Annotated in this window: 54 protein-coding genes (1 of these 54 running past the window's edge); 41 read left to right on the plus strand and 13 right to left on the minus strand. The window is 32.2% G+C overall.

The features are described 5' to 3' along the window. Together H6578_11460 and H6578_11465 are read left to right on the plus strand one after the other, a co-directional pair. On the plus strand, positions 1-798 hold a 798-nt coding region (locus H6578_11460; protein ID MCB9227767.1), incomplete at its 5' end, for a TonB-dependent receptor. Positions 799-800: 2 nt separating this feature from the next. Continuing rightward, a complete protein-coding gene (locus H6578_11465) occupies positions 801-1766 on the plus strand; it encodes a DUF4249 family protein (protein MCB9227768.1) in 966 nt (321 codons plus the stop codon). A 27-nt stretch (positions 1767-1793) separates the two neighbouring features. Here H6578_11465 and H6578_11470 read toward each other — a convergent pair whose 3' ends face one another. The 4 genes from H6578_11470 to H6578_11485 all read right to left on the minus strand — a co-directional run bounded on the left by H6578_11470 (position 1794) and on the right by H6578_11485 (position 4098). Next, complete coding sequence (locus H6578_11470; GenBank protein MCB9227769.1) at positions 1794-1934, minus strand: AAA family ATPase; 141 nt, start codon at positions 1932-1934, stop codon at positions 1794-1796. Then, positions 1931-2293, minus strand: a complete 363-nt coding sequence (locus H6578_11475) for an SdpI family protein (protein MCB9227770.1) — start codon at positions 2291-2293, stop codon at positions 1931-1933. Before H6578_11475 ends, H6578_11470 begins: the two co-directional genes overlap by 4 nt. After that, positions 2293-3393, minus strand: a complete 1101-nt coding sequence (locus H6578_11480) for an alanine--glyoxylate aminotransferase family protein (protein MCB9227771.1) — start codon at positions 3391-3393, stop codon at positions 2293-2295. Before H6578_11480 ends, H6578_11475 begins: the two co-directional genes overlap by 1 nt. Before the next feature lie 96 nt (positions 3394-3489). Next, positions 3490-4098 carry a YqgE/AlgH family protein gene (locus tag H6578_11485; GenBank protein MCB9227772.1) on the minus strand — a complete coding sequence of 203 codons (609 nt, stop codon included), beginning with the start codon at positions 4096-4098 and terminating at the stop codon, positions 3490-3492. Positions 4099-4586: 488 nt separating this feature from the next. On the opposite strand from H6578_11485, the gene H6578_11490 reads away from it, so the two are divergent. The 9 genes from H6578_11490 to H6578_11530 all read left to right on the plus strand — a co-directional run bounded on the left by H6578_11490 (position 4587) and on the right by H6578_11530 (position 16478). Then, complete coding sequence (locus tag H6578_11490; protein MCB9227773.1) at positions 4587-6203, plus strand: Na(+)-translocating NADH-quinone reductase subunit A; 1617 nt, start codon at positions 4587-4589, stop codon at positions 6201-6203. Positions 6204-6238: 35 nt separating this feature from the next. Then, on the plus strand, positions 6239-7522 hold the full coding sequence (locus H6578_11495; protein ID MCB9227774.1) for an NADH:ubiquinone reductase (Na(+)-transporting) subunit B: 1284 nt from the start codon (positions 6239-6241) through the stop codon (positions 7520-7522). 1 nt (position 7523) lies between these two features. Then, positions 7524-8243 carry an NADH:ubiquinone reductase (Na(+)-transporting) subunit C gene (nqrC, locus tag H6578_11500; GenBank protein MCB9227775.1) on the plus strand — a complete coding sequence of 240 codons (720 nt, stop codon included), beginning with the start codon at positions 7524-7526 and terminating at the stop codon, positions 8241-8243. Positions 8244-8251: 8 nt separating this feature from the next. Continuing rightward, the gene (locus tag H6578_11505) at positions 8252-8908 is read left to right on the plus strand and encodes an NADH:ubiquinone reductase (Na(+)-transporting) subunit D (GenBank protein ID MCB9227776.1); all 657 of its coding nucleotides are present in this window, start codon (positions 8252-8254) and stop codon (positions 8906-8908) included. Between the two features lie 32 nt (positions 8909-8940). Continuing rightward, entirely contained in the window at positions 8941-9555 is a 615-nt protein-coding gene (nqrE, locus tag H6578_11510; protein ID MCB9227777.1) for an NADH:ubiquinone reductase (Na(+)-transporting) subunit E, read from the plus strand. A gap of 25 nt (positions 9556-9580) precedes the next feature. Continuing rightward, a complete protein-coding gene (locus H6578_11515; protein ID MCB9227778.1) occupies positions 9581-10915 on the plus strand; it encodes an NADH:ubiquinone reductase (Na(+)-transporting) subunit F in 1335 nt (444 codons plus the stop codon). Between the two features lie 316 nt (positions 10916-11231). Further along, entirely contained in the window at positions 11232-12683 is a 1452-nt protein-coding gene (gene cls / locus H6578_11520) for a cardiolipin synthase (protein ID MCB9227779.1), read from the plus strand. A gap of 1 nt (position 12684) precedes the next feature. After that, positions 12685-13707, plus strand: coding sequence for an FAD:protein FMN transferase (locus H6578_11525; GenBank protein MCB9227780.1), 1023 nt, complete (start codon positions 12685-12687; stop codon positions 13705-13707). Positions 13708-13817: 110 nt separating this feature from the next. Further along, positions 13818-16478 carry a hypothetical protein gene (locus tag H6578_11530; protein MCB9227781.1) on the plus strand — a complete coding sequence of 887 codons (2661 nt, stop codon included), beginning with the start codon at positions 13818-13820 and terminating at the stop codon, positions 16476-16478. A 16-nt stretch (positions 16479-16494) separates the two neighbouring features. Here the strand turns inward: H6578_11530 and H6578_11535 are convergent, their stop codons facing one another. Continuing rightward, on the minus strand, positions 16495-17067 hold the full coding sequence (locus H6578_11535; GenBank protein ID MCB9227782.1) for a hypothetical protein: 573 nt from the start codon (positions 17065-17067) through the stop codon (positions 16495-16497). A 101-nt stretch (positions 17068-17168) separates the two neighbouring features. Then, positions 17169-17993, minus strand: coding sequence for an N-acetylmuramic acid 6-phosphate etherase (gene murQ / locus H6578_11540; protein ID MCB9227783.1), 825 nt, complete (start codon positions 17991-17993; stop codon positions 17169-17171). Positions 17994-18052: 59 nt separating this feature from the next. Here murQ and H6578_11545 point away from each other — a divergent pair, with 59 nt between their 5' ends. From H6578_11545 to H6578_11560, 4 genes are all read left to right on the plus strand, one after another. After that, complete coding sequence (locus H6578_11545) at positions 18053-18463, plus strand: rhodanese-like domain-containing protein (GenBank protein ID MCB9227784.1); 411 nt, start codon at positions 18053-18055, stop codon at positions 18461-18463. A gap of 49 nt (positions 18464-18512) precedes the next feature. Next, positions 18513-19358 carry a hydroxymethylglutaryl-CoA lyase gene (locus H6578_11550; protein MCB9227785.1) on the plus strand — a complete coding sequence of 282 codons (846 nt, stop codon included), beginning with the start codon at positions 18513-18515 and terminating at the stop codon, positions 19356-19358. Position 19359: 1 nt separating this feature from the next. Further along, entirely contained in the window at positions 19360-20409 is a 1050-nt protein-coding gene (locus H6578_11555) for an AI-2E family transporter (GenBank protein ID MCB9227786.1), read from the plus strand. Positions 20410-20509: 100 nt separating this feature from the next. Then, positions 20510-20974, plus strand: coding sequence for a hypothetical protein (locus H6578_11560; GenBank protein MCB9227787.1), 465 nt, complete (start codon positions 20510-20512; stop codon positions 20972-20974). Positions 20975-20978: 4 nt separating this feature from the next. On the opposite strand, the gene H6578_11565 is transcribed toward H6578_11560, so the two are convergent. Further along, on the minus strand, positions 20979-21635 hold the full coding sequence (locus H6578_11565; GenBank protein ID MCB9227788.1) for a YggS family pyridoxal phosphate-dependent enzyme: 657 nt from the start codon (positions 21633-21635) through the stop codon (positions 20979-20981). A 681-nt stretch (positions 21636-22316) separates the two neighbouring features. On the opposite strand from H6578_11565, the gene H6578_11570 reads away from it, so the two are divergent. From H6578_11570 to H6578_11605, 8 genes are all read left to right on the plus strand, one after another. Next, positions 22317-22664, plus strand: a complete 348-nt coding sequence (locus H6578_11570; GenBank protein ID MCB9227789.1) for a DUF4296 domain-containing protein — start codon at positions 22317-22319, stop codon at positions 22662-22664. 6 nt (positions 22665-22670) lie between these two features. Then, the gene (locus tag H6578_11575) at positions 22671-23363 is read left to right on the plus strand and encodes a CoA transferase subunit A (protein MCB9227790.1); all 693 of its coding nucleotides are present in this window, start codon (positions 22671-22673) and stop codon (positions 23361-23363) included. Positions 23364-23621: 258 nt separating this feature from the next. Beyond that, positions 23622-24278, plus strand: coding sequence for a CoA transferase subunit B (locus H6578_11580; protein ID MCB9227791.1), 657 nt, complete (start codon positions 23622-23624; stop codon positions 24276-24278). Then, complete coding sequence (locus H6578_11585; protein ID MCB9227792.1) at positions 24278-25078, plus strand: aminotransferase class IV; 801 nt, start codon at positions 24278-24280, stop codon at positions 25076-25078. Before H6578_11580 ends, H6578_11585 begins: the two co-directional genes overlap by 1 nt. Continuing rightward, complete coding sequence (locus tag H6578_11590) at positions 25075-25581, plus strand: hypothetical protein (GenBank protein MCB9227793.1); 507 nt, start codon at positions 25075-25077, stop codon at positions 25579-25581. Before H6578_11585 ends, H6578_11590 begins: the two co-directional genes overlap by 4 nt. A 2-nt stretch (positions 25582-25583) precedes the next feature. After that, positions 25584-28295 carry a T9SS type A sorting domain-containing protein gene (locus H6578_11595; protein ID MCB9227794.1) on the plus strand — a complete coding sequence of 904 codons (2712 nt, stop codon included), beginning with the start codon at positions 25584-25586 and terminating at the stop codon, positions 28293-28295. A 44-nt stretch (positions 28296-28339) separates the two neighbouring features. Next, complete coding sequence (locus H6578_11600) at positions 28340-28900, plus strand: HNH endonuclease (protein MCB9227795.1); 561 nt, start codon at positions 28340-28342, stop codon at positions 28898-28900. A 154-nt stretch (positions 28901-29054) separates the two neighbouring features. Continuing rightward, the gene (locus tag H6578_11605; protein ID MCB9227796.1) at positions 29055-30743 is read left to right on the plus strand and encodes an acyl-CoA dehydrogenase family protein; all 1689 of its coding nucleotides are present in this window, start codon (positions 29055-29057) and stop codon (positions 30741-30743) included. A gap of 583 nt (positions 30744-31326) precedes the next feature. Here H6578_11605 and H6578_11610 read toward each other — a convergent pair. Both H6578_11610 and aqpZ read right to left on the minus strand, forming a co-directional pair. Continuing rightward, positions 31327-32070 (minus strand): alpha/beta hydrolase, encoded by a 744-nt coding sequence (locus H6578_11610; GenBank protein MCB9227797.1) that lies wholly within the window; start codon positions 32068-32070, stop codon positions 31327-31329. A 249-nt stretch (positions 32071-32319) separates the two neighbouring features. Further along, positions 32320-33012: an aquaporin Z gene (gene aqpZ, locus H6578_11615; protein ID MCB9227798.1), complete on the minus strand. Its 693-nt coding sequence runs from the start codon at positions 33010-33012 to the stop codon at positions 32320-32322. Between the two features lie 842 nt (positions 33013-33854). Here aqpZ and H6578_11620 point away from each other — a divergent pair. Genes H6578_11620 through H6578_11660 form a run of 9 tightly spaced genes read left to right on the plus strand, consistent with a single transcriptional unit; the run spans position 33855 to position 42531 of the window. Next, on the plus strand, positions 33855-34478 hold the full coding sequence (locus tag H6578_11620; GenBank protein MCB9227799.1) for a TetR/AcrR family transcriptional regulator: 624 nt from the start codon (positions 33855-33857) through the stop codon (positions 34476-34478). A gap of 27 nt (positions 34479-34505) precedes the next feature. Further along, positions 34506-35783 carry a TolC family protein gene (locus H6578_11625; GenBank protein ID MCB9227800.1) on the plus strand — a complete coding sequence of 426 codons (1278 nt, stop codon included), beginning with the start codon at positions 34506-34508 and terminating at the stop codon, positions 35781-35783. Between the two features lie 24 nt (positions 35784-35807). After that, positions 35808-36713: an HlyD family efflux transporter periplasmic adaptor subunit gene (locus H6578_11630; protein MCB9227801.1), complete on the plus strand. Its 906-nt coding sequence runs from the start codon at positions 35808-35810 to the stop codon at positions 36711-36713. An 18-nt stretch (positions 36714-36731) separates the two neighbouring features. Then, positions 36732-37646, plus strand: a complete 915-nt coding sequence (locus tag H6578_11635; GenBank protein ID MCB9227802.1) for an ABC transporter ATP-binding protein — start codon at positions 36732-36734, stop codon at positions 37644-37646. A gap of 3 nt (positions 37647-37649) precedes the next feature. After that, positions 37650-38393 (plus strand): ABC transporter ATP-binding protein, encoded by a 744-nt coding sequence (locus H6578_11640; protein ID MCB9227803.1) that lies wholly within the window; start codon positions 37650-37652, stop codon positions 38391-38393. Between the two features lie 2 nt (positions 38394-38395). Further along, entirely contained in the window at positions 38396-39529 is a 1134-nt protein-coding gene (locus tag H6578_11645; protein MCB9227804.1) for an ABC transporter permease, read from the plus strand. Then, positions 39529-40653: an ABC transporter permease gene (locus tag H6578_11650; GenBank protein ID MCB9227805.1), complete on the plus strand. Its 1125-nt coding sequence runs from the start codon at positions 39529-39531 to the stop codon at positions 40651-40653. The genes H6578_11645 and H6578_11650 overlap by 1 nt, the downstream gene beginning before the upstream one ends. A 36-nt stretch (positions 40654-40689) precedes the next feature. After that, positions 40690-42054 (plus strand): short-chain fatty acid transporter, encoded by a 1365-nt coding sequence (locus H6578_11655; protein MCB9227806.1) that lies wholly within the window; start codon positions 40690-40692, stop codon positions 42052-42054. A 51-nt stretch (positions 42055-42105) separates the two neighbouring features. Further along, positions 42106-42531, plus strand: a complete 426-nt coding sequence (locus tag H6578_11660) for a MerC domain-containing protein (protein MCB9227807.1) — start codon at positions 42106-42108, stop codon at positions 42529-42531. A gap of 100 nt (positions 42532-42631) precedes the next feature. On the opposite strand, the gene H6578_11665 is transcribed toward H6578_11660, so the two are convergent. Together H6578_11665 and H6578_11670 are read right to left on the minus strand one after the other, a co-directional pair. Beyond that, entirely contained in the window at positions 42632-44089 is a 1458-nt protein-coding gene (locus H6578_11665; GenBank protein ID MCB9227808.1) for an oligosaccharide flippase family protein, read from the minus strand. Between the two features lie 37 nt (positions 44090-44126). Continuing rightward, on the minus strand, positions 44127-46655 hold the full coding sequence (locus H6578_11670) for a VWA domain-containing protein (protein ID MCB9227809.1): 2529 nt from the start codon (positions 46653-46655) through the stop codon (positions 44127-44129). A 156-nt stretch (positions 46656-46811) separates the two neighbouring features. Here H6578_11670 and H6578_11675 point away from each other — a divergent pair, with 156 nt between their 5' ends. From H6578_11675 to H6578_11715, 9 genes are all read left to right on the plus strand, one after another. After that, positions 46812-47591: a hypothetical protein gene (locus H6578_11675; protein MCB9227810.1), complete on the plus strand. Its 780-nt coding sequence runs from the start codon at positions 46812-46814 to the stop codon at positions 47589-47591. A 103-nt stretch (positions 47592-47694) separates the two neighbouring features. Next, the gene (locus H6578_11680; GenBank protein ID MCB9227811.1) at positions 47695-50856 is read left to right on the plus strand and encodes a T9SS type A sorting domain-containing protein; all 3162 of its coding nucleotides are present in this window, start codon (positions 47695-47697) and stop codon (positions 50854-50856) included. A gap of 78 nt (positions 50857-50934) precedes the next feature. Further along, positions 50935-51831: a dialkylresorcinol condensing enzyme DarA gene (locus tag H6578_11685; GenBank protein MCB9227812.1), complete on the plus strand. Its 897-nt coding sequence runs from the start codon at positions 50935-50937 to the stop codon at positions 51829-51831. 1 nt (position 51832) lies between these two features. Then, positions 51833-52969: a beta-ketoacyl-ACP synthase III gene (locus tag H6578_11690; GenBank protein ID MCB9227813.1), complete on the plus strand. Its 1137-nt coding sequence runs from the start codon at positions 51833-51835 to the stop codon at positions 52967-52969. Next, complete coding sequence (locus H6578_11695; GenBank protein ID MCB9227814.1) at positions 52969-53433, plus strand: ABC transporter permease; 465 nt, start codon at positions 52969-52971, stop codon at positions 53431-53433. Before H6578_11690 ends, H6578_11695 begins: the two co-directional genes overlap by 1 nt. Next, positions 53430-53825: a hypothetical protein gene (locus tag H6578_11700; protein MCB9227815.1), complete on the plus strand. Its 396-nt coding sequence runs from the start codon at positions 53430-53432 to the stop codon at positions 53823-53825. Before H6578_11695 ends, H6578_11700 begins: the two co-directional genes overlap by 4 nt. Further along, the gene (locus tag H6578_11705) at positions 53825-54832 is read left to right on the plus strand and encodes a BtrH N-terminal domain-containing protein (GenBank protein ID MCB9227816.1); all 1008 of its coding nucleotides are present in this window, start codon (positions 53825-53827) and stop codon (positions 54830-54832) included. Before H6578_11700 ends, H6578_11705 begins: the two co-directional genes overlap by 1 nt. Next, a complete protein-coding gene (locus tag H6578_11710) occupies positions 54825-55577 on the plus strand; it encodes an ABC transporter ATP-binding protein (GenBank protein MCB9227817.1) in 753 nt (250 codons plus the stop codon). The genes H6578_11705 and H6578_11710 overlap by 8 nt, the downstream gene beginning before the upstream one ends. Continuing rightward, the gene (locus H6578_11715; protein MCB9227818.1) at positions 55570-56844 is read left to right on the plus strand and encodes an ABC transporter permease; all 1275 of its coding nucleotides are present in this window, start codon (positions 55570-55572) and stop codon (positions 56842-56844) included. Before H6578_11710 ends, H6578_11715 begins: the two co-directional genes overlap by 8 nt. Before the next feature lie 105 nt (positions 56845-56949). Here the strand turns inward: H6578_11715 and H6578_11720 are convergent, their stop codons facing one another. Beyond that, the gene (locus tag H6578_11720; protein MCB9227819.1) at positions 56950-57207 is read right to left on the minus strand and encodes a DUF1016 family protein; all 258 of its coding nucleotides are present in this window, start codon (positions 57205-57207) and stop codon (positions 56950-56952) included. Positions 57208-57393: 186 nt separating this feature from the next. Further along, a protein-coding gene (locus tag H6578_11725; protein MCB9227820.1) for a hypothetical protein crosses the window boundary here: on the minus strand, positions 57394-57671 show its 3' end. The gene runs 514 nt beyond the window's last position; the window shows 278 of its 792 coding nt (coding positions 515-792); its start codon lies beyond the right edge, outside the window; it ends in the stop codon at positions 57394-57396.

Genomic DNA, 57671 nt, shown 5'->3' on the forward strand with positions numbered 1-57671 from the left:
GTTTCGCAAAGTACTACTACTTTCCCTACAGATTTATGGGTGCCCAGTACAGCCTATGTTAAGCCCCAAAGAGGACTGCAAGCATCTTTAGGTTATTTCCATAATTTTAAGGATAATACTTATGAAACTTCTGTAGAGGTTTACTATAAAAAACTTTGGAATCAAATAGAATATGGAGAAGAAGCTATAAAATCTGACGGAACAGACAGAGATACGGAAGACCAATTTGTGTTTGGAACAGGACAATCTTATGGTGCTGAGTTTTTTGTGAAAAAGAAATATGGCAAATTCAATGGCTGGATAGGTTATACTTTAGCTTGGACAGAAAGAGATTTTCCTACTTTAAACAAAGGCGAAAAATTTTGGGCTAAATACGATAGAAGACACGATTTATCGGTAGTATTAATTTACGATATTACCAAAAGAATAAAGCTAAGTGCCACTTTTGTGTATAGCAGTGGACAAAATACCACAATAGCCGTACGTAGATATTTTATTAATGGCGAACTTAGAGCAGATTATGGCAAAAGAAATGGATATAGATTGCCTGCTTATCATAGATTAGATGTGGGTTTTACTTATGTGCTGAAAGATAATGAAAAGCGTTATTCTGATTTGAATATATCTATTTACAATTTATACAGCCGAAAAAATCCGTACTTTTTTTATGATGATATAAATAGTGAAGTTAAAACAGATGCCAATGGTAATGTAATAGGTTCAACATTTGAAGTACAGACTAAACAAGTATCCTTGTTTCCAATTTTGCCGACACTTTCATGGAATTTTAAATTTTAAAGATGAAAAAGATATTAATTATAATAACAATAGCTTTATTAACAGGAATATTAGTTACATCTTGCGAGAAAGACGTATTTCTTGATGTAGGCGATGTAGAAGATTTATTAGTAGTGGAAGGTTATGTACTAAAAGGAGAAACACCTTTTGTGCTTTTAACCAATAGTTTTCCTAATGGACAAACAATAGATTTAGATAGTTTATTTTATAGTGGCAATGCTACGGTTAAAGTAACAGACCAATCGGGTATGGAAGTAACTTTAGCCAGAAGAACAGCTAATGAACTTACTACTGTTCAAAAGGCTTATTTATCAGAGCAGTTTTTGCTTGACCCTATAATATTATATTTTATCCCTGTTTATATTGACACCTCTAACACTATAATGGGAATAGAAAATGGCACTTATAATTTAAGTATAGAGTATGAGGACAAAACATTAACAGCCAGTACTACTATTCCGCCCTTACGTCCTTTAGATTCATTAACTTACGTGAAAAAAGAAAATTTTGATTCTTTATACACCGTTTTTATTCATTTAAGAATGACGGGTTCCGGAAATTATGTACGATACTTAACAAAAAGAAACAGCGAACCGTTTTTTCCACCGGGCACAACGGGAGCTAATTGGAGCGATGCTACTTTTCAAGGTGCAGAAAGTTTAACTTTACCAATAGAAAGAGGTTATCCTTCTATTTTGGTAAGAGATTCATTAGGCAATTTACCACCGGGCGTAGAAGAAAGACCAGATGATATTTCGGAATTAGGGGCATTTAAGTTGGGTGATACAGTAACTGTAATGTGGAATAATATAGATAGAGAATCTTATTTATTTTGGAGTAGTATAGATGCTGACGGGGGCGATACGCCTTTTAGCAGTCCTGTAAAAGCACTGACAAATGTTACAGGTGGTTTAGGTATTTTTGCCGGCTACAATCAAAGTTTTTATACTACGGTTATTATAGAGTAGTTTTTAGTGGTGGTACTTGAAAAATGCTCAATAGATAATACCAGTCCTAATCGGTTTGAAATGCAATTCGTCTAAGTCTATTAATGGAATGTTGAGTTTTTCCGCAATTTTTGTAGCCAAAGTAGTTTTTCCACTTCCTGTAGTTCCTACAATATAAATACGCATTATTTAGTAAACTTAGATTTTAGCTTTCGTTCCGTGGTAATAATTGGAATAATAGCAAATATAATATTAAGAGCTATAGCTAAAAGCCAAGCATATACCGGATTGGAAAAATGAATAAAAGTTAGTACGGTAGTAAATAAGTATATGGTTTGAAATAAAAGAAACTGTTTGGCTGAATATTTTTGTGCAAAATCCCATACTTCTTGTCCGTTTTCCATAGAACGTGGTGTTCTGTAGCCTATTAGTCCTATTGTTTTAGGTGGGTAGAACAGCATTACAACTGCCATTATTATAAAAAAGGGAGTTGATATTAAAGGAATAAAAATAAATGGTTGAAGTATTATGTTTTCTAAAATATCCATTAAATACTCTTTTTTATAGCGTTTATTACCGCCACTATATCATTTTCTGTTACAGCACCCATGTGACCCACTCTAAAATATTGCTCTTTTATTTCGGGGAGTAAACCGCCTGCTACTATAATATTATTTTTGGCTAATTTTTTTCTAAAATCATTGCCGTTTACGTGAGTAGGGTAGTACACTGCCGATAAAGTATTAGCCGTATGCTTATCTTTAGTGGGTACGTATTTAAAACCCAGCTTTTTTAATTCAGTCCTAAATAATGTAGCCAAATTTTTATGTCTGGCAAATCTGTTTTGTAAACCTTCCGCCAGTATTTGCTTTAAACTAACTTCTAAAGCGTTTATTAAATTAACGGCAGGTGTGCCAAAATAAGAAGGTCTTCTTTCTTGGTAAGCTTTCATTATAGGTAGCCAATTAGCAAAATCGGCATAGTAATTTTGAACAGGAGTAGTTCTGTTTTTCCATACATTTATTGCTTTTTCAGAGGCTACCAGCAAAGCTAAACCCGGTGGCACGCCTATAGCTTTTTGCGAAGCGGTTAAAACCACATCTATTCCCCATTCTTCTTGAGCTATTTCTTCGGCAGCTACAGAACATACACCATCTAAAACAGAAAGAACATTGTATTTATTAGCTATAGCAGCAATGTTTTTGGCATCCGTTAGCACGCCTGTTGAAGTATCTACGTGAGTGATAGATATTATTTTATAAATACCTTTTTTTAGTTCATTTTCTATTGTGTTTAAATCTATAGTTTCGCCTATTGGCGTTTCTATTATAGTAGTTTTTGCTCCATATCTATCAAAAATATCTTTGTATCTTTTGCCAAAATATCCCGTAGAAAGTACTAAAACCTTATCTCCTTGCTCTGTAATATTTGCAGCAGCCATATCCATTGCCAAAGTGCCACTTCCTGCCACTATAAATGCTTGCCCTGTAGGTGCTTGCCATATTTTTTGTATCATATCTAAGCAGTTGCCAAATGTTTCTATAAAATTTGGAGCAACATGGCTGGCTGTTTTTATGCTCATGGCTCGTAGTACTTCCGGTTCAAATTCTATAGGACCCGGAATCATTAATAAGTTTCTATCTGTCATTTTTATTTGTCTTTAATCTCTTATCTAAAAATCTAATCGTCTAACCGTCTATCTATCTAATTGTCTATACATCTAACTATCTATCTGTCTAACAATCTAATTCAATTCCGGTCTTTCAGGCAGGTTAGCTAAGTGTTGATACAGTTCGCCCATGTTATTCATTATTGATTTCCACAGGTTTTTATCTTCATTATATATGTATTCGGGTTTGCTTTGGCTTATTATCCAAGAGTTTTCTATAATCTCTTTTTTAAGTTGGTCAACACCCCAACCCGAATAACCTAAGAAAAATCGTATTCTTTTTTGAGCTTCTTTATTAGTAGCAAGTTTTATTTGCAACGCTTCATAATCGCCACCCCAATAAATATTGTCTGTTATTTTTAAAGCTCCTTCAAGTTCTAATGAATTATCGTGCAAAAAATACAAGGTGTCATTTCCTACAGGACCACCATAATATATAGTATTGTCTATAGCACTTAAGTTATCCACAAAATCGGCAAGTTTGTAAGTAGTAGGTTTGTTTAAAATAAAACCAAAAGAACCTTCTTCTCTATTATGTGCACAAACAAAACATACCGTTCTTTTAAATACATTGTCATCCATAAAAGGTTGAGATAATAAAATAGAGCCGGGTTCTATTTTTTTTCTAATTTCCTTAGTATAATCCCATTGAAATTTTTCTAAATCCTTTTTATACTTATTCATTTGCACAAATTTAATACATATTATTAAAGAAAAGAGTAAAAGTGGGTATTGTCTATTTTAGAATAATATAAACCTGAGTTAGATTAATATTTATAAGAACAGGCATTGAATAAAATGAAAAAGGCAAGGCGTGAAAGTGAAGATTTATCGGGATAAATCAAGATTTCACAACGAAGCATTTTTTATTTTAGCAATGAGCAATAGTATAAAAAAGTCTTTTTATGCTATTTTTTTATTCATTAACGCTTCATGGCAGTAATCTACTTCCTAAAAATACTTGCAAAACTTGTCTGCCTATGGCAGATAACCCGCTATGTGTGCAGTATTTTTAGTTGTATCTCACTACCCCCAAGCGTTCTGTTCCATAAAGATTAACCGAACTCAGGTTGTAAAATAAATAATTGTTGAAAGATTATTTCGTTATTAATTTCTTTATTGTAATTTTGCACTTTCAAAAATTACTTCAACAAGTAAATTATTTAAAAAACATGAGTAAAAACATATTCAGTATTAACTCAAAACTCGCTTTTAGTTTTTTATTTTCAACATTATCGTTATTGTCTTTTGCAAGCCCTATAGAGCCGTCAAGCACCACTTTAATTTTTGGTTTGTTTGCCGGATTATTAGCCTTAGTGGTTTTTATTGTAGGTTTGCTAAGCGATAGCATAATAAAATTACTTTCTAAAAAAGTAGAAGGTGCTGAAACTACAAGTTTGTTTAACTCTTTTAAAAATTATTTTTTAGGGAGTGGACAATCTAAAAAAAAAAAGTCGGTTAACGGAAAAAGCATAAGCTTAAAAGAAGGGTTTGACATTAAATTAAGTGGCAATGCTCGTAATGATTTTAAAAAATACGAGTCTAATTTATATGCCGTTAAGCCAACCGATTTTGTCGGGTTAAAGCCAATTCCTAAAATGTTGGTTAAAGAAGGTGCTACAGTAAAAGCCGGAGATGCCTTATTTTATGATACCGGTTTTGAAGGTGTTAAATTTGTATCGCCAGTTAGTGGCAAAGTAAAGGAAATACGAAGAGGTGCTAAACGTGCCATTACCGAAATTATAATAGAGGCAGACGCTAAAAACGAATACAAGAAATTTAATACCAATGTATCTTCAAGAGAAGATATTTTAAATTTATTGGCAGAAAGTGGCACTTTAGCTTTATTTATAGAAAGACCTTATGGAATAGTTCCAAGTTTAAATCATACGCCTAAAAGTATTCATGTCTCATGTTTTGATACAGCCCCTTTAGCTCCTAATTACAATGAAATATTAAATAGATTAAACAAAAACGATTTCCAAAAAGGAGTTGAAGTGCTTTCTAAATTGACCGATAATGTACATTTAAACATTACAAACAATACAGATAGCAGTTTGTTAGATAATATTAATGGAGCAACTGTAAATATTGTAAACGGACTTCACCCGGCAGGAAATGTAGGTATTCAAATACACCACATTAGCCCAATTAACAAAGGAGATATTGTATGGACTATTCAGCCAGAGGATGTAGCCGTAATAGGTAAATTATTTAATGAAGGTATTTATAGCCCTAAAAGAATAGTAGCTTTAGCCGGAAATGTATTAAAAGAAAGAAACTACGTAGAAACAACACAAGGTGTTAATATAGCAGGTTTAATTAAAGATAATCTTAAAAATGAAAATTCTCGGGTTATTTCCGGAGATCCATTATCGGGAACAGCAGTAGGCAAAGACGGATTTTTAGGATTTTATGACAATCAAATATCCGTAATAGAAGAAGGAGATGAATATGAGTTATTTGGTTGGCTAATTCCTTCTTATGCTCGTCCAAGTTTATCGCCTACTTTTCCTAAAAGCAAAACTTATGATGTAAATACCAATACTCATGGCGAAAAAAGAGCTTTTGTGGTAACAGGAGAGTATAAAGAAGTATTGCCAATGAATATTTATCCTCAGTTTTTATTCAAATCTATCATAAAAGAAGATTTTGAAGAAATAGAAGGATTAGGAATATATGAATTGATAGAAGAAGATGTTGCTTTGTGTGAATTTGTTTGCACATCAAAACAACCATTGCAGCAAATTTTAAGAACGGGATTAGATTTTATTCGTTCACAGAGTTAATAATAATTACTTTAAAATAAATAAATAGATAAAGAATGAAGTTTATTAGAAATTTCATGGACAAAATAGAGCCGGATAAGGCTAAAAGTCCTTTTCTGCATACACTTTGGGACGGTATGGATACATTTTTTTATGTTCCTAATCATGTAACAAAGGGTAGAACACATATTAAAGATGGTATGGATTTAAAACGTACCATGATTCATGTTGTTTTAGCTATGCAGTTTGCCTTTTTAATAGGTATGTATAATATAGGACATCAACACTATTTTTCATTAGGCATGTACCCGGGTTTCTTTAGTGGTTTTTTCCAAAAACTAATCTTTGGAGTTTTACAATATTTGCCTACTATAATAGTAGTGCATATTGTGGGCTTGGGAATAGAGTTTTTGTTTGCTGCTAAAAAAGGACACGGTATAGAAGAAGGATTTTTAGTATCGGGATTTTTAATTCCGTTAATAATGCCACCTGCTACGCCACTTTGGATAGTAGCTTTAGCTACAGCATTTGCAGTAGTAATAGCTAAAGAAGCATTTGGCGGTACAGGAATGAATGTTTTTAACGTAGCCTTAGTAGCTCGTGTATTTGTGTTCTTTGCTTTTCCTTCAGAAATATCGGGAGATGAAGTGTGGGTAACACAAGATTATACATGGTTGCACAAAGGTTTTAATGCTTTTGCTTCTTTATTCGGAGCATCTGATTTCTTTAGTATTCACAATGGAGCTACATTAGTAGATGGCTGGTCGGGAGCTACGCCATTATCTTTAGCAGCTAAAGGTGGCTGGGAAAGCGTGCAGGCTTATGCTGTAACTATAGGCGGTAAGGTTTATCATCCTTATTCTACTTCTAATTTACTTTGGGGAAATGTACCAGGTTCTGTAGGAGAAGTTAGTAAAATAGGAATTATTTTAGGAGCAATATTTTTAATTTTCTCAAAAATTGGAAGTTGGAGAATAATGTTATCCTTAGTATTAGGAGCAGTGTTTATGTCTGCTTTACTAAATATAGTTAACAGCATGTATGCCAATGAGTTAACTAATGCTTTCTTAAGTGTTCCTTGGTATTATCAGTTTACAATGGGAGGTTTATTATTTGCTATGGCATTTATGGCTACAGACCCTGTTACCGCAGCAGGAACAAGCACCGGCAAGTGGATATATGGATTTTTAATAGGTGTAGTAGGTATAATAATAAGAGTATTGAACCCAGCATATCCAGAAGGCTGGATGTTGGCAATATTGTTATTAAATGTATTTGCCCCACTTATAGACTATATGGTTTTACAAAATAATATTAAAAGGAGGTTACAACGTGCCTAATTTGAATACAAACTCAAACGGATACACACTTGGCTTTTTAGCCATAATGGTGGTGGTAGTAGGTGGTGCTTTAGCATTAGTTTCTAGTGCATTAAAACCTACAATAGATGCTAATGTATTATTAGATACTAGAACGAAAATAATGAAATCGCTTTTAGCACTTTCTGAAGAAGATGAAAGTAGTAAGCTAACAGCTAATTTTGTTAATAGTGAGTACGAAAAAAATGTAAAAGCTTATTTAGTTGACTATAATGGTGATGTTGTAGAAGAAAAAATACCTGCAACTTACGATTTTAGAAAAGAGATGAAAGATGCTTCAAAACCATTAGAAAATAAACTATTTCCTGTATATGAATATACTAATAATGGTGAAAAAACTTATGCATTGCAAATGTTAGGTTTAGGACTTTGGGATGAAATTAATGGTTATATAGCTTTGAAAGAAGATAAAAAAACTATAAAAGGTGTGGCTTTTGACCATAAAGGAGAAACCCCGGGCTTAGGAGCAGAATTAGTAAAATATAAATTTAGAAAACAATTTTTCAATCAAAGTTTATTTGATACTAATGGAAACTATGATTTTGTAGTTTACAAAGCAGGAAAACTACCAGCCAATGGAAAAGGTGTGGATGGTTTAGCCGGAGCCACTTTAACAACTAATGGAATAGACGCTATGGTAAAACATACCGCAGAGATTTATAAAAACTTTTTAAATAAATAATCAATAAAATGAGTGATGTTAATACAAAAAAATTAATAACAGATCCATTAAGTGATAATAATCCTATTACTGTTCAAATATTGGGTGTATGCTCAGCTTTAGCTGTAACTGGGAATATTGCCAATGCATTAGTTATGGGTGTAGCGGTTACTTTAGTAACGGCTTTTTCAAACTTAACTATTTCATCGTTAAGAAATTATATACCGGGTAGAATAAGGCTTATAGTCCAGTTAGTTGTTATAGCGGCTTTAGTAACCTTAGTAGGAGAGGCCTTAAAAGCATTTGCTTATGATTTAAGTAAAGAACTTTCGGTTTATATTGGCTTAATTATTACCAACTGTATAGTAATGGGACGTTTAGAAGCCTTTGCTATGGGAAATAAGCCATTGCCTTCATTTTTAGATGGAATAGGAAATGGCTTAGGATATGCAGCTATTTTATTAATTGTAGGTACTATAAGGGAATTATTTGGTACAGGTTCTTTGTTAGGATTTACATTTTTTGGAGAAGAAGCTTTTCATAATATCAGCTTCTTAAAACATGGCTTTTTCCATGCGTTTTTCCACAATGGTTTAATGGTTTTACCTATAGCATCTATATTTATTATAGGTATCATTATTTGGATACAAAGAAGTAAAAATCAAGAATTAGTAGATATATCTTAAGATAAATTGATAAAAAAGTAAAAGAAATTTCAATGGGAGATTTAATAAACATATTCGTAAAATCAGCTTTTGTAGAGAACATGATACTTATCTATTTCTTAGGTATGTGTTCTTATTTAGCGGTATCTAAATCTGTAAAAACAGCTTTAGGTTTAGGAGCGGCAGTAATATTTGTATTGGGTGTTACAGCTCCGGTCAATTGGATAATTAGAGAAAACTTATTAGTAGAAGGAGCGTTATCGTGGATAAGCCCATCTTTAGAAAATGTAAGTTTAGAATTTTTAGGACTAATTATTTATATTGGTGTTATTGCAGCCATGGTACAATTAGTAGAAATGGTTATAGAAAAATTTTCACCTTCATTATACCTCTCTTTGGGTATCTTTTTACCATTAATAACTGTAAACTGTTCTATTTTGGGAGGTACATTATTTATGATAACTAAAGAGTACAACTTAGTAGAAAGTTTAGTATTTGGTTTAGGAAGTGGATTCGGATTTTTCTTAGCTATAGTTTCTTTAGCCGCTATAAGAGAGAAAATTAGATACTCAAATATTCCGGCACCATTAAGAGGCTTGGGAATGGCATTTATTATTACAGGCTTAATGGGTTTAGCTTTTATGGGCTTAATGGGAATAAAACTTTAATTTTTAAATTTTAAAAGTAACAGAAATGTTTTTAGCAATAGATTTTGTTTTTTTAGTAGCAAGTGTTATAGTATTTATGTTTATACTTATGGTTTTAGCAGGAGGTTTACTTTTTGCTAAATCTAAGTTAGTATCTGACGAAGATGTAACTATAACCTTAAACGGAGGGAAACAAATAACAACAAAACCGGGTTCTTCATTATTAAATGTACTTTCTGGAGAAGGTATATTCTTACCTTCAGCTTGTGGTGGTGGTGGCACATGTGCTATGTGCAGATGCCATATACCAGAAGGAGGAGGCGATACTTTACCTACAGAAAAAAACCACTTTACAAGAAAGCAAGTAGGAGAGAAATTGCGTTTAGCTTGCCAAGTTAAAGTAAAAAACGACATGACGGTAGAAGTGCCGGAAGAAGTATTTGGTGTTAAAAAATGGGAATGTACAGTTAATTCAAACTATAATGTGGCTACATTTATTAAAGAATTTGATGTACAACTACCGGAAGGCGAAATATTAGAGTTTGAAGCAGGTGGTTATATTCAAATAGACGTACCTAAAATTACTGTAGATTTTAAAGATATGGATATTACTGCTCATCCTAAGTATCATGATGACCCTAAAAAATTCCAAAAAGATTGGGATCATTTTAAAATGTGGGGTTTGAAAATGGTAAATACCGAAGAAGAATTTAGAGCTTATTCTATGGCTAATCATCCTGCCGAAGGAAATAAAGTAATGTTAACCATACGTATAGCCACACCGCCATTTAAGTTTAAAAATGAAGGTGGAAAAAGAATTTGGGACGGTTATCAAGCTGTAAATCCGGGAATTTGTTCTTCGTACGTTTTTTCAAGAAAACCTGGCGATAAAGTTTCTATTTCCGGTCCTTATGGAGAGTTTTTTATAAAAGATACCGATGCAGAAATGCTTTATATAGGCGGTGGAGCAGGTATGGCTCCTATGCGTTCTCATTTATACCACTTGTTCCATACTTTAAAAACAGGAAGAAAAGTTACTTTCTTCTATGGTGGTAGAACTAAGCAAGAGTTATTTTATATTGAAGAATTTAGAGAAATAGAAAAACAATTCCCTAATTTCAAATTTGCCATAGCTTTAGATAATCCATTACCGGAAGATAACTGGACATTAAAAGAAAATTTAGACGATCCTAATGGAGATGGCTTTAAAGGTTTTGTACACAATGTAGTAATTGAGCAGTTTTTAAGTAAGCACGAAGCTCCGGAAGATTTGGAATTGTATTTCTGTGGTCCTCCAATGATGAACCAGTCAGTGCTTAAAATGGCTGATGATTGGGGAATACCAAAAGAGCAAGTATTCTTTGATGATTTTGGTGGTTAATTTCCAAAAAAAACACTATAAAAAAGTCCCGAAATAGTCGGGACTTTTTTATTATATTGTATCCAAAAAATAATTTCACATACTTTTATAAAACCACCCCTTTTCCCCTCCTTTTCAGGTGGGGGAACATTATGGAATGTGAAATTATTTTTCAGACTTTATATAAATTATGTGAGTTCAGGATAAGTTGAAATACAACACATTGAATCACTATGTCTTTGCGAAATTTTATGAAGAATGAATAAAATTGAAGCAATCTAAGGTTATCTGTGTACTTTTTATTTGATTTTTAATTAAGTTTACACTAAATAAAATTATGCATCCACTACTTATTATTTTAGAAATATTATATGTTCTGTTTGTAATAGGAGTGTGCCTTAAAATAATTTTTGATACCGACTCTCCGTCAAAATCCATAGCCTATATTCTATTTATAATTATAGTACCTATAATTGGCGTAGCTTTTTACTTTGCCGTAGGTTTTAACTATAAAAAGCATAAAATTTATTCTAAAAAAATTATTTCCGATAAGAAACAATTTGAAGAAATAAATCAAAGAATTATAGATTATACAAGTGTTTACAATAATATTTTTGAGCAAGAGTTTGACTCCGCTTATACAGGAATAAGCAAAATGCTGTATAACGATACAGGAATGCTAAACACTAAGCATAATGAGGTGCAACTGCTGGTAAATGGCGAAGAAAAATATCCCGAACTGCTCAGCTCACTTAAAAATGCCAAAAATCATATTCATATTGAATATTACATTTATGATAATGATACTATAGGCAACGAAATAGCCGATATCTTAATAGCAAAAGCTAAGGAAGGATTAGAAGTTAGAATGATTTATGACGATTTTGGTAGTAATAAAATCAGACGAAAATTTGTGAAAAGGCTAAAGGAAAATGGAGTAGAAGTTTATCCTTTTTTTAAAATATTGTTTATAAATTTTGCCAACAGATTAAACTACAGAAACCACAGAAAAATAGTGGTTATAGATGGGCATATAGGTTTTGTGGGAGGCATAAACATAGCCGATAATTATGACAATACAAGAAATAACAGCTATTGGAGAGATACACATTTGAAAATTGTAGGCGAAAGTGTTTCATTTTTGCAAAGTATTTTTATTGCCGATTGGAATTTTTGTTCCGGTAAGAAAATTGAAATAAAAAATGAATATTTTAATCTAAGTGAAGATAAAAGTAAGCAAGAAACTTGGACACAAATAGTTCCCAGCGGCCCCGATTCAGAAAATCCTGCTATATACTATACCTACTTGCAAGCACTGCATATAGCTCAAGAAAAAATACTGATTACAACACCTTATTTTATTCCATCAGTAGATTTTATAGCCGCACTTAAAATGGCAGTTTTAAGAGGAGTTGAGGTTATTTTATTAATCCCCGGAAAAGGAGATTCGCTTTTTGTAAACATTGCTTCTCAGTCTTTTTATGAGGATTTATTAAAGAATGGCATTAAAATTTTTAGGTATAAAAAAGGATTTGTTCATGCTAAAACCATGGTGGTAGATGATGTGCTTTCTTTAGTAGGAACAGCAAATTTAGACAACAGAAGTTTTAATCTAAATTTTGAAATAAATGCCTTGGTTTATAATAAAGATTTTGCAATGAAATTGGCTAAAACATTCTATTCCGATTTGGAAAACAGCTATGAACTGACTTACGATAGATGGCTAAACAGACCATTTTACATTAAAATATTTGAAAAAATTTCTAAACTCTTCTCGGCATTATTATAATATGAAAAAAGCAGTGTTAATATTAGTACTTTTAGTTTGTGTTTTGACTTGTAAACAAGAGCAAAAAAAGTATCAAACAAATCTTGAAATAGAAACCATGGGTACGTGGGGTTCTATAAAACTTATTGATACTGTGGCAATTGATTCGGCAACTGTTTTAAATGAAATAAACCAACTGCTAATAGATGTAAACAATAATTTTAGCACTTACATAGATACCTCATTAATTTCTAAATTTAATAGCTCAGATACGGGAATGGTAAAAGTAAATGCTGAATTTATTAAACTATTAAATAGCTCAATGGAATATATGAATAAAAGTAATGATGCTTTTAATCCTAAAGTAATGCCTTTGGTGCTTTATTATGGTTTTGCTAAAGATAATGGACATATTCAAATAGATAGTAGTTATATAGATTCTTTAGTACATGAAATAAATGGCGATTTGAGCGAAGAAGTAGTTATTGACGAAGAAAATGAAGAAATTAAAAAACTAAAAAATATTCAATTAGATTTTTCAGCTTTTGCTAAAGGCTATGGTGTAGATGCGGTTGCAGAATATTTATTAAGCAAAGGATATTCTAATTTTATGGTTGAAATAGGTGGAGAAGTGCGAACGCACGGCAAAAAAGCAGACGGACAAGCTTGGCGACTAGGAATAGAAAAACCGGATGAAGAGAGCAGAAGTATTTTTACGGTTATAGAGCTTAATAATAATGCAATGGCTACCTCCGGAAACTATAGAAATATAAGAATACTGGAAGACGGAAGCAAAATAGTGCACACTATAAACCCTAAAACGGGTTATTCTAAAATGTCTAATTTGCTAAGTGCCACCATTATAGCAGATAATTGTATGACTGCCGATGCGTATGCTACAGCATGTATGGTTATGGGTGTAGATTCTTGCTTTAATTTTGTATTGAAGCATAAAGAGTTAGAATGTTATTTAATATATGCCGATAGTAATGGAAATTTAGAATTTAAAGCAACAGATAAAGTAGTGGAAATGATAGTTGAGTAATTTTTGGTACTTATAACTCTGCCTTAACGATATTAAATTTTAATAAAAATGCAACTCTCCATATAATTGGTTCAAAAATTGTAATAATTTAGCCAAATAAATAAAACACCATGTTTAAAAAAATATTAATTGGCTTCCTTATTTTCTTTGTACTTTTAATTGGAGCTGTAGTGGCTATTCCTTTTGTGTTTAAAGACCAAATTAATGCCAAAATAAAAGAACAAATAAACAAAGAACTAAAAGCTGATGTTGACTATACTTCTTACGATTTAAGCATCATAAAAAGTTTTCCCGACCTATATTTTACCCTAAATGACTTAACCGTGGTGGGTAGAAATGATTTTGCAGGCGATACTTTGGCTAATGTAAAACAAATTGGTTTTGGTTTAGACCTTATGAAATTAATTAAAAAAGAAGGTTTAGAAATGAAAACTATTCATTTAGAAAAACCTCAAATATTGGCTTACAGTATGATTACCTCCACGGGAGATACCATTGCTAATTACGATATTTTGCCTACAAGTGAGGAAAAAGCAGAGCAAGACGACACTACAAGTTTAATAGACATTAATGTTAATGAACTTACTGTATCGGAAGGGAAACTCTTTTATAAAGATTTTGTGGCTCAAAATGAAATTTTGATTAATAATTTAAACTTAACGGCAAAAGCAGACTATATAAAGGATGTAGCAGATGTAGAAACAAAACTAACCATAGACGAATTAAGTTTTTTAAGTGGAACTACGCAATACCTTAACAAAGCTAAAATAGATGCTTTTATGGATGTAGAAGCCGATTTACCTAACAATACTTACACTTTAAAAGATAATGAGCTAACTATTAATGCATTAAAGCTATATGCTAATGGAAATGTTAGTTTGCCTGATGAAAATACAACTTCGGTAGATTTAAAATTCTCGGCAGATAAAAGTAATTTTAAAGAATTGTTGTCTTTAATTCCGGCTGAATATTTAAAAGACTACCAAAACTTAAAGGCTGACGGGAATTTCACTTTTAATGGTTTTGCTAAAGGAAATATTACCGAAACGGAAACACCCGCATTTGATTTGAATTTAAGTATAGAAAATGGGAAAATTCAATATCCCGATTTGCCTTCTGCTATTGAAAACATAAACCTAAGTGCTAATGTAAGCAATAAAACAGCTAATTTAGATAATACCAATGTAAATGTGCCAAATGCAAAATTTAATGTAGTGGGGCAGCCTATACAAATGAGGTTAAACGCTCAGCATGTTTTAGCAGATCCTTATGTAGATTTGGCAGTAAAAGGAAGTTTACCTTTAGAAAAAGTACCTGATTTTTATCCTTTAGAAGATGTGAAAACTATAAAAGGAAATGTAGATGCCGATATTACTTTTAAAGGATTGTTAAGTGCCGTAGAGCAAGAAAAATATGAAGATGTAGATTTTACAGGTTTATTGGATATAAAAGGTTTGCAATACGAAGCCAAAGATTTGCCTTCGGCTGTTAATGCAGATGAAATTCATTTGAATTTTACCCCAAAATATGCCGATTTTACCGCTAAAAATACCGTATTAGGAGCTTCTGATTTTAATATTACCGGAAAACTTGAAAATATTATTAATTATGTATTGTCAGACGGTTTACTTACCGCAAACTTAGATGTTGTTTCTAATAAAATAAATGTAGATGAGTTATTAGGAAGCACTACAGAAGAAACTACAGAAACTGCCGGCACAGAAGCGGAAAGTGGAGCTACAAAAGTGCCCGCAAATTTAGACGTAGTAGCCAGTTTGAAAGCCAATCAAATAGACTATGATAATATAGAAATGAAAAATGTGAACGGTAGCTTATTAATGAAAGACGAGAAGCTGACTTTAAATAATTTGAATGCTAATTTAATGGGCGGAACGGCTAAAATATCTGGTGCTTATGACACTAAAAACACCAATAAACCAAAATTAGATTTAGATTGGGATATTAATAATTTTGATATTCAGCAAACATTTAATCAGTTCAATTCTGTAAAAGCTTTAGTTCCTTTAAGTAAATTTTTAACAGGTAAGTTTAGTACAAATATGGATTTAAACACCATGTTAAATGAAGATATGAGTTTAGATTTAACTGCTTTGTCCGGATTAGGTAAAGTAACTATTCCTTATGCCACTTTTGCAGATATGCCACTAATGAATCAAATAAGTGATGTAACAAAAGTTCCTTTTTTAAAAAATCCAGAGCTTAAAAACGCTTGGACAGTTTTGAAATTTAGAGAGGGTAGAGTAGATGTAGAACCTTTTGATGTAAAAATGCAAGATATTTTAATGAATATACAAGGAAGCAATGGTTTTGACCAAAGTATAGATTATACCATAGCACTTACTGTTCCTTCCGATAAGTTTGGAGGTGCGGCAACTATGGCAAACCAATTTTTGGCCAAACAAAATATTCCATTGTTAAATTTAAGTGTTCCTAAAAGTTTAACTTTCCATTTGGGTGTGGTAGGAGATGTTACCAAGCCAAAAGTTACAATAAAAAAAGTAACTGCTGAAGATGGCGATAAAGCACTACAAGACCAAATAAAAGAAAGCATACAAAACGAACTAGATAAAGCTAAGGATCAAGCTAAAGAACAGGCTCAAAAAGAACTGGACAAGGCAAAAGAGCAAGCACAGCAAGAAGTAGATAAAGCCAAAGAGCAAGTGAAAGAAAACGTGCAAAATGAGGTAGATAAAGCTAAAGAACAAGTAAAAGACCGTATTAATAAAGGTCTTGGTGGGTTTGGTTGGTAATGACTATCATTTACAATCAACCTATTGCTTTCAATAGAGTATCTTCTACTATTATTAACAATTTATCGGGAGTATATTTTCGCCAGTGTATTTCATCTAATATTTTATTGTGATGCAAATACATCAATATTTCTGTTTCTTGCATTTCTCTTAATACGTGTTCATTAAAGTTGAGCAGAGCTATCCAGCCACCTTCATCTATTATGTCGTCATACCATTCAACGTAATAATCGTTTTCTTCAGCATGAAAATTTAATACATTTTCGCCAATCAAAATAAACCTATAAATTCCTTCGGCTATTAGTTTGTCAATAACATCTCGCTTTAAAAACATAATATCATTATGTATGCTGTCGTTCCATTCGCCTATCATTTCTATTACGCAATAGCCTTCGTCATAATCGGCAAAAAGTATTTTTATAAAGAGGGTAGGCGAGCTTATATCGTCCCACTGTGGATGTATAATGTGGTTGTATATAGCGTGCGTATATTCAAATTCAGAGTATTCTCTACCATAAAAAGGCGAACGTTCATCTTCTTCTGCCAAGTATAAATCTCTCCATTTCCAATATGGTTCTATGTTGTGCATCTATTTAATTATTAATTTTTTAATTACAAATTTATTTTTATTGCTTTTTTTGAATACTGCCTATTATTTTTTAAGAATTCCTCTATTTAATTAAGAATTTTTCATTTATAATTCCTAATTCTCTCTATCGCTTTCTTCACACTATTTGTTTGTTTTAAAGTTTTTTCGGCAGTTTCAAAACTACACTTAGTAGCATCTTGCACCATTTTTATGCCTCTTGCCACCAGTTTATCATTGCTTAGTTGCATATTTACCATTTTATTGCCTTCTATTCGCCCCAGCTTAACCATAATGCTGGTACTTATCATATTTAGTATCAGTTTTTGAGCCGTACCGGCTTTCATTCTGGTACTTCCTGTTACAAATTCTGGCCCCACAACGCATTCAATAGCCATTTGTGCTGTTTTAGCTAACACAGAATTTTCATTGCACACTATACAAGCATTGTTTACATTGTTTTCATTGCATTTTTCTAATCCACCTACTACATAAGGCGTAGTACCCGATGCGGCTATACCTATCACAAAATCATTTTCAGATATCTTGTGTTCTTTTAAATCTTTCCAAGCCTGAGCAGTATCATCTTCGGCAAACTCTACCGCTTTTCTTATAGCTTTATCTCCTCCGGAAATTAAACCGACTACTAAACTATGAGAAACGCCAAAAGTGGGTGGACATTCGCTGGCATCTACAATGCCCAATCTGCCACTGGTGCCGGCTCCTATATAAAAAAGTCTTCCGCCTGCTAACATTTTATCCGCAACGGCATCTGCCACTTTTTCTATTTGAGGTATGCATTTTTCTACTGCTAAAGCCACTTTTTTATCTTCATTATTAATGTTGTAAAGAAGTTCAGCGGTTGTCATTTTATCAATATCATTGTAAAGCGATTCTTTTTCTGTAGTTTTCATGAGTACAAATTTCATAGATTTTCTTTAATGAATAAAGTAATGTCTTATTTTTGTATGAATAAATTATTATAAAAATGAAAAAATTAGGTTTTATTGCTCTGTTATTTTTAGTTTTTGTTTCGTGCAAAACACAAAATAACAAAGTTGAAAATAAAGAAGTAAAAACGGAAGTAGTAACTGAAGAAGTAATTAGCAAAGTAGTAAGTCAAGATGAATTTAAGCAGTTGATGAGTAGCTTGCCCAACTATCAATTAATAGATGTTAGAACTCCGGAAGAAATAGCCGAAGGAAAAATAGACGGAGCTTTAGAAATGAATTTTTACGATAGTAATTTTAAAGAGCAATTGGCTCAATTAGACAAAGAAAAACCTGTTTTAGTATATTGTAGAAGTGGCAATAGAAGCGGTAAGGCGGCTAAATTAATGAACGAAATGGGCTTTAAACAAGTTTATGATTTAATAGGCGGATACAGCGAATGGAAATAATCATTTGCAGATAATTTGTCTATAAATCTGAAATTTAAAAATCTAAAAAATGATACATTTAGTTGAGTGTCCAAGAGATGCCATGCAAGGAATAAAACAGTTTATTCCTACAGAATTAAAAGCAAAATATATAAATGCATTGCTTAAGGTGGGCTATCATACTATAGATTTTGGAAGTTTTGTATCGCCTAAAGCCATACCTCAAATGGCAGATACAAAGGAGGTGCTTAAGCTTTTAGATTTATCTTCAACACCATCTAAATTATTGGCAATAGTAGCTAATGAAAGAGGAGCTAAAGATGCCGCACAGTTTGAAGAAGTTTCTTACATTGGCTATCCTTTTTCTATTTCTGAAACTTTTCAGCTTAGAAATACCAATTCTACAATAGAAGAATCTTTTGAGAGAGTAAAAAACATTCAAGATATATGCTTGAGAAATAACAAAACATTAGTTGTGTATATTTCAATGGGATTTGGAAACCCTTATGGCGACCCGTACAATAAAGAAATAGTGGTTAAGTGGATAGAAAAGTTAAGTAAGTTAGATGTAAAAATTATTTCGCTTTCCGATACTGTTGGTTTAGCTCAAGCCAGCACTATTGCGTATTTGTTTGATAATTTAGAGCCTACATTTCCTAAAATAGAGTTTGGAGCACATTTGCACACCGCTCCACACAATTGGCGAGAAAAAATAGATACCGCTTTTGAGCATGGTTGTCGCAGATTTGATACAGCCATATTTGGCTATGGTGGTTGCCCTATGGCAAAAGACGATTTAATAGGCAATATGGCGACAGAGCATTTTGTTAATTATTTTGGCGTAAAAACTATAGGCAACAATTTTAATATTGAAGCTTTTGAAAATGCTATGAGAATAGCTAAAGAAGTATTTTAAAATGGACATACAAAAAAACACTTATGCACTTATTAGTTTTATACTAATTATTGTTATTCTGTACTTTGGAAAAAGTATTTTAACACCAATAGTTGGAGCATTTTTAGCATGGTTTATTATTAAAGAAATGCTTTATTATATAGATAAAATAAGGTTTGGCAAAGTTAAAATACCCCGTTTTATACAAATAACTTTAGCATTTGCTATTGTGTTTTTTGCTTTGTTTTTTATAGGTAATATTTTAGGTCATAATGCGGAAAGCATACAAAGAAATTTACCTAAATATCAGCAAAACTTAAATGAAATATTAGCCAATAATTCTTTGCTACAACGCTTTAATATCAACGATTTTTTTCTGAAAAATATAGAAAAAATAAATTTTGCAAGTTTGGTGGGTACGGCTATAAATTCATTGAGTAGTATGTTTAGCAGTGCAGTGCTTGTAGTGTTGTATTTAGTGTTTATTTTTTTAGAATCAAACACTTTTAAGCAAAAAATAGATGCCATATATTCTAATGCAGACGAACAGAGTAAAGTAGAAAATATTTTAAATACCATAGATTTTTCATTAAGTAAATATTTGTCCTTAAAAACGCTGACAAGTGCATTAACGGGTGTTTTAAGTTTTATAGTATTGTCAATAATAGGTGTAGATTTTGCTGTTTTTTGGGCATTTTTAATATTTCTGTTAAACTTTATTCCTAACATTGGTTCTATGATAGCCACAGCATTTCCTGCAATTATGGCTTTGGTACAATCGGGAAATTTAGTAATGCCATTAGTAGTGCTTTTAGGAGTGGGAGCAGTTCAGCTATTGGTGGGCAATTTTATAGAACCACGTTTAATGGGAAACTCATTAAATGTAAGTCCACTTGTGGTATTAATAGCCTTAGTTTTTTGGGGCTGGCTTTGGGGAATTTTTGGTATGATAATGAGTGTGCCTATTACCAATATGATAATAATAGTGTGTGCACAGTTTAAAGAAACCAAATGGATAGCCGTGCTATTGTCTTCCGATGGAAACTTGCCTAAAAGTAAGAAGCGAACATGAAATGTGTAAAAATAAAAAAATGTCATCCTGCAACTTGCCTGCCTATTGGCTGGAGGCAGGAATCTTATGTTTAAATAAACAGATAGCTATATTGTAGATTATGAAATACAGACGATTAACACCACAGGAATTAGAACCTTTAAAAGAGGAGTTTTTAAAATATTTATTAGTAGCCAATATTACTCCCGAAGCGTGGGAAGAACTTAAAAAGCAAGATAATTTACAGGCAGAAAAACACATAGATACTTTTAGCGATTTAGTGTTTGATAAAATACTAAAGGACATCACATTTGTAGATGTAATAAACGAAAATAGGATAGAAACATATCAGTTTTTAAAAGAAAAAGCCTTGGTTTATATTGTAGAAAACAAAGAGCAAGGTACTCAAAACCTTAAAGAATTGGAATGGAGTAAATTGAATATAGAATCTGTAGAAATAAGTAAAGGCGAAAAAAACATAAAAGAAAACCGAGAAGCAGAAGTTTTTAGAACGCTACAAAAAGAGAATGCCACTATTAGTATGGGAGAAATTTTTAAGAGAGTGGTTTTGATGTTGGTTGGGTAATATTTTACTCAAACAGTGCACTTCCTACTCTTACTAAAGTGCTCCCTTCTTCAAGTGCTATTTTATAATCGCTACTCATACCCATGCTTAAGATGCTAAAATTATCTTCTTTAAGATATTCCTTTTTAAGCATTTCAAAAATACTTTTTAATTGCTCAAATTCTTTTCTAATTTGATTTTGATTGTCGGTAAAACTTGCCATGCCCATAATACCCCTAATCTTAATATTATCAATTTCTATGGTTTTTAAATCACTCATAAAAGCATCTATATTTTCTGGGGCAGTGCCATATTTACTTTCTTCTTGTGCCACATGAAATTGCAATAAACAATCAATGGTTTTATTTACCTTTTTGGCTTCTTTATTTATTTCTGAAAGTAAACGTATGCTATCCACAGAGTGAATTAACTTAACAAAAGGAACAATATATTTAACCTTATTTCTTTGTAAATGTCCTATGAGATGCCATTGAATATTATTAGGTAAAAGTTCTTTTTTCTCTAATAAATCTTGAACCCTGTTTTCTGCAAAAACATGATAGCCAAGCTCGTAAAGTTCTGACACTTCCTCTATGCTTCTTTTTTTGGTAACAGCCACAAGCTGAGCATTATACCTTTTGCAAGTATTGTCTATTTCTTTTAAAGCTTGTTTGTTAACCATGTTTTTATTTTCTACTGCAAAAATAGGTATTAGTCTGAAACAATGGAAAAACAATTATTATCCGTAAAGATATTTATGAAGTATTTTACATTAACTTTTCTTTAGAAGAAAAGTTACAAAAGAATCGCACTAAGTTTTCAGCGACCCATTATAACCTCAACTCCTAAAAATCAAAAACTCATCACTCTGTTCTTCAAACAGTTTAATTTTTTACGGAGTTTTCGGTTAATGGGTGCCCCGCTTGCAAACTTAAGGTGCACTTTTTATCTGACCTTAATCAAAAATACGTTAAGAAATGATGTAAAACAGACATCCAAAATGAATGAAATTATAAAACAGTAAACAGACAAATTAGTATGCTTCTACAAATAAAAATACTTTAGGAAAAATGAAGTTGAGCATACATTAATTTGTCCTCGTCTGTTTTATAGCATTTTAGTGTTTTTGATTACAGTCTTGACCCCTGCCTGCCGGCAGGCAAGTTTGGTTACCTTTGTGTCAAGACAAAGGTAAAAAGAACATAAAATTACTTAAACGTCCCAAGATGCTATCTTAAAGCATAAATCATTGGTATAATAACGGATAGTCATTAGAAAAACTATATTTTACAGTTTTTCAAAATTGTGAAACTTTAAGTTACTATGTAATACTAATTTGTATTTATTCCTTAATTTTACGCTAATGAAACACCGGATAATTTTTTTTTCATTTATTTTAATGGTGGCGTGCAAGGATAAACCTCAGCCGCCCGATAATTTAATTGGTAAAGAGGAAATGAAAGAAATTTTGATAGATATGGCTATGTCTGATGTAGTTGTTGAGTTGAAAAAATTAGAAAATAACAAAGATATTTACAGCGAAAAATATGCATTGTTTAAGAGTATTTTAAATAAATATGATGTTGAAGAAAATCAGTTTAAAAACTCTTATAAATACTATCTTAATAATTTAGATTCGGCAAATGTAATGTACGACCAAATGATAGAAGAAATGAGTATTAGAGAAGCGGAATTAAATAATAAACCATAAACATATATGAATAAAGTAGTAAAAAATGCCGAAGAGGCAATACAGGGCATTAAAGACGGAATGACACTTATGCTTGGAGGCTTTGGCTTGTGTGGTATTCCCGAAAATACCATAAATGCCTTAGTAAAAGCAGGTGTTAAAGATTTGACTTGCATATCAAACAATGCCGGAGTAGATGATTTTGGAATTGGTTTAATGTTACAACAGCATCAAGTTAAAAAAATGATAGCCAGCTATGTAGGCGAAAATGCAGAGTTTGAAAGACAAATGCTTTCGGGAGAATTGGAAGTGGAATTAACACCACAAGGAACTTTAGCCGAAAAATGCAGAGCAGGCGGAGCCGGTATTCCTGCATTTTTTACAGCCACAGGCTATGGTACAGAAGTGGCAGAAGGCAAAGAAACAAGAGAAATAAACGGTAAAATGTATGTGTTGGAAGCCAGTTTAACCGCAGATTTTGCTATAGTAAAAGCGTGGAAAGGCGATAAACACGGCAATTTAATTTACAAAGGCACAGCACGAAATTTTAACCCCATGATGGCAACAGCAGGAAAAATAACCATCGCAGAAGTGGAGGAACTAGTAGAACCGGGCGAATTAGCCCCTAATTTTATACATACACCCGGTATTTTTGTACAGCGTATTTTTCAAGGTGTTAATTATGAAAAAAGAATAGAGCAAAGAACGGTTTCAAAATAATGAGATAATTAATTAATGTAAAAAAATGGCAACAAATTATTACAAACTAAAAATACAGGTTAAAAAAATAAGTCCAAGTATTTATCGTACAATTATAGATGCAAAAAACATAAAACTTTTACCATGATTACATAAAGTATAAAAAATAATTTCACATTCCGTAATGCTCCCCACCTGAAAAGGAGGGGGATAAATGTATGTGAAATTACTTTTTAGAAACAATATAAGAGATATAATTTATAAAACAAACCAATATTTATGAGTTTAACAAAAGACCAAATAGCCCAGCGTATAGCCCAAGAACTACAAGACGGCTGGTATGTCAATTTAGGAATAGGCATTCCTACTTTAGTGGCTAATTATATACCTAAAGGAATAGAAGTAACGCTACAATCGGAAAACGGTTTGCTGGGCATGGGACCTTTCCCTACAGAAGCCCAAGTAGATGCCGATTTAATAAATGCCGGTAAGCAAACCGTAACAATGCTACCCGGTTCCAGTTTATTTAGTTCGGCAGAAAGTTTTGCCATGATACGTGGCGGTCATGTACAGCTTACCGTTTTAGGAGCTATGGAAGTAGATCAAAATGGAGATATAGCCAGCTGGAAAATACCGGGCAAACTGGTAAAAGGCATGGGCGGAGCTATGGATTTAGTGGCAGGAGCAGAAAACATTATTGTAGCCATGATGCACACCAATAAAGCAGGAGAATCTAAATTATTAAAAAAATGTAGTTTGCCATTAACAGGCAAAGCGTGTATAACTCGTGTAATAACCAATTTAGGTTTATTTGAAATAAAAAACGGAAGTTTTGTATTAAAAGAGCTTGCTCCTAATGTTACGGTAGAGCAAGTAAAACAAAGTACAGAGGGAAATTTAATTATTCCTGATGATTATAAAACAATGAAGTTTTAATGGAATTTGTTGTTTTTAACAATGAAATAATTCCTAAAGAAAAACTTAATTTTTATAGTTTAGAGCGTTTTCGTTATGCCGATGCGTGTTTTGAATCAATGTTGCTTATAAATGGCAAAATTCCTTTTTTAAAATATCATCAAGATAGACTAAATAAAACGTGTGATTTTTTAGGTTTTCAGCAAGAAACAATTCATTTTGAACTTATTAAAAAATTAGTAGAAACACACCAAAATACTACTAAATTCTATCGGATTAGATATAGTTTAGTTAGAGCAGAAGGTGTAAATTACTTGCCAAACGGGAATAAAATAAATGTACTAATAGAATGTATAGCATTAAACCATATTTTTAAAGAAATAGACAATTTGGGCTTTTATAGCCAAATTAAAAAACCAATAAATTTGTATGCCCAATACAAAACAGCTAATGCCTTATTGTATGTTATGGTTAAACAGTTTGCCCTGCAAAATAATTATGATGAAGTACTTTTGTTAAATGATGAAAATAATTGGATAGAATCCAGCTCATCTAACATTTTTGCTATAATAAATAACGACATTTATACTACAAAAGAAAATAGTGGGGCAGTGGTAGGAACAAGTCAAAAATTTATTAAAGATAACTTTAAAGTGAAAACCGCTAAAATGGATTCCATTTTTTTAAGTGAAGTAAATGAATTATTTTTGACAAATGGAGTTCAAATTATACAGCCGGTAAAAAAGCTAAATAACAGAAAACTTCATACCTCAAAAACTCAAGAAATAATTGATAAAGTAAAAGAAATAATAGAGTTTTGAAAATAACATACTTAACATTGATGATACTTTTTGCATTTTCGTGCAACCATAGTAAACAATCAAGTTCTTCTGAAACAAAAGAAGAAATTACACCTCAAAATAACAATGCTTGGACCAGGCAAGATTATCGTCCTACAAAAGATTTGCAGTTGCCATCGGCTTATCAAACCTATTTGTTAGATGCTGAAATATTTCAAAAAATGCTGGACAAAGGAGCAGTTGAATTGCCAACAGAAAATGGCATGGCAAGTTTTAGCGTAGCGGAAAGCAATACGATGTCTGATGAAATGAGAAAGAAATTTCCAAACTTAAATTCATACAAAGGCGTAGATGTAAATAATAAACTGTGCCAATGTACTATAGATAAAAAAGATACAAACTACAGCATAACTATATTTTGCAATGATAAAACCCTTTATGTAAAAGATTTATTTAGAAACGAAATTTATTTTGTATATAATAAAAAAGATGTTCCTCCTGGCGTAGGAACAGTAAATGAATAACAATGAAAAAATTTATTACCACATTATTTAGCTTCATGTTAATTTTTGCTTATTCGCAAGAATATTGGCAAAAAACTTCTTCATTCCGAAATAGTGAAAATGCTCAAATAAAGGCAAGAAACGCTCAAAATTTAAACTTAGATGTTAATGCTTTTACGCAAGAAATGTTTACTGCTCCACAGTATAATGGCAGTACTTTAAGTAGTGTAATAGTCGATATTCCGTTGCCTAACGGCAATTTTGAAAAATATATGGTTTATGAATCCTTAGTAATGGAGCAAGGTTTAGCCGATAAATTTCCACAAATAAAAACTTTTATAGTTCAAAGTATTGAAAACCAATTAAATACAGGTAGAGTAGATATAACACCTAAAGGATTTCATGCTTTAATTTATACACAAAACGGAACATTATATATAGATCCTGCTTTTGCCAATGATAACACTAAGTATATTGCTTACTATAAAAAATATTTTTATACTACAAAAGAAAAACCAACTTGTGCATTTGAAAATAGTGAAGCTATAGGAATAGAAGACGGAGTTTTAGAACATAATGAACCTACAGAACTTTCATCTTTTAAAAGTATTAAAACAACCAATGGAACTCAGCTAAGAACTTATAGAATTGCCGTTTCTGCCACTGGCGAATACACTCAATATCAAGGTGGTACAGTAGCTGACGGATTATCGGCAGTAGTTACATCAATAAATAGAGTAAATACTGTTTACGAAAGAGATTTTTCTGTTCATCTTAATTTAATAAGCAATAACGATTTAATTATTTACACAAATGCGGCTACAGACCCGTTTACAAATCCTACAGACCCAAGTCAAAATTTAGATGACAATGAAACGTCATTAACCGCTACTATAGGAAATGCAAACTACGATATAGGACACGTAGTGGGCAGAAGTGGGAGTGGATTAGCCAGTTTTGGTGTAGTTTGTAATGATGGTAGCTGGTGGAGCCACAAAGCACACGGCACTACAGGCGTGCCAAATCCGGTAGGCGATCCGTTTGATATTGATTATTTGGCACATGAAATAGGACATCAGTTTGGTGGTAGCCATACTTTTAATGGCGAAACTGGTTCTTGCGGTGGTGGAAATAGATCACAAAATTCTGCTTATGAGCCGGGTAGCGGCACAACTATAATGGCTTATGCGGGTATTTGTGGTTCAGATAACACCCAGTTTAATAGTGATGATTATTTTCATGCCCGTAGTTTATCTCAAATTGTTAATTATACCACACAAGGCAATGGCAATGACTGCCCTGTTAAAACCAGTACAAATAACAGTATTCCGCAAGTGCAGTCATTAACACCTACAGGCTTAAATATTCCCATTTCTACACCTTTTGAGTTAGAAGCTTTAGCTACAGATAACGATGGAGATATAGTAACTTACTGCTGGGAAGAGTACGATTTGGGTACGGCAGGTTCGCCTAATAGTCCAAGTGGTAATGCTCCGCTTTTTAGAAGTTTTTCGCCTACAGAAAATCCCGTAAGAACTTTCCCTCAACTGAGCGATATATTAAACAATACACAAACTATAGGAGAAATTTTGCCAAGTTACCAAAGAAGCATGAATTTTAGAGTAACAGCAAGAGATAATAAACTAAATCATGGAGCTATTAATGACGATAATATTTCGGTAAATGTGGTTTCTACAGCAGGACCTTTTAGCGTTACTTCGCAAAATACGTCTGGTATTTCTCTTTTTGGAGGAGATAGAATGAATATAACTTGGGATGTGGCTAATACTACAGCTTCGCCTATTTCTTGCAATACAGTAGATATTTATTTATCAATAGATGGAGGGCAAACATTTAGCATACAACTGGCAGATGATGTAGCCAATAATGGTTTATATAATGCTTTAATTCCTCAAGTGGTTACTACAGATGCCAGAGTAAAAGTAAAAGCCGGCAATAATATATTTTTTGACATTAATAATACAGATTTTGAAATTCAAGCCGATTGTGCTTTAGTAGATGCTTCTATTAATTTTGATAATAATTTGCAAAATGCTTTTTGGTGCGAAGGTGCAACGGGAAAGCTTTCGTTTAGTGCAAGTTCTGATTTAGCTGTAAATTCCTATCAATGGTATAAAGATGGCGTAGCTATTTCGGGAGCTACATCGGCAGTATATACTAAAACAAATGTTCAAATTTCCGATTTTGGAAATTATTATTGCGAAGTTTCTAACGGTTGCGAAACAGCTTTTACAGCTACAGCCAATGTGCAAGTAACCAGCAATCCTATTGTGCCCATAATTACAGAAAATGGAGGTGTGCTACAGTCTTCTGTGCCTTATGGTGTTCAGTGGTATTTTAATGGAAATGCAATAGCCGGAGCAACTGGCGAATTTTATACACCAACGCAAGCAGGAACATACACCGTTAAAAGTAATGCAGGAAACTGTTCCGCTTCATCGGCATCTTTTACTACAGGTATAAACGATTTAAGTGCAGTAGCTCAAATTTCTATTTATCCAAACCCGAGCAAAGGAATTTATAGTGTTTCTATAGGAAACTGGGATAAAGAATTAAGCTACGAAATAGTGGATATTTTAGGTAAAACCATTTTAAATGGCACAGAAAACAATAGTAATTTCAATCTTAATTTAGAAAGCTACACAACAGGCATTTATTTGCTAAAATTAAGAAGCGATAAATATCAAAGCACCTATAAATTAGTGAAAGAGTAGGTGATAGGAATAAACAGTTTTATAATGAAATTGTAAATAAAAAAATGGCAAAGCAAAAAGTAGAAACTGTTAGAGAACTAATATATCTTTCGTATGCAAATTTGGCGATGGCACATTCAGCTGTGAATAAAAAGCAAACTAAATATGGAACATTAAATTACATGATAAGAGCAAAGTTGTTTAAGGGACTGAAAGAGGGTACAATGAATATGAGAACCATATTTGATGATGAAAAAGTTAAACTTCAAACAGGGAAAGTTTGTAATTATTGTGGGTCGGAAGATAATTTGGCTTTAGATCATATATTTCCTAAAAAGTATGGAGGTAGTGATAATGCTGAAAATCTAATTTTTGCATGTAGGTCTTGTAATAGTTCAAAAGGTAAAAAAGATTTGATGGAGTGGATGAATTTTAAAGAGCGTTTTTTACCTTTAATGATAATAAGAAGATACTTAAAGTTAACTTTTAACTATTGTGATACTCATAATTTATTGGATAGTAAAATTGAACACTTAAAAACTTTGGAGTTGCCATTTAAAATTGAATTTTTACCTATATATTTTCCTAAGCCAGATGAATTAATATTGAATATTACTGAAGAATAAAATGTATAAAATTGCAACTTGGAATCACTTTATTGAGGAAGGCATTTATATTGAATTTGGAATATGAATTTTCTGGTTAAATAAATATTTTTAACCATTTCTTTTTTCGTAAAATATTAAAAAGTGCGTAACTTGGAGTTTTAATTAAATTCCAATGAAAAACCATACGCCATACACCAATTTTGTTCAAAAAGCACCACAGCTTACTAATGAATATGCAGAAGATGAATTTCTAAAAGATTATTTAACGGCTTATTTGCCCGAAGATGTTTTACAAAAAATAGAACCGGATTTAGAACGATTTGGCAAGCGGGTGGCTAAAGAATTATTAGAATATGCTAATGCCTGCGAAAATAATCCGCCAAAACTGTTAAGTTACAATGCGTGGGGCGAAAGAGTAGATGAAATACAAGTAGCCCCCGAGTGGGAAAAATTAGAAGCCGTGGCTGCCGAAGAAGGATTAATAGCCATAGCATACGAAAGAGCATTCGGAGAGTATTCGCGTTTGTACCAGTTTACAAAATTGTACTTATATACACCCTCATCGGCTATATATACCTGCCCTTTGGCTATGACAGACGGAGCCACACGCTTAATAGAACTTTATGGCGATGAGTTCTTGAAAGACAAACCTTACAAAGGCTTAACATCACGAAATCCCGAAACGTTTTTAACCAGTGGACAATGGATGACAGAAAGAACAGGCGGTTCCGATGTTTCAAGGTCTATGACATTTGCTTATAATGAAAATGGCGAATTTGTGCTAAGAGGACATAAGTGGTTTACCTCTGCCATTACAGCCGATATGGCATTTACCTTAGCATCTACAGAGCAACCCGTAGATGGAAAGCGTGCACCATTATCGTTGTTTTATTTGCCTATAAGAAATGAAGACGGTTCATTAAACGGCATAGAAGTAGAAGCCTTAAAAGATAAATTGGGCACAAAGGCCTTGCCTACGGCACAGCTGCATTTAACGGGTGCTAAAGCACGCTTAGTAGGAGAGAAGGGCAAGGGAGTAAGAACCATAGCTACGCTGTTTAACGTAACAAGAATTTACAATACCATTTCGGCAGTTTCGTATATGCGAAGAGCTTATTCTTTATCAAAAGCCTATGGAAAAATAAGATTTGCTTTTGGCAAAAATGTAGAGCAACATATTTTATACAAAAAAAGCCTGTTAGAACTTGAAATGGCTTATGAAAGTTGTACTTTATTAGCACTTTTCTTGGCGCGCTTATTAGGTAAAGAAGATTGCAAAACAGCTACCGAAACAGAAGAAAATTTATTGAGAATATTAACACCCATAGCCAAATTATATACCGCTAAGCAAAGTATAGCATCGGCATCTGAGCATATAGAAATGTTTGGCGGATTGGGCTATTTAGAAGACAGCAATATACCTGTAATGTTACGAAACGCACAAGTGTTGAGTATATGGGAGGGCACTACTAATGTATTATCGTTAGATATGCTTAGAGCCATAAAAAAAGAGCATGGTTTAGAGGCATTTCAAGCATTTGCTAAAGATATGTTAGAATCAATTACGGCAACAGAATTGTTGGAAGCCAAAAAAGTAGTGAGTGAAAAACTTAAAGTGTTATTAAAATTTGTAAGCAATATTACTTCTCCGGCTGTAATGGAAGCCTGCTCAAGAGATGTAGCATTTTATATAGGCGATTTAACAATAGCCTTACTTTGGTTAGATTTTATTCAAAAATCGCCTAAAGAAAAGTATTACAAAGTGCTAAACTATTGGTTGAAATATAAGATGAATGAAAGCTCATTAGACGCTTTCCAGTTTATAATGAGCAGTAAGGAGGAAACGGTATTAAACTCATAAATCAAATGTAAGCATTTTTTTGATGTTTTTGCAATAGAAACCTACTAACCGATATTGAGATACCTGCCTTCGCAAGTATGACGTGTTTTTGATATTATTAGGCAAATCAACATTGGAATACTTGCCTTTTATTTTGTCTGTTTACATCTGTCTGACAATAAGATAGAGGTATGGCATACTTATTTAGACTTACTAAACGTTCCTCAAATCGTCATCCTGCGAAAGCAGGAATCCCAAATTTATAAAACGATTCACGTGCTGTCGCAAGCTACCTTCCGACATTCCATTTTCCCGTGGTCGTCATTTTTACCGATTTCCACTTTTTACTAAACTCATTAACCAAATGTAAGCATTTTTTTATATTTTGTGAAATACTCGTGCCACGACTTGGAGTCGTGGCACGAGTGCTCAGTAAATACTTTCCTAAAGACATCATAGAACTTGGCCAATCTATCTACTAACTCAAAATCAACGGACAATGGAGTATCTCTGAAATTATTTAAAAAAAAACTGAAACTATCTTCAAATCTATAGGCATAGACTACCTAAATTTTCAAAGTTAGGGTTTATTTATTGTGCGTACCTAATCTGTATGAGACAGCCATTCCATCATTTTATCTAATACAGCTTGATAATTTGTATCTAACATAACGTCATGTGCAGTGTTAGGAATAAGTGCAAAATCTGCATTGTAATAAGCTGCCGTTTTTCTTTCTTCTTTTACATGGAAAATTACATCATTTTCTGCTGCAATTATAAGCATAGGAATTTTTGTGTGGTAATTGATTTTAATGTTTGGAAAAAGCATATTTAAGAAAGCCTTAAACGATTCGCTACATAACTTTTGACTATACTCTAATCGCTTTTCTAATGGAATTTGCTTTGAAAAAAATGCCCAACTTGCTTTAGGTTCTGTATTTACTAATTTATATAAATTAAAACTTAAAAGAGCGGGGTAGCTATACAATTTTTTAGTAAAAAAACGAAGTGTGGTGTTAATCACTCCGTAATAAGGAACCGGAGTCAGTAAAATAACTTTTTTGCAAGGGTGTTTTTCTAAATATTTTTGTACAATAAGTCCGCCCATTGAGTGAGCAATAATAATGGCTTTGTTATTAAACGGTATCATTATTTCTTCTAATTGTTCAACATAATTGGCAATAGAAAGAGCATTAATTCCTTTGGTATCGCCTGGCTTGTCGTGTTTTAGTATATTGTATGTGTAGCAATTAAATCCCTGTTTTTTAAAAAACGGGATAAAAAATGCTTCCCAGCACCACGCTCCGTGCCAAGCACCATGAACAAATACGATTGTTTCTTTCGGCATAGATAGTTGTTTTTCCTATGGTCGGCATCTCTACCGCTTCTCACTTCTTTATAAACCAAATGTAAGCATTTTTTTATATTTTGTAAAATACTCGTGCCACGACTCCAAGTCGTGGCACGAGTATGCTAATATATTCCAAAGAGGGCAGACCTCTTGGAGAATTTCTGTTAAATGTGTGAGGGGAAATATACAAAACAAAAAAGCAGACCGATTAAAGTCTGCTTTTTTTAGAATAATAGAGAAAAACGATTAATCTTCTTTCTCAAATATTTTATATACTACACCTGCTAAAGCTGCACCCGCTATTGGAGCTACAATAAACAACCAAAGTTGAGCTAATGCAGGACCTCCCACAAAAACTGCTTGGCTTATACTTCTTGCCGGGTTAACAGACGTATTGGTTACGGGGATACTAATAAGGTGTATTAATGTTAAACACAAACCTATAGCTAAACCGGCAAAACCAGCCGGAGATTTAGGGTAAGTAGAACCTAAAATGACAATTAAAAACATAAATGTCATAACAAACTCCGTTATTAAAGCTGCCGTCATGCCATAGCCACCAGGAGAATGTTCTCCATACCCGTTAGTTGCAAAAGCTCCTATATCAGAACCATTACCCGTAACAATTAAAAATAGTATGGCTGCTCCTACCAATCCACCAAAAATTTGAGCAATTATGTAAGGGATAGTATCTTTAGCTCCAAAACGACCACCAACAACCAAACCTACTGTAACGGCAGGGTTTAAATGAGCACCGGAAACATGTCCTAAAGAATAAGCAATAGTAACTACTGTAAGACCAAAAGCTAAAGCTACTCCTACAAAGCCAATGCCTAAAGGATTGCCATCTCCGCCAAAATTGGCTGCTAACATTGCACTTCCACATCCACCTAATACCAACCACATGGTACCTATAAATTCTGCTAAGTATTTTTTCATATTATTTTTGTTTTAGTTTAGAAAAATAGTTTTAACAGGTATGAATATACTAAATATTGTGCCAATTTTTTAAAAAGTGTTAAATAATACCAATTGTCAACACAAAATAGATTAGACTATTTTGTGTTTTACAATGGTAAATGCCGATAGAGCAATATATTTAGTACAATAAGGTGCAACCGAAATTGGACTATTATATATTCCTAATCGGTATAATTCCAATTATCAAACGAACGTCATTGCAAACGGAGTGAAGTAACCTGTGATTATCACTCAAATTTTTTTACTTGATTGAGATTGCCACAAAAATTATTCTTTCGTCATAATTTTCTCGCAAAGACGTGCTTGTATCGGTTCGTCTTTGCGAACGGATACAAGCAATCTACGAATCTGTAGTTTTTATCAATAGGGTTAATAGCCTGATTTGGATGTAACCTGTCAGGTTATTCCTCGGTTATTGTAGAGATTGCCTGACTGCCGAAGGCAGGCTTCGTTCGTGCCTCATTCGCAAAGACGTTTTTCTGTTGGAAGTACTAGTGCTACGGCTTGTAGTTGTGACACGAGTGTAGAACACTCAAAGCATCCTTTCAGGGCAAATAAAATGGCATACTATTAACCATAGAAGGGTAGAACTTTGTGTTTTTTGAGACATTGCGAGAAAACAAAATTGGATAGTATAAAATGAGATGTAGGACTACAACAGGCAGGCATCTTATCGTCTGCAAGACGAGCCAGCATAGTATATAGAATAACGAACAAGATAAAAAAAATTAAACAAATGATTAAAACATTAGTTTAAATCAAAAAAATAGTTTTATATTTGCACCCAATAAGTATTAAAAATGGCTAAAAAGAAAGCGGAAATAGACAGTAGTACTGAAGATAAAATAAAAGAAGCGGCTAAAATTGTTTTTCATAAAAAAGGTTTTTCTGCTACTCGCACAAGAGATATAGCCGAAGAATCGGGAATTAATTTGGCTTTGATAAACTATTATTTCAGAAGTAAATCAAAACTTTTTGAAATTATTATGTTAGAAACAATGCTTACCTTTTTTCAAAGTATGGTAAATGTTTTAAATAATGAAAAGACCTCATTGAAAGACAAAGCAGAAATATTTGCAGCACAATATATAGACTTAATATCTAAAAATCCTGAAATACCAACTTTTATAGTTAGCGAAATAAGAAATAACCCCAAAATATTAATGGATAAAATTTCATTAAAAAATATTTTGCTAAACTCTGTTTTTATTCAACAATTTAAAGAAGCGGTTAAAAAAGAAGAAATAAAAGAACACAATCCGCTACATTTTATATTAAATATGTTGTCTTTAGTGGTTTTCCCATTTATAGCTAAGCCTATGATAATGTATGGTGCAGGATTAAGTGAAACAAATTTTGAACAACTGATGGAAGAAAGAAAAAAAATGATTCCGATATGGATGGAATTTATGTTTAAAAAATAATGATTTAATACTAATAATAAAAGGTTTATGACAAAACTAAAAAATATAAAAAATATAGCAGTAATATTGTTTTTGTTTTTGAATATTAATATTGTATCGGCACAAAATACGGTATTGTATTTAGATAGTTGCTATGCAATGGCTAATCGGAATTATCCATTAATAAGCCAATTTAATTTACTTGAAAAATCTAAAGAATACTCTATAGATAATGCCAATAAAGGATATTTGCCTCAGTTGGGCATCTATGGTCAGGCTACTTATCAATCTGAAGTTACGCAGGTACAAATTCCTTTGCCAAATGTGGATATTCCTAAAATAAGTAAAGACCAATATAAACTTTATGGGGAAGTGGTGCAACCTATTACCGATTTGTTTAACCTAAAAAATCAAAAAGAAGTAATAAAAGCAAATTATCAAGTAGAAGAGCAAAAAATAGAAGTGGAACTGTACAAACTACACGAACGCATTAATAATTTATTTTTTGGAATACTACTAATAGATGCTCAAAATGAACAAGTTAACTTATTGATAAAAGATATTAAAGTAGGTATTAATAAATTAAATGCGGCTATAGAAAATGGTGTGGCGGTACAAAGTGATGCCGATAATTTAAAAGCTGAATTGTTAAAAGCCAATCAAAAAATAATAGAATTAGATGTTAACAGAAAAGCTTTTACTCAAATGTTATCTCATTTTATAGGTACAGAAATAACAGAAAGTACCGAATTAGTAAAACCGCAATTTCAAATAAATACCAACGAAATAAACCGACCGGAACTCTTAATGTTTGAAATGCAAGAAAAAACTTTTGATGCACAGAAAAAACTCATAAATGCAAAGGTTTTGCCTTATTTTAATTTGTTTTTTCAAGGTGGAGTAGGTCGCCCTGCATTAAATATGCTAAGCAATGATTTAGACGGATATTATATAACCGGTTTGAGATTAAACTGGAGAATTTCCAATTTTTATACATTTAAAAAGGAAAAGAAAATAGTGGATTTGAATAAGCAAGGTGTTGATATACAAAGACAAATGTTTTTGTTTAATACCAATTTATTATTGCAACAACAAAATTCGGAAATTGACAAATATCTTCAGTTAATAAATACGGATAATGATATTATAAGTTTAAAAGAAAATGTGAAAAACACTACTAAAAATCAATTAGAATACGGTACAGCCACTTCAAATGATTATGTAACAGCGGTAAATGCTCAAAATCAAGCTCAGCAAAATTTAGCTTTGCATAAAATACAGTTGCTAATGGCTCAGTACAATTATAAAACAACTCTTGGAAATTAAAAACAACTAAAAAATATTGACAAAATGAAAAATCATAAATTATTCTTATTCTCAATTATAGCATCTTTTATTGCATTATCATCATGCAATAATGAAGATAGAGATTTTGATGCATCGGGTTCTTTTGAAGCGGTAGAAACTATTATTTCGGCAGAAGCAATGGGGACTATTAAAGAATTAAATATAGAAGAAGGGCAGGAGCTAAAAGAAAACCAGTATATAGGTTATATAGATACAACACAGCTTTCTTTAAAGAAAAAACAAGTAGATGCTCAAATAAAATCTATTTTAAGCAAAAGACCAAATGTTTCAGTGCAATTATCGGCATTACAGCAGCAGCTAAAAACTGCCGAAACAGAAAGAAACAGATATGCCAATTTAGTAAAAGAAAATGCTGCTCCTTCAAAACAATTAGACGATATTAATGCTAATATTGAAGTGATTAAAAAGCAAATAGAAGCTCAAAAATCGGCATTAGAAATAACTAATCAAGGTATAGGAAATGATGCTTTGTCTTTATTTGTTCAGCAAGAACAGTTAAATGACCAAATTGCAAAATCAATACTTATTAATCCGGTAAAAGGTACGGTGCTTACAAAATTTGCCGAAACTAATGAAATGGCAGCCATGGGCAAACCATTGTATAAAATTGCAGATTTATCTACCATAATTTTGAGAACCTATATTAGTGGCAATCAGCTACCGCAAATAACGCTAAACCAAAAAGTAAAAGTTTATACCGATGATGGTAATGGCGGTTTTAAAGAAACCGAAGGCACTATAACTTGGATAAGCAATAAAGCAGAATTTACACCTAAAACTATACAAACAAAGGATGAAAGAGCTAATATGGTTTACGCTGTAAAAATAAATGTAGTTAATGACGGCACATACAAAATAGGTATGTATGGCGAAATAAATTTTAATTAAACATAGCACTTTTTAGCAGTGATGGACGTAGTTTTAAACAACATATCAAAATCTTATAACAAAGGCGAAGTTAAAGCAGTAAAAGATGTTTCTTTTTCTGTAAATGAAGGCGAATTGTTTGGATTAATAGGTCCGGACGGAGCAGGTAAAAGTACTATTTTTAGAATATTAACAACCTTACTTTTGCCCGATAGTGGCACAGCACAAGTAAATGGTTTTGATGTACAAAAAGAGTTTAAAGAAATAAGAAAAAGAGTAGGCTATATGCCGGGAAAATTCTCTTTATACCAAGACTTAACCGTAGAGGAAAACTTAAACTTTTTTGCTACGGTATTTAATACCAGCATTGAAGAAAACTACGATTTAATAAAGGACATTTACATACAAATAGAGCCTTTTAAAGATAGGAGAGCAGGCAAGCTATCGGGAGGAATGAAACAAAAATTGGCTTTGTGCTGCGCGTTAATTCACCGCCCGTCAGTATTGTTTTTAGACGAACCTACTACTGGCGTAGATGCCGTTTCTCGGAAAGAGTTTTGGGAAATGCTAAAACGCTTAAAACATCAAGGTATAACTATTTTAGTTTCAACTCCTTATATGGACGAAGCTACACTGTGCGAACGCATTGCTTTAATACAAAATGGTAGTATTATGTCTATAGATACACCTGCCAAAATAATAGAGCAATATCCCGATAAATTGTTTGCCATAAAAGCTAATAATATGAGTAAGTTGCTGAATAATTTGAAAATGAACGAGCTTATAAAAAGCTGCAATGCTTTTGGAGAGTATCATCACATTACGCTAAAAAATGAAAATGATATTAAACTGCAAAATCAATTAATTGAGCAGCTAAAATTAAGTGGAAATGAAGAAATTGAAATTAAAACAATAGAACCTACTATTGAAGATTGTTTTATTAATTTAATGTAATTGATGGATAAAGAAATTGTAATATCAACTCATAAGCTAACTAAGCAATTTGGAGATTTTGTAGCTACCAATCAAATAACTTTTGATGTGTATAAAGGCGAAATTTTTGGATTTTTAGGAGCAAATGGAGCAGGAAAAACAACAGCTATGCGTATGCTTTGTGGCTTGAGTGTTCCTTCTTCTGGCGAAGCTACAATAGCAGGTTTTGACATATATAAGCAAACCGAAGAAATAAAGAAAAATATAGGCTATATGAGTCAGAAATTTTCTTTGTACGAAGATTTAACCGTGGTAGAAAATATTAATTTTTTTGGTGGCATATATGGTTTGAGTGATAAACAGTTAAAAACCAAAAGTGAACAATTAATACAAACTTTGGGTATGCAAGATTTGAGTAAAAAATTAGTAGGTAGTTTGCCTTTAGGTTGGAAACAAAAACTTGCTTTTTCGGTAGCCATTTTGCACGATCCTAAAATTGTATTTTTAGATGAACCCACAGGAGGTGTTGACCCCGTAACAAGGCGGCAGTTTTGGGACATGATTTATAATGCCTCAGACAGGGGAATAACTGTTTTTGTTACCACACATTATATGGACGAAGCAGAATATTGCAACCGAGTTTCTATGATGGTAGATGGTGTTATAAAAGCATTAGATAGCCCTATAAATTTAAAAAAACAGTATAATGCAGCCTCTATGGATGAAGTATTTTTTGAATTAGCAAGAGGAGCAAAAAGAAGCGAATAGAGATGAGTAAAAAGATATTTTCATTTTTTGATTCCCAGTTTTGGGCGTTTGTAAAAAAAGAGTTTTATCATGTTTTTAGAGATAAAAAAACCTTGTTATTACTTTTTGGAATGCCTGTGGCACAAATATTAATTTTTGGTTTTGCCCTTACTAATGAAATAAAAAACTCAAAAATAGTAGTGTGCGATTATGCTAATGACATAAGTTCTCATGAAATTATTAATAAAATAGAAGCCAGTAAGTATTTTGAAGTAGAAAAATCATTGTTGAGTCATAGTGAAATAGAAAGTGCATTTAAAACAGGAAAAGTGAAGTTGGCAATAGTTTTTCCTGCTAATTTTAATGATGATTTAGCACACTTAAATAAAGCACAAATTCAAATTATAGCCGATGCTTCGGACCCAAATACTGCCAATACTTTAAGTACTTATGCTATGGGCATAATAATGGACTATCAGCAGCAGTTAATGAACGGAGCTTCTGTGCCTATGCAAATAACTACAGATTTACGCATGATTTATAATCCCGAGCTTAAAGGAGTATATAATTTTGTGCCCGGAGTAATGGCTTTAGTTTTACTTTTAGTGTGTGTGCTTATGACTTCGGTTTCTATAGTTAGAGAAAAAGAATTAGGAACTATGGAAGTTTTGTTGGTTTCTCCATTTAACCCCGTTATGGTAGTAATAGCTAAAGCTGTTCCTTATTTTATTTTGTCGCTTATTAATCTTACCGTTATTTTATTGTTGAGCTCGTTTGTTATGGGCATGCCTATAAATGGGAGCTTGGCATTGCTTTATTTTTCCAGTTCTATTCTTATATGTACGGCTTTAGCTTTAGGTTTATTAATATCTAATTTAACCGACAGCCAAGAAACAGCTATGCTACTTTCATTAATGGGAATGCTACTGCCTACGGTTTTATTTACAGGATTTATGTTTCCTTTAGAAAATATGCCTTTGCCTTTGCAATATATATCTAATCTTATTCCTTCAAAATGGTATTATATAATTGTAAAATCTATAATGATAAAAGGTTTAGGTATAAAAGCAATATGGAAAGAGTTGCTAATTCTTACTGGAATGACAGTGTTTTTGTTATTGGTAAGTATTAAAAAATTTAAAACCCGTTTAGAATAATGAGAACACTGAAAATATTGCTAAAAAAAGAATTCCGACAAATTCTTAGAAATACCACTATTTTACGATTAATAATAGCCATGCCTGTTATTCAATTACTAATATTGCCTATGGCGGCAGATTATGAAATTAAAAACATCAATATTTCAGTTGTTGACCACGACCATAGTACTTATTCTCAAAAACTAATAGATAAAATATTTGCTTCGGGATATTTTCAGCTAAATGATTATAGCAATTCTTTTGATGAATCTTTTCAAGAGTTTCAGCACGATAATTCGGATATTATTATAGAAATACCACAAAATTTTGAGAAAGATTTATTGGTAGAAAGTAAATCAAGTTTATTTCTTGCCGCTAATTCAATAAATGGAGTTAAAGCATCGGTGGGTTCGGCATATTTAAGTAGTATTATTAGAAATTTTAATTCTGAAATACAGGTAGATTACATACAAACTAATAATAAGCCGGTTTCAATGCAGCAAATTGAAGTAGTAAATATTAATTGGTTTAATCCATATTTGAATTATACTCTTTTTATGGTTCCGGGTATTTTAGTACTTTTAGTTACTATGGTGGGAGCCTATATGAGTGCTTTAAATATTGTAAAAGAAAAAGAAATAGGAACTATAGAGCAAATAAATGTTACACCGGTTAAAAAGATTTATTTTTTATTAGGAAAACTTATTCCGTTTTGGATTATAGGCATTCTTGTGTTTAGTTTGGGTTTATTTGGTATAGCAAGGATAGTATATCATATAGTACCGGTAGGTTCGCTACTTTTACTATATTCCTTTTTAGGTATTTATTTAGTGGTAATGTTGGGCATAGGTTTATTAATATCTACCTATAGCGAAACGCAGCAGCAAGCCATGTCTTTAGCTTTCTTTTTTATGATGATATTTATATTGATGGGAGGTTTGTTTACCCCAATAGATAGTATGCCGGTATGGGCACAATGGATAGCACATTTGAATCCTGTTACTTATTTTATAGAAGTAGTGCGTATGGTAGTGCTAAAAGGTAGTAATTTTATGGATATTAAATTTCACTTTTTAATAATGTTTTGCATGGCTATATTTTTCAACGTATGGTCGTTACTAAATTATAAGAAAATTTCTTGATAAGAGCAAATCATAGGAATTTTATACCTTAGCTTTATGAATTTCTTTAAAGCTTATAATAATTTCTTTAAAAAGTATTTCCCTTCTCCATTAACAATAGGACTGTTGCTTACCATTATCAGTTTTATTTTAGCGTGGATTTTTACGGCTAAAAATGCAAACACCAATTTTTATGGTACAGAACTCATGAATTATTGGTTTAGTGGCATGTTTAAAAGTAGTTTATTGGCATTTACTATCCACATGATGCTTATTTTGGTTTTAGGGCATATTATAGCACTTTCAAAACCGGCAGAAAAAGTAATAGATTGGGTGCTTAAATTTTGTACAAATACAGCTTCCTCTGTTTTTTTAGTGAGTTTGTTAACTATTTTAGTTTCTTTGTTTAATTGGGGATTTGGGCTAATTTTTGGGGCAATATTTGCCAGAAAAATAGGCGATAAATTTAAAAAAGAACATAAAGCCATAAATTATCCACTGGTAGTGGCTGTGGCATACATCGGCATGATGGTTTGGCATGGTGGATTGTCGGGTTCTGCTCCTTTAACTGTAGCCGGGGCAACTCATACTTATGTTAATGAAATTGGCGTTATTTCATTGCAAAAAACTTTATTTAGCTCTATGAATATAGTGGCAACATTAATTGTTGTTTTTATAATTCCACTTGTCTTATACTTTTTTGCCAAACAAACTAAAAATATGGTAATTCCAAACTTAAAAAAGATACATGAACATAAAATTTTAATAGAAAATGAAAACGCTTTAGCTGATAAATTTGAGTTAAAACCTTATTTAAGTATTTTGGTGGGAGCGGTTATGCTTTTATATTTTGTTTATTTGAGCTACAGCAAAGTTAAAGAGGGTGGTAGCGTGCTGAGCATTTTAAATTTAGAAACCACAAATTTGTTGCTTTTATCTTTGGCAATTCTGCTACATGGCAATATTAAAAACTTTTTGTTTGCTTTAGAAGAAGCAATAGGGGATGTAAGTGGAATTTTAATACAATTTCCCTTGTATTTTGGTATAATGGGAATTATAAACGGTAGCGGATTAGCGGTACTAATAGCCAATGCTTTTACGGAAATTTCTAATAATTTTACTTTACCATTGTTTACATTTTTAAGTGCAGGATTGTTAAATATTTTTATTCCCAGTGGAGGAGGGCAGTGGCAGGTGCAAGCTCCTATTATTATAGCTTCGGCAAAAAATACGGGTGTTTCTATAGAAAAATTAATTATGGCTATGAGTTATGGCGACCAGCTTACCAATATGCTGCAACCTTTTTGGGCATTGCCATTGCTGGGTATTACACAGCTAAAAGCTAAAGATATATTGCCTTATACTTTATTGTTATTTGTTTTAGGTTTAATTATTTTCACAACTATTTTAATAATTTTTTGAAAAAAGTCCGTTTATTTGCAACTCAATTGCATTAAGCATTGTTTAGCATTTATGTCAAGAAGCCATAAACATCATCACCCACACGACCACAGCGGATTAAAATTAAGTGTATTTTTATCTGCATTGTGTTTGGTACATTGCTTAACGTTCCCTTTTTTAATAGCACTTTTACCTATGGTAAATATAGCTTTTCATCCACCTGAATGGATAGAGTTTACTTTGCTGGGAGCTACGGCAGCTTTAGGTTTGTATTCTATGAGGCACGGCATTTCTATGCACTATCATAAATTTGCTCCTTTAATTATTTTTTTAATTGGAATAATAGGAGCTTTTTCTATTCATATAATATGGCATACTCATGAATTAAATTGGTATAAAGTAGCTTTAGAGGTATTTTTTGCTCTTTTAATAGCTATGTCGCAGGTTATTAATTACAGATGGGCAAATACTTATGCGTGCACAGTGCACAGCCATTAGTTTTGCTGATTTATCTTTATGAGATTAAAGGTATTGCTCTATGGGCATTTACCATTGTAAAACACAAAATAGTCTAATCTATTTCGTGTTTTACAAAGTATTATTTTTTGCTTAACAACTTTTTTATATCTCGCCCAAAAGCAAAGGCTATAAAAAGTACTAAAGTAGCATTTGCCAAAATTAATTTAATAAACAGGTTGTTTATAGGTGCAAAATAAAACACTAAGTATATAAATATTCCTATACTTATATAAACTAAGTTTTTTGTTATATTGTACGGCACAGGATAGTATTTTTTGCCCCACAGCCAAGAGAAAACTGTCATAACAAAATAAGAGAAAAATGTAGCCCACGCACTTGCCCAATAGCCATATTTGGGTATTAACAATACATTTATAAGTATAGTAACTACGGCTCCTGTAATAGAAATAATAGTGGCATAATGTGTTTTATCGCCTACTTTATACCACACACTTAGATTGTAAAAAATACCCAAAAACAAATAAGCCATTAATAGAATAGGTACTAAATCTTTCCCTGCCCTAAAACTTGGTCCTAATGCCATTATTATCCAATCTAAATTTAAAGAAACAGCCAAAAAAACTGCTACTCCGGCTATAACAAAAAAGTCCATAGCTTTAGCTAAAACGGGGAGGGCATCATCATCTTTAGCTTGCTTAAAAAAGAAAGGTTCTGCTCCCATGCGGTAGGCTTGCACCACTAAACTCATAAAAATGCTTAGCTTGTACGCCATGCCATAAATACCTACTTGCACGTTTCTTTCTTCAAGTGTGCCAGGCAATAGATATTTTAGTAAAATACGGTCAATGGTTTCGTTAACAATGCCTGCTAAACCTACAATAACAAGCGGTAAGCCGTATTTGAGCATTTGTTGCCACGTTTGTTTATCAAATTGTAGTTTTGTTTTAATAATTTGAGGTATAAAAACTAAAAATGTAGCTAAACTGGCAATCATATTAGCGAGAAAAACATAAAAAAGTGCTTGTTTTTCATCAAAAACGCCACCGTTTTGGGCATTTTTATACATTGGATATAAAAGTGCAATGTTAAGTGTAACCGTTAATACTACATTAAGCAGTTTTATGGCTACGTATTTTAAAGGCTTGCTTTCTAACCTTAAGCGAGCAAAAGGAATATTGCTAAGCGTATCAAAAGCTAAAATAAGAGCAACCAACTTAATAATAAAGCCATAGTTAGGGTAAGATAATAGTGCGGCTATTTTGTCGGCACTTAAAAAAATACCTAAAGCAAAAATAAAAGTAGTACCCAGCAAACTAATAAAAGCAGTGCTAAAAACTTTGTTAGCATCACTTTTATGAGAAGCAAAACGGAAAAAAGCAGTTTCCATGCCGTACATTAGTAGCACATTAAAAAAAGCTACATAAGCATAAATTTCGGTAATTATACCAACGCCTGCCGGGCTATTGTCAAAAACATAGCTTTGAAAAGGAGCTATCAGCCAGTTTAAAGAACGAACCAGTATGGTACTAATTCCATATATTAAAGTTTGGTTAGCTAATTGCTTTAATTTGCTCAACGGTTATAATTTTTTATAAAGCTAAGAAAAGTCAAAGCTAAAGTTTTTTACTGTTTAATTTTATTTCATCTATTAAAACAGTTCTTGCTTCCCACGGGTTTTTAATTTTTATGTACTGCCCCGAGCCACTTTCTGCCAATTTCTGCATTAATTTATCGCCTTCTTCATCTTGCCCAAAACCTATAACCGATAATTTAATGCCCATTTCTTTTACGTGTTTTTTTACTTCTTTATTTAGTTCGTTTTCTGTCATTAAAGCATTTACTTTACTAAACAATCCGTCTGTGGCTAATATTATCTGATTATTGCCATTGCCAATGTAATGGTAGTTTAATAAATCGTAAGCCGTTTGTAAACCTCTAACACCATAAGTTAAACCATAATTTTGTAGGCTGTCTATGGCATTTATAATGCTACCTTTGTCGGCTCCGGAAACACCTTCAAGTATAACGTTCGTTTTTTGGTTGTAGGCTATTAAAGAAACATTATCTATATCTCTAAGCACACTGGTTAGGTTTTTTATAGATTCTTTCAATAGTTCCATTTTGTTTTCTTTAGCCATTGAAGATGAAATATCTATTAAGAAAAGTACATTGTTTGCTGCATATTCTGTTCTTGATAGTTCAATGCTTGTTTCTTTAGGAGTTGTATTTTCAGGAGTGTTTTCTTTAAGCAGTTCTATTTGAGTTTCGTAGTTTTGCTTAGTTTGCTCCAACTGCGAATTAGTATTGTTTATCTCCGCATCTTTTTTAGAAAGCTCTAATTCTTTAGCCAAAAGTTCATTTTCTTTTTTGCTGATTTCTAAGTTGGCTTTAGCTAATTCTAATTCCATTTTTGCTTTTTCGGCTTCTATTTGAGCCATTACAATTTGTAAAGAATCTAATGATGCTTTTCTATCATTTTCTTGTGGTTTTGTATCTTCTATTTTATTTTCTTCTACTTTAGTGGGAGTGGGTTCGTTTATTGGAGCAACTTCTTTTTGCTCTTCTTTTTCTATTACTTCTGGAACTACTTTTTCTGTAGTGTTTAATGCCACTAATTCCGGCTCAGGCTCTTTGGTAGGTTTTAAATAAACTCTTACTACTTTAGTATCGTCATTAGGGTTTATAGTTATAGTAGTCGGCAAAAAATTATGAGCATCTGCGGTAAGTTCATACTCATTAATAGGTAGTTTTATTTCAAAAGAGCCTAATTCACTTCCTTTATCATTAACTGTGGGTATTTCATCAGATTTTATTTGCAATTCTACATTTGGTATAGGCTGGTAGGTATCTTCATTTACAAATCTAAAGCGGTATTTTGTGCTGTTTTCATATTGTATATCTGGTTTTTCTATCTCTTTTTTCTCTGGAGTAGAATATCCAAAATCGCCATAATCTTTTACTTCTTTTGGTTCTTTTTCTTCTTTTGGCTTGTCATAATATGCAGATTCATAAGGTTTATATATTTTTTCCTCTTTTTGGGGTATTGTTTCTTTCTGTTCTTGTTTTGGTGTTTCTTCAATAGGTTTTTCAAAAGTGTTGTGTATAGTGTAGGTATATACTTTTTCAGGAGTGTTGTTTGTAGTGTTACTCGCTATTGGTTCGTCTTTTTTAGGCAGATTATCTTCATTGTATTTTGGTAAATCTTGTTTTACAAAATTTTCGTTAGGCGTGTTTACGTCTTCTATTTTATCTATATCATTGTTTTTAATTGGAGCATTTACATTATCGTTTTTAGTGCTTAAAGATTCTTCATTGTATTTAGGAAGTTCTTCCTTTTTAAAATCTGTTTTTGGCGTAGAAACGTTTTCTACTTTATTAGGTTCATATTTTTCAGTAGAAGAATTGAGTCTATCTTCTTTTTTATCTATATTTTCAGAAAGTAAGGGAGTTTTAGAAACAGGAATAAGCTTAATTTTTAGGTTTCCTGTGTTTTGCCCTAAGTAAAAAAAGCTATTATGAGTTTCAAAACCATTTTTCTTAACTATTACTTGATAATTTCCAAAGGGCAATTTACTATAAAAATTTCCGGTTCTATCGCTTAAAAGTTCAGCATTTGTTTTTGAGCCTACTTGTTGAAGTATAACTTCGGCATTTTCAATGGGCATATCAGTATCTACATTTACTACCAAGCCTACTAAATCGCCTTTAGTTTTGCTGTGTTCGGGTTTTGCCATAGGGCATTGTATATATGCCGTAGGAGATAGGCTTTTTATATTTCCTTTTATGGTTAAGTAATAAGCTTCGGGGCTTCTATCAAAATAAATAGGAAATTTTCTTGTGAAACTCCCTGTGCCGGAAGTGTAATAAATGGCTTTTATAATTACTTTTTCATTGGGAGCTATGTTTTTATCGGGATAAATTACTTCTAAATCATTTTCCGAAAAAATGGGTAATATACTTAAACTTACATTTGATTTGTTAACTAATTCAAAAATAGCAGGCTGATTTTCCCACATTTGAATATCGCCAAAGTTGTATGTTTGCGTTTTAAACTCAATACCTATTTTCTTTAATTTTTGAGCTTTTAAACTGTTATTGAAAATTAAACCAATAAAAAATATATAAATTAAGTACTTTTTCAAAATAATGTCATTTTAAAAGTGCAATTTTAAAACGCTAAAAATAGCTATTTATGATGCATTATCAAAAAAATGGAGTTCAATATGTAAATAATAATTTATTGTTAAACTTAATTTGGTAAAAATCAATTTCTTTCATTAGCTTTACAATATCTTTTTATGAAAAAAATATTAGTATTCATTTTAATATTAACAGTGCAGTCAACTCTTTTAGCTCAAAAAAGTAAAAAGAGAGAGATTAGCTTAGCTGATGAAGAAAACATGGTTTTTAAGCATGAATGGAGCTTAGGAGCAAGAATACATACCAATGGATTTAGTGCTTTTTTTGAAAGAGTATGGATTAAAAATATCTGGAAACGAAACGTACTTCAAACAAATTTTTTCTACTATAGAAGTTTTAAAGACAGAAAAACAAAATCTATATATACCTCTTATTCCGATGCTGTACCTTATTTTTATGGTAAGCAAAATAATTTTTGGAGTATAAATGTATTATACGGACAGAAAAAAGTAATAGCCGAAAAAGCTGAGAAATCTGGAGTAAGACTTTGTTTCGTGTATATGGGAGGCGTTTCATTGGGGATATTAAAACCTTATGGCTTAAAAATAATAGAACAAAATGATGTAGGCAATACTAAGGTTTATTTTTATGATGAAAATAATCCGGAGGTATTTTTAGATCCATTAAACGCCAATACACATATATATGGTGCAGCAGGAATAGGCGCAGGATTTAATAAAATAAAACCCGTAGCAGGTGCACATTTAAAATTAGGATTAAATTTTGACTGGGCAAGTAGAGAATCTTTTATTAAAAGTTTAGAAGTAGGTACACAAGTAGATATATATTATAAAAAGCTTCCTGTTTATATTACTAACAGGAATAAACCCTATATTTTAAACCTTTATTTGGGCATTCAACTGGGCAAAAGGTGGTAATTTTAAAGAAATTACAATAAAAAGACGAAAATTATGTTAATTTTTAGCTAAATATTCCATATATTTGGCTTGTTTAAATTATATCTAAATAGAAAGCATAAATATGAGAAAAATTTTACTGAGTGTTTTAGTGGTTGGTATTATAGCAGTAGCTACATTTTTTGTTTCAAATCATCTAAAAAATGGTGATGTTGCAAATAAAACTGTAGAGGTAACAAAGAAAAGCAATAAGCAACCAAAAGCCAAAAGAATTAAAGAAGCATTAGAATGGCGTTATGAGAAATTAGTTAATCCTGAAAAAGGTTATTTTGACCCACAAGATTTATACGCAGCGCATAGAAGAGCCGATTACTTAAAAAATGTACATGCTAAAAGTGGAGCATTAAATTTACAATGGAATTTAATAGGTCCTGACAACCAGGGCGGAAGAACAAGAGCCTTAATGTTTGATGCTAACGTTCCTAATAAGCTATGGGCAGGTAGTGTAGGGGGCGGTTTATTTGTTTCAGAAAATGGAGGAAATTCATGGGAGAGAGTAGTAAGTTATAATGGTAATTTCCCTATAGCTTCTATAGCACAAGGTAGTGATGGAGCTATATATGTAGGAACAGGAGAGGGATTAGGGAATCCTTTATCTGGTGGTAGTTCAAGTTTTAATTCTCAATCACCTGGAAATGGTATTTTTAAATCATCAGATGGGGGAGCTACTTGGCAACACTTAACAGCTACTAATGATGCTAATGATAACCAAGTTATTTCTGGTGGTTGTACATGGTGTGGAGTGAATGCCATATCTGTAAGTCCTATAAATAGTCAAGTTGTTTTAGCTGGTTCTGAGAACGGACTGCATATTTCATCAGATGGTGGTGCTACATTTACTGTTGCTTCAAGTCCTTTATCTGGTGGGCAAATACAAGCTATACAAATCACTAGTGATGGGCAGATAGCATTTGCCGTTAGAAATGGTGTACTTTATAGAAGTGTATCAGTAGTGGATAATTTTCAGTCAGGATGGACTATAGCACCTAATGTAGGAACGGGTACGAGAGCAGATATAGCTATTGCTCCTTCTAATGAAAATTATGTTTATGCTATAGTTTCACGATTTTATAGCCCTCAATATTGTATGGAAGGTATTTACCGTTCTACAGACGGAGGTGATAATTGGACTAAAATAGTTCAAAGTGGAGCCCCTTCATTTAAAAATGATCCTTTCAATCAGCCTACTTCTCCCTATGGAACTTGTAGCGGACAAGGTTGGTACGATATGACCATAGCAGTAAACCCTGCGGATGAAAATAAAATATACATAGGAGGAATAACACTTTATACTTGGGGAGAAGGTATTGGCTTTAGAAGAGCGGATATTATAGATACAGAGGGAGGAACTCCTTTTGATAGTGATTATATACATGCTGATAAACATAAAATTATTTTTAACCCTCAAGATCCTACGGGAAATACTATGTTAGTAGGTAGCGATGGCGGTGTTACACTTTGTAATAATGCATTAACAGGTTTTCCAGAAAACTTAAATTATATTCAAAAAAATAAAGGATATGCAACCTTACAAGTTTATGGTATGGGTGCAGGAGCTTATGGAGAAGTATTATCTGGAAATCAAGATAATGGTTCACAATATATAGATGGTTTAGGTAGCTCCGTACAAGCTGCTTCAGAAATATCTGGTGGAGATGGTGTGTATGCAGAAATTTCTAATTTTGATCCGGACGTTATGTTTGCAGGTGTTTATTTTGGGAGCATCAATCGTTCGGTAAATAGAGGTCTGTCAACAAACAGTTTCTTAGATAAGAATATAGATTTAGGAGCTTGTGGTAAAATTTCTTGTTCAAGTGGTCCAACTGCTTGTAATTCAGATTATACTAGATTTATTTATCCATTTTATTTATTAGAAAGCTCAAATGTAGCTAACCCAACCAATAGAGCTACTCTTATAGCAAGAAACGATACTTTATTATTAGCTAATGGTTCTACGCAAATAATTAGAGATACTTTGTATCCTGATAGACAAGTTACAGTTACTACTACAGTTTCTGAAAGTGGTACTACGGTAGATAGAGAGGTTATAACTAAAAGTGTATATGAAATAACCAGTTATATTTCTAGTGAAATAACTTTTGAAAGACCGTTAACTAGTACTGTTTATCCCGGAGATACTTTATTATTCCCAGATCCGTATGATGCAAAGTATTTTGTAACTTCTACTTGTGGTTTGTGGATGTGTACAAATCCTCTTCAAAAAAATCAAGAACCACATTTTTATAAAATATCAAGCTCTTCTTCAAGTATTAATAGTTTTGATGCTACTTCAGATGGAGATAAGTTATACTACGTAGTAGGAAGAAGTTTATATATAGTAGAAGGGTTAAACCAAGTAACAAAGCCGTTAGATTCTCTTGATAAATATATATTTAACAATGTAGATAGTACAGACCTACCTGGTTGTGCTAACTCATCATGTACTTCCGGATTATTAAATGTTAGAGGACCTATAAGTATTCCTATAGCAAATGGTACAGCACTGGAAGGCGTTAGTGTAGATAAAAATGATCCTAATACTGTTTTAGTTACAGCTAATGGTTTTAATAGCTCAGGAAAAGTATATAGAGTAGAAAATGCTTTATCAGGTTCTCCTACTATTACTGCATTACAACAGACAGATGCTACATTGCCTTATATGCCTGTTTATGATTGTGTAATAGATATAGATGATCCTGATAGATATATCTTGGCTACAGAATTAGGTATTTGGACTTCTAATGATGCAGGCTTAACTTGGAATGAAGAAAATAATGGTTTATTTGGTAGAATACCGGTTTATAGATTACGTCAAGAGTGGATGTACGAAGAAAGTTGTCACGTATTATATGCAGGAACTCACGGAGGTGGTATGTTTAGATGTACTACTTTAACAAGTGGTGGATGCGATACTGAACCATATAAGTGGCCAGATGATGAAACGGGTATTGTAAATACGCCTTTAGCATTGACAAATGTTAATATTTATCCTAACCCTGTTATTGCTACTACAACTGTAGAGTTTGATTTAAAGAAAAATGCAGATGTAAACTTAAGAGTATTTGATATGATGGGAAGAGTAGTTTATGCTCAGTCTTATGGCAAACTAAATTCTGGTGTACAAGATAAACAAATTGATTTAAGCAATTTAACTACAGGAGTTTATTCAGTTACCATTAGCGTAGATGGCAAACTACAAGGAAATAAACAAATAGTTAAAAAATAGTTTATTAATAATGCAATTACAAACGCCACCTTATTTTTGGTGGCGTTTGTAATTTATATTTAACCCTAACCTTATAAAATGAAAAAAGTATTAGTAATTTATTATACTCAAAGTGGTCAGCTTAAAGAAATAATAGATAATGTTACTAAACCACTATTAGATAACAGTATTGACCTTACTTTTTTTAAAATTGAAATGGAAAAACCTTTTCCATTTCCGTGGACGAGCAAAAGCTTTTTTAATGCCTTCCCAAAAACTTTTTTGCAGATACCACAAAAAATTAAACCTATTCCCAATGAAATACTAAATCAAGATTATGATTTAATTATTTTGGCTTACCAAGTTTGGTATTTAACACCTTCTATTCCAATAAATTCTCTTCTTAAAAACGAAGAAGCCAAGCAATTATTTAATGGGAAAAAAGTACTAACGCTTTCGGGAAGTAGAAATATGTGGGCAAGAGCTCAAGAAAAAATTCATGCCATTTTATCGGATTATAAAGCAGAAATAGTAGGCAATATAGCTTTAACAGATAGAAATATTAATCATGTTAGCGTTTTAACTATTTTGCATTGGATGTTTACAGGAGAGAAAACTCGCTATCTTGGTTTTTTTCCAAAGCCGGGAGTACAACAAGACGATATAGACACTTCGGTAAAATTTGGAGATATTATACTTCCATATATCCAAAAATCGGACTACCAAAATATGCAGAAAGAACTTACCAAAGCAGGTGCTGTTAATATTAACCATTTCTTAATCTTTACAGATGTTAGAGCCAATAAATTGTTCAGTTTATGGGCTAACTGGATTTATGGAAATCCTAAAAGACCATTTTTACTCCGTTTATTTTCCATATATTTGTGGATTGGAATTTGGGTGTTAATGCCTATCGCTTTTTTGCTTTATGCACTAACATACCCACTATTTTTTTTGAAGAGAAAGAAAGAGTTAAACTACTACCAATCCATATAAGATGAACAAAGTTTACATAGTAAAAAGTAGTAAATTTTTGCCTAATGAGCCTGTTAGTAATGATGAAATGGAAAGTTATTTGGGTAAAATTAATGATACAAATTCAAGAGCCAGAGCTGTTGTTTTGCGTAATAATGGTATTAAAACAAGATACTATGCTTTAGATAAAAATGGAAATCAAACCCATACAAATGCCCAATTAACCGCTGAAGCGATAAAATTGTTATTTGAACAGAATTTTACAGATAAAGATTTGGAGCTACTTTCTTGTGGCACTACAACTCCCGATGTGCTTTTACCTTCTCATGCAGCCATGGTGCATGGTTTATTAAAAAATAGGTCGGTAGAGTTAAACTCTTCAGCAGGGATATGCAATGCCGGTATGAATGCTTTAAAATATGGCTATATGTCTATTATGTGTGGCAATACTACTAATGCCGTTTGCACAGGCTCCGAACGTTTATCTCCGTGGATGCTGTCAAGCAAATTTGAAGGAGAAGTAGCAAGTTTAAAATCCTTAAAAGAAGAACCCATTATTGCCTTTAAAAAAGAATTTTTACGCTGGATGTTGTCAGACGGAGCAGGAGCAGTTTTGTTAAAAAATAAGCCTAATACAGAAGGTGTTTCTTTAGAAATAAAATGGATAGATTATTACTCTTATGCTTTTGAATTAGAAACCTGTATGTATGCCGGTGGCGATAAAATGGAGAATGGAGAAATAAAATCTTGGTTAGATTATGAGCCAAAAGATATGAGAAACAAATCTTTAATGTCTTTTAAGCAAGATATAAAACTTTTAGATGAATATATTTTGAGCAAAGGCATAGAAAGTTTGGAGCAAACTGTGGCTAAACGCAATTTTAAAGTTGATGAAATAGATTATTTTCTGCCTCATGTTTCTTCCAACTTTTTTGTAGAAGGTTTGTACAACTCATTAAAAGATGCCGGATATGAAATTCCTAAAGAAAAATGGTTTATGAATTTGAGCAAAGTGGGCAATGTAGGAGCAGCATCTATTTATTTAATGATAGAAGAATTAATGAATTTGGGGCAACTTAAAAAGGGACAAAAAATAATGCTTTCAGTGCCTGAAAGTGGTCGTTTTTCATATACCATAGCTTTATTAGAAGTAGTGTAATGCCTATAAATCCTAAAGATATAATCATCAGCAAGTTTTTGCCACATAAGCCACCTATGCTTATGGTAGATAGATTATTAGAACTAAGCCACCAGCATGTTAAAACGGAATATCTTATTGCAGAACCCAATTGTTTAATTGAAAACAAAGTTTTAACAGAGTTTGGTTTAATAGAACACGCTGCTCAAACTTGCTCTTCTGTAGTGGGGCAATCATTTTTTATAGACGAAAAAGGCGAAGAAATTAATTATGAAAGGACAGTAATAGGCTTTATTAATTCTATTAAAAATTTAACTTTGTACAGTTTGCCTCAGGTAAATCAAACTTTAGTTTCTACGGCAAACCTTGTTTCTAAGGTAGAAACCGATAGTTTTGTAATTTGCACTATGAAAAGTGAAACATTTTGTAATGAAAAATTGTTGTTAGAAGCAGATTTTAATTTAATAATTACTGAAAGACCATGAAAAATAAGGAAATACCGCAAGATGGGGGTTTTTTAGAAAAAGTGAACATAAAAGAATTGTATTATGCTGTAGATGATGAAGGTAAATATACTACAGGCATCAGTACAGGCTGGAGCGTTAAAACAGAAGCGCTAAACGAATGCCTTGAATTTGGCGAAGATAGAATTGCAGCAGCAAAAGAATTAGTAATTAAGGGCAGCAAAAGTCCTATAGTATATTATATGGAAAAATCAAGAATGGACTGGGCTACTTTAGCCGATTATGTAGGTATAAATTCTGTTATTGTTCGCTTGCATCAATATCCTTTTATTTTTAATAAACTATCACAAAACACATTGGTGAAATACGCAAAAGCTTTTAACATTTCATTGCAAGAATTAAAAAGTATATAATGTCAAAAAAGTTTGAGCATCATCAATCAGCACACTGCGAAAATGGCGTAGCCTCTAATTTATTGGCATTTAATGACTTACATTTAAGCGAACCTATGATTTTTGGTATCGGTTCGGGAATTTTGTTTTTTTATATGCCTTTACTTAGGGTCTATCATGCTCCGGGCTTTAGTTTCAGACCTACACCGGGAGCTATTTTTAATAGAGTGGCTAATAAGTTAGGGATAAAAATTAAGCGTCAAAAATTTAAAAATCCTCAAAAAGCACAAGAAGCTTTAGACCAAAATTTGGCTAAAAATATTCCCACAGGTTTACAAATAGGCGTTTATAATTTAAGTTATTTTCCTGATGAATACCGTTTTCATTTTAATGCACATAATATTGTAGTTTTTGGCAAAGAAGGCGATAGATATTTAATAAGCGACCCCGTAATGTTGCAGACCACCAGTTTATCTGTAGCAGAATTAGAAAAAGTGAGATTTTCAAAAGGAATATTAGCACCTCACGGGCACATGTATTATCCCACCTATGTTCCTAAAAATATAGATTTAGAAAAAGCCATAATAAAAGGTATTAAATTAACTTGCTTTACTATGTTGGCACCTTTGTCTTTTGTGGGAGTAAAAGCAATAAGACGAGTGGCTAAAAATATAGTGATTTGGCATAAAAAGAAAGGAGCAAAAATTACCAATCATTATTTGGCACAACTGGTAAGAATGCAAGAGGAAATAGGTACAGGCGGTGGCGGATTTAGATATGTTTATGCTGCGTTTTTGCAAGAAGCTTCCGACATATTGAAGAATAAAGAGCTTTTTGAAATGTCTAAAGAAATGACGGCAATAGGCGATTTATGGCGAGATTTCGCAGTAGAAATAGCAAGAGTTTATAAAAATAGGTCAAACACCAGCAATGTGTATCAAGTACTTTCCGATAAAATGATGCATATTTATGAGAGAGAAAATGCTTTTTTTAGAAAGCTGAAAAGGGTAATTAAAAAAAATGGATAAGGCAATAATCCAAATTAACAGTTTGTACAAAAAGTATAAAAGTGCAGATGATTTTGCTCTTAAAGATTTTTCATTATTAGTAAATAAAGGAGAAAAATTAGGTTTAATAGGACCAAACGGAGCAGGAAAAACAACACTGCTTTCTATTCTTTTTGGGTTGATAAAAGCTACTTCCGGGAGTTTTTCAATTAATAATTTAAGCTATACAAATCATAAAAAAAGTATAAAATCTATAATTGGAGTAGTGCCACAGGAGTACGCTTTGTATCCCGAACTTACAGCTTATGAAAATTTATTGTTTTTTGGTAGTATGTATGGCTTAAAAGGCAATGAATTGCGAGAAAAAATAAACAAATATTTAAAGTATTTAGAAATAGATTATGCTGCTCATAAATTAATAAACACTTTTTCCGGAGGCATGAAAAGACGAATTAATTTAATAGCCGGAGTGTTGCACAATCCTAAAATATTGTTTTTAGACGAGCCAACAGTAGGTGTGGATGTTCATTCTAAACAGTTGATTATTAAATTCTTAAATGAATTAAACCTAAATGATACAACTATAGTTTATACTTCTCATCATTTATTAGAAGCACAAGAATTTTGTAATAGAATAGCTTTTATCAACCAAGGTCAGCTGTTAGCTGTAGATACACCTAAAAATCTTATAGCTTTAACGGATAATGCCCAAAATATGGAAGATGTTTTTATTTCTTTAAGTACAAAGCAGGTAGCCAATGCATAAGCTTTTAATGAGCATATATAAAGAGTTTTTGCTACTTAAAAGAGATTTTGGTGGGTTAATTATTTTGTTTGTTATGCCATTAATTTTGGTAATAACCATAACCCTAATACAAGACAGTACATTTAAGCAAAAAGAAGATAAAAAGATAAGTGTTTTAATGGTAGATTTAGATAAAAGTACTTTATCTAAAAGAATAATACAAAACATAAAAGAGGATAAAGCATTTGAAATAATAGATACTCTAAATCAAAAAAATATTACTGAAAAAGAGGCTAAAAATTTAGTATATAAGGGAAAATATCCTTTGGCAATAGTAATTCCTAAAGATGTTTCTAATGATTTGCAACGCAAAGTAAATCAGAATGTTATGAGTATAATGAGTAAAATGGGAATGTATGAAAAAAATGAATTAGACACTACAGTAATTATTTCTAAAGAGATAAAAATTTATTTTGATCCGGCTACTAAAAATGCATTAAAAAGTGGTTTGATTAATGCTATTGACATGATGATTTCTAAAATAGAAAAACAAGAAATTTACACATCAATACAAAATGAGTTGGGGGAGAAGGACATACAAAATTTTGGCGAAGATGATTTTATTAGATTTAAAGAAGTTAGTTTTGAAAATGAACTACAAATAGCTCCCAATGCCGTGCAGCACAACGTACCGGCTTGGACACTTTTTGCTATATTTTTTATAGTTATTCCTTTGTCTATTAATATTGTAAAAGAGAAAAAACAAGGCACAAAAGTGCGGTTGTTTACCAGTCCTGTTTCTTATTTTGTTATTATTATGGGCAAAACCATTACATATTTGATAATATGTTTATTGCAGTTTTTTATTATGATATTGGTAGGTAAATATTTTTTCCCTTATATAGGTTTATACGCTTTAAATGTAGAGGGAAAAATGGGATTAATGACTTTAATTGCTCTTTTTGCAGGTTTGGCGGCAGTGGGATATAGTGTGCTGGTAGGTACTATTTTTAGAACGCAAGAGCAATCTGCACCATTTGGGGCAACTTCAGTTATTATTTTGGCGGCTATAGGCGGTATATGGATGCCTATATTTATGATGCCAAAGTTTATGCAGTTTTTTGCACGCCTATCGCCTATGCATTGGGGCATAGAAGCTTTTTATAATGTGCTTTTAAGAAATGGAAATTTAGTTGCTATTTTACCTCAATTATTGTATTTCTTTATCTTTTTTGTAGCCACTGTGGGTACATCTATACTTGTAGATAAATATAAAAGAAGTATGTAAGTTTTCGCTGAACGCTTATACAATGCTCTGCTGGCTTTTTTCAATTTGATCAGTTAGTACGGGGGAAACCTTACTCTTTTGCAAGTTTTGGCTGGTGTGTTGGCTTTAGCGTTGGCTTTTATTTTCATTTATTAATAATTTTAACTCCTCTTTACTCGGTAAAACCGTTTGATATTTACTTGCAAAAATTTGTTCATTGTTTTCAGGTAATGTAAATTCTACTACTGATTCGCTTTTGTCTTTGCACAATACTATTCCGATGGTTTTGTTTTCATCTTCCAATCGGACTTCACGGTCATAGTAGTTTACGGAGTAATGGACAAAAATTAGGCTATTTTTCGGACGTGAAGTTCTAATGGACATTTTTTAGGCTCTATTTTTTATGGTTTTTAGGATTGTCAAATTTAATTTTCCAAATTTGTGTTGTCTATATAAACGGAAGCGAGCTCTGCTGGAGAGCAACTCGTTAGGGATAATGTAGATGCTCGATAAAAATATCGGTACTATGGACTGCTAAAATTAGGAGTCCATAGCTATTTTTGGAGAGCTTTATGCCTTTAAAAACTCATCTATAAATTTAATTTTTCTTTTTTTAGATAATCCATTGTGGTTTCTTAGTTTATTCTTTAAGTCTGCAAAATGACCATCAATAGCATTGGTAGTGTTTGGAATATTAAGTTCTATATAATCGTACCAAGTAAATAACCAAGGTAAATTATTTTTTAAACTTCTATATGCACTTCGTAATTTTTTATGTGTATAAAAGGATTTATTTGTAACGGGGTTAATCGTTCTTTCATTGAGAAAGTCTTCCCATTTATTAAACC

The sequence above is a fragment of the Chitinophagales bacterium genome, assembly GCA_020635995.1.
In the GTDB taxonomy this organism is placed as follows: domain Bacteria; phylum Bacteroidota; class Bacteroidia; order Chitinophagales; family UBA8649; genus JAFMKE01.

What these genes read in the sequence shown, in the direction of transcription:
- H6578_11605 (MCB9227796.1), top strand. Translation starts at nt 29,055, where the DNA reads ATGAAAAACCATACGCCATACACCAATTTTGTTCAAAAAGCACCACAG.
- H6578_11550 (MCB9227785.1), top strand. Translation starts at nt 18,513, where the DNA reads ATGATACATTTAGTTGAGTGTCCAAGAGATGCCATGCAAGGAATAAAA.
- H6578_11680 (MCB9227811.1), top strand. Translation starts at nt 47,695, where the DNA reads ATGAGAAAAATTTTACTGAGTGTTTTAGTGGTTGGTATTATAGCAGTA.
- H6578_11645 (MCB9227804.1), top strand. Translation starts at nt 38,396, where the DNA reads ATGAGTAAAAAGATATTTTCATTTTTTGATTCCCAGTTTTGGGCGTTT.
- H6578_11695 (MCB9227814.1), top strand. Translation starts at nt 52,969, where the DNA reads ATGCCTATAAATCCTAAAGATATAATCATCAGCAAGTTTTTGCCACAT.
- H6578_11505 (MCB9227776.1), top strand. Translation starts at nt 8,252, where the DNA reads ATGAGTGATGTTAATACAAAAAAATTAATAACAGATCCATTAAGTGAT.
- H6578_11480 (MCB9227771.1), bottom strand. Translation starts at nt 3,393, where the DNA reads ATGACAGATAGAAACTTATTAATGATTCCGGGTCCTATAGAATTTGAA.
- H6578_11580 (MCB9227791.1), top strand. Translation starts at nt 23,622, where the DNA reads ATGAGTTTAACAAAAGACCAAATAGCCCAGCGTATAGCCCAAGAACTA.
- H6578_11655 (MCB9227806.1), top strand. Translation starts at nt 40,690, where the DNA reads ATGAATTTCTTTAAAGCTTATAATAATTTCTTTAAAAAGTATTTCCCT.
- H6578_11570 (MCB9227789.1), top strand. Translation starts at nt 22,317, where the DNA reads ATGAAACACCGGATAATTTTTTTTTCATTTATTTTAATGGTGGCGTGC.
- nqrE (MCB9227777.1), top strand. Translation starts at nt 8,941, where the DNA reads ATGGGAGATTTAATAAACATATTCGTAAAATCAGCTTTTGTAGAGAAC.
- H6578_11690 (MCB9227813.1), top strand. Translation starts at nt 51,833, where the DNA reads ATGAACAAAGTTTACATAGTAAAAAGTAGTAAATTTTTGCCTAATGAG.
- H6578_11705 (MCB9227816.1), top strand. Translation starts at nt 53,825, where the DNA reads ATGTCAAAAAAGTTTGAGCATCATCAATCAGCACACTGCGAAAATGGC.
- H6578_11660 (MCB9227807.1), top strand. Translation starts at nt 42,106, where the DNA reads ATGTCAAGAAGCCATAAACATCATCACCCACACGACCACAGCGGATTA.
- H6578_11720 (MCB9227819.1), bottom strand. Translation starts at nt 57,207, where the DNA reads ATGTCCATTAGAACTTCACGTCCGAAAAATAGCCTAATTTTTGTCCAT.
- H6578_11495 (MCB9227774.1), top strand. Translation starts at nt 6,239, where the DNA reads ATGAAGTTTATTAGAAATTTCATGGACAAAATAGAGCCGGATAAGGCT.
- H6578_11685 (MCB9227812.1), top strand. Translation starts at nt 50,935, where the DNA reads ATGAAAAAAGTATTAGTAATTTATTATACTCAAAGTGGTCAGCTTAAA.
- murQ (MCB9227783.1), bottom strand. Translation starts at nt 17,993, where the DNA reads ATGAAATTTGTACTCATGAAAACTACAGAAAAAGAATCGCTTTACAAT.
- H6578_11630 (MCB9227801.1), top strand. Translation starts at nt 35,808, where the DNA reads ATGAAAAATCATAAATTATTCTTATTCTCAATTATAGCATCTTTTATT.
- H6578_11560 (MCB9227787.1), top strand. Translation starts at nt 20,510, where the DNA reads ATGAAATACAGACGATTAACACCACAGGAATTAGAACCTTTAAAAGAG.
- H6578_11620 (MCB9227799.1), top strand. Translation starts at nt 33,855, where the DNA reads ATGGCTAAAAAGAAAGCGGAAATAGACAGTAGTACTGAAGATAAAATA.
- H6578_11475 (MCB9227770.1), bottom strand. Translation starts at nt 2,293, where the DNA reads ATGGATATTTTAGAAAACATAATACTTCAACCATTTATTTTTATTCCT.
- H6578_11575 (MCB9227790.1), top strand. Translation starts at nt 22,671, where the DNA reads ATGAATAAAGTAGTAAAAAATGCCGAAGAGGCAATACAGGGCATTAAA.
- H6578_11700 (MCB9227815.1), top strand. Translation starts at nt 53,430, where the DNA reads ATGAAAAATAAGGAAATACCGCAAGATGGGGGTTTTTTAGAAAAAGTG.
- H6578_11640 (MCB9227803.1), top strand. Translation starts at nt 37,650, where the DNA reads ATGGATAAAGAAATTGTAATATCAACTCATAAGCTAACTAAGCAATTT.
- H6578_11600 (MCB9227795.1), top strand. Translation starts at nt 28,340, where the DNA reads ATGGCAAAGCAAAAAGTAGAAACTGTTAGAGAACTAATATATCTTTCG.
- H6578_11625 (MCB9227800.1), top strand. Translation starts at nt 34,506, where the DNA reads ATGACAAAACTAAAAAATATAAAAAATATAGCAGTAATATTGTTTTTG.
- H6578_11545 (MCB9227784.1), top strand. Translation starts at nt 18,053, where the DNA reads ATGAAAAAATTAGGTTTTATTGCTCTGTTATTTTTAGTTTTTGTTTCG.
- cls (MCB9227779.1), top strand. Translation starts at nt 11,232, where the DNA reads ATGCATCCACTACTTATTATTTTAGAAATATTATATGTTCTGTTTGTA.
- H6578_11535 (MCB9227782.1), bottom strand. Translation starts at nt 17,067, where the DNA reads ATGCACAACATAGAACCATATTGGAAATGGAGAGATTTATACTTGGCA.
- H6578_11465 (MCB9227768.1), top strand. Translation starts at nt 801, where the DNA reads ATGAAAAAGATATTAATTATAATAACAATAGCTTTATTAACAGGAATA.
- H6578_11485 (MCB9227772.1), bottom strand. Translation starts at nt 4,098, where the DNA reads ATGAATAAGTATAAAAAGGATTTAGAAAAATTTCAATGGGATTATACT.
- H6578_11515 (MCB9227778.1), top strand. Translation starts at nt 9,581, where the DNA reads ATGTTTTTAGCAATAGATTTTGTTTTTTTAGTAGCAAGTGTTATAGTA.
- H6578_11490 (MCB9227773.1), top strand. Translation starts at nt 4,587, where the DNA reads ATGAGTAAAAACATATTCAGTATTAACTCAAAACTCGCTTTTAGTTTT.
- H6578_11650 (MCB9227805.1), top strand. Translation starts at nt 39,529, where the DNA reads ATGAGAACACTGAAAATATTGCTAAAAAAAGAATTCCGACAAATTCTT.
- H6578_11555 (MCB9227786.1), top strand. Translation starts at nt 19,360, where the DNA reads ATGGACATACAAAAAAACACTTATGCACTTATTAGTTTTATACTAATT.
- H6578_11530 (MCB9227781.1), top strand. Translation starts at nt 13,818, where the DNA reads ATGTTTAAAAAAATATTAATTGGCTTCCTTATTTTCTTTGTACTTTTA.
- H6578_11525 (MCB9227780.1), top strand. Translation starts at nt 12,685, where the DNA reads ATGAAAAAAGCAGTGTTAATATTAGTACTTTTAGTTTGTGTTTTGACT.
- H6578_11715 (MCB9227818.1), top strand. Translation starts at nt 55,570, where the DNA reads ATGCATAAGCTTTTAATGAGCATATATAAAGAGTTTTTGCTACTTAAA.
- H6578_11675 (MCB9227810.1), top strand. Translation starts at nt 46,812, where the DNA reads ATGAAAAAAATATTAGTATTCATTTTAATATTAACAGTGCAGTCAACT.
- H6578_11595 (MCB9227794.1), top strand. Translation starts at nt 25,584, where the DNA reads ATGAAAAAATTTATTACCACATTATTTAGCTTCATGTTAATTTTTGCT.
- H6578_11565 (MCB9227788.1), bottom strand. Translation starts at nt 21,635, where the DNA reads ATGGTTAACAAACAAGCTTTAAAAGAAATAGACAATACTTGCAAAAGG.
- H6578_11610 (MCB9227797.1), bottom strand. Translation starts at nt 32,070, where the DNA reads ATGCCGAAAGAAACAATCGTATTTGTTCATGGTGCTTGGCACGGAGCG.
- aqpZ (MCB9227798.1), bottom strand. Translation starts at nt 33,012, where the DNA reads ATGAAAAAATACTTAGCAGAATTTATAGGTACCATGTGGTTGGTATTA.
- H6578_11710 (MCB9227817.1), top strand. Translation starts at nt 54,825, where the DNA reads ATGGATAAGGCAATAATCCAAATTAACAGTTTGTACAAAAAGTATAAA.
- H6578_11585 (MCB9227792.1), top strand. Translation starts at nt 24,278, where the DNA reads ATGGAATTTGTTGTTTTTAACAATGAAATAATTCCTAAAGAAAAACTT.